Annotated in this window: 63 protein-coding genes (2 of these 63 cut by a window edge); 9 read left to right on the top strand and 54 right to left on the bottom strand. The window is 69.1% G+C overall.

Annotation, left to right across the window (positions count from 1 at the left end):
* The 14 genes from DFR72_RS18980 to DFR72_RS18915 all read right to left on the bottom strand — a co-directional run.
* A protein-coding gene (locus tag DFR72_RS18980; protein ID WP_245983178.1) for an NADH-quinone oxidoreductase subunit J crosses the window boundary here: on the bottom strand, positions 1-554 show its 5' portion. 289 nt of this gene lie to the left of the window's left edge; the window shows 554 of its 843 coding nt (coding positions 1-554); it begins with the start codon at positions 552-554; the stop codon falls past the left edge of the window.
* 5 nt (positions 555-559) lie between these two features.
* Positions 560-1,075 carry an NADH-quinone oxidoreductase subunit NuoI gene (gene nuoI, locus DFR72_RS18975; RefSeq protein ID WP_090065930.1) on the bottom strand — a complete coding sequence of 172 codons (516 nt, stop codon included), beginning with the start codon at positions 1,073-1,075 and terminating at the stop codon, positions 560-562.
* Between the two features lie 2 nt (positions 1,076-1,077).
* Positions 1,078-2,373, bottom strand: coding sequence for an NADH-quinone oxidoreductase subunit NuoH (gene nuoH / locus DFR72_RS18970; protein ID WP_090066311.1), 1,296 nt, complete (start codon positions 2,371-2,373; stop codon positions 1,078-1,080).
* A gap of 23 nt (positions 2,374-2,396) precedes the next feature.
* Entirely contained in the window at positions 2,397-4,862 is a 2,466-nt protein-coding gene (locus tag DFR72_RS18965) for an NADH-quinone oxidoreductase subunit G (RefSeq protein ID WP_090065931.1), read from the bottom strand.
* The gene (gene nuoF / locus DFR72_RS18960; protein WP_090065932.1) at positions 4,859-6,157 is read right to left on the bottom strand and encodes an NADH-quinone oxidoreductase subunit NuoF; all 1,299 of its coding nucleotides are present in this window, start codon (positions 6,155-6,157) and stop codon (positions 4,859-4,861) included. The genes DFR72_RS18965 and nuoF overlap by 4 nt, the downstream gene beginning before the upstream one ends.
* A 7-nt stretch (positions 6,158-6,164) precedes the next feature.
* Complete coding sequence (gene nuoE / locus DFR72_RS18955) at positions 6,165-6,881, bottom strand: NADH-quinone oxidoreductase subunit NuoE (protein ID WP_090065933.1); 717 nt, start codon at positions 6,879-6,881, stop codon at positions 6,165-6,167.
* Positions 6,878-8,275 (bottom strand): NADH-quinone oxidoreductase subunit D, encoded by a 1,398-nt coding sequence (locus DFR72_RS18950; RefSeq protein WP_090065934.1) that lies wholly within the window; start codon positions 8,273-8,275, stop codon positions 6,878-6,880. The genes nuoE and DFR72_RS18950 overlap by 4 nt, the downstream gene beginning before the upstream one ends.
* Positions 8,272-9,021, bottom strand: coding sequence for an NADH-quinone oxidoreductase subunit C (locus DFR72_RS18945; protein ID WP_090065935.1), 750 nt, complete (start codon positions 9,019-9,021; stop codon positions 8,272-8,274). The genes DFR72_RS18950 and DFR72_RS18945 overlap by 4 nt, the downstream gene beginning before the upstream one ends.
* Positions 9,018-9,569: a NuoB/complex I 20 kDa subunit family protein gene (locus DFR72_RS18940; RefSeq protein ID WP_090013186.1), complete on the bottom strand. Its 552-nt coding sequence runs from the start codon at positions 9,567-9,569 to the stop codon at positions 9,018-9,020. Before DFR72_RS18940 ends, DFR72_RS18945 begins: the two co-directional genes overlap by 4 nt.
* Before the next feature lie 7 nt (positions 9,570-9,576).
* Positions 9,577-9,942: an NADH-quinone oxidoreductase subunit A gene (locus DFR72_RS18935; RefSeq protein ID WP_030478224.1), complete on the bottom strand. Its 366-nt coding sequence runs from the start codon at positions 9,940-9,942 to the stop codon at positions 9,577-9,579.
* A gap of 265 nt (positions 9,943-10,207) precedes the next feature.
* The gene (locus DFR72_RS18930) at positions 10,208-11,473 is read right to left on the bottom strand and encodes a geranylgeranyl reductase family protein (RefSeq protein ID WP_090065936.1); all 1,266 of its coding nucleotides are present in this window, start codon (positions 11,471-11,473) and stop codon (positions 10,208-10,210) included.
* 123 nt (positions 11,474-11,596) lie between these two features.
* Positions 11,597-12,313 carry a demethylmenaquinone methyltransferase gene (locus DFR72_RS18925; protein WP_090065937.1) on the bottom strand — a complete coding sequence of 239 codons (717 nt, stop codon included), beginning with the start codon at positions 12,311-12,313 and terminating at the stop codon, positions 11,597-11,599.
* 35 nt (positions 12,314-12,348) lie between these two features.
* Positions 12,349-13,446, bottom strand: a complete 1,098-nt coding sequence (locus DFR72_RS18920) for a glycosyltransferase (protein WP_090065938.1) — start codon at positions 13,444-13,446, stop codon at positions 12,349-12,351.
* On the bottom strand, positions 13,443-14,516 hold the full coding sequence (locus DFR72_RS18915) for a glycosyltransferase family 4 protein (RefSeq protein WP_211335460.1): 1,074 nt from the start codon (positions 14,514-14,516) through the stop codon (positions 13,443-13,445). The genes DFR72_RS18920 and DFR72_RS18915 overlap by 4 nt, the downstream gene beginning before the upstream one ends.
* A gap of 144 nt (positions 14,517-14,660) precedes the next feature.
* Here DFR72_RS18915 and DFR72_RS18910 point away from each other — a divergent pair, with 144 nt between their 5' ends.
* Positions 14,661-15,497, top strand: coding sequence for an inositol monophosphatase family protein (locus DFR72_RS18910; protein WP_090065940.1), 837 nt, complete (start codon positions 14,661-14,663; stop codon positions 15,495-15,497).
* On the opposite strand, the gene DFR72_RS18905 is transcribed toward DFR72_RS18910, so the two are convergent.
* From DFR72_RS18905 to DFR72_RS18875, 7 genes are all read right to left on the bottom strand, one after another.
* Positions 15,482-16,105 carry a hypothetical protein gene (locus tag DFR72_RS18905; RefSeq protein ID WP_090065941.1) on the bottom strand — a complete coding sequence of 208 codons (624 nt, stop codon included), beginning with the start codon at positions 16,103-16,105 and terminating at the stop codon, positions 15,482-15,484. The genes DFR72_RS18910 and DFR72_RS18905 overlap by 16 nt on opposite strands.
* A 90-nt stretch (positions 16,106-16,195) precedes the next feature.
* Positions 16,196-17,236 (bottom strand): 1,2-phenylacetyl-CoA epoxidase subunit PaaE, encoded by a 1,041-nt coding sequence (gene paaE, locus DFR72_RS18900; protein WP_090065942.1) that lies wholly within the window; start codon positions 17,234-17,236, stop codon positions 16,196-16,198.
* A gap of 1 nt (position 17,237) precedes the next feature.
* Positions 17,238-17,729, bottom strand: coding sequence for a 1,2-phenylacetyl-CoA epoxidase subunit PaaD (gene paaD, locus DFR72_RS18895; protein ID WP_090065943.1), 492 nt, complete (start codon positions 17,727-17,729; stop codon positions 17,238-17,240).
* Entirely contained in the window at positions 17,726-18,610 is an 885-nt protein-coding gene (gene paaC, locus DFR72_RS18890) for a 1,2-phenylacetyl-CoA epoxidase subunit PaaC (protein ID WP_090065944.1), read from the bottom strand. The genes paaD and paaC overlap by 4 nt, the downstream gene beginning before the upstream one ends.
* Positions 18,607-18,891: a 1,2-phenylacetyl-CoA epoxidase subunit PaaB gene (gene paaB, locus DFR72_RS18885; protein WP_090065945.1), complete on the bottom strand. Its 285-nt coding sequence runs from the start codon at positions 18,889-18,891 to the stop codon at positions 18,607-18,609. Before paaB ends, paaC begins: the two co-directional genes overlap by 4 nt.
* The gene (gene paaA / locus DFR72_RS18880) at positions 18,888-19,826 is read right to left on the bottom strand and encodes a 1,2-phenylacetyl-CoA epoxidase subunit PaaA (RefSeq protein ID WP_090065946.1); all 939 of its coding nucleotides are present in this window, start codon (positions 19,824-19,826) and stop codon (positions 18,888-18,890) included. The genes paaB and paaA overlap by 4 nt, the downstream gene beginning before the upstream one ends.
* Positions 19,827-19,835: 9 nt before the next feature.
* Positions 19,836-20,267: a DUF3592 domain-containing protein gene (locus DFR72_RS18875; RefSeq protein WP_245983133.1), complete on the bottom strand. Its 432-nt coding sequence runs from the start codon at positions 20,265-20,267 to the stop codon at positions 19,836-19,838.
* 78 nt (positions 20,268-20,345) lie between these two features.
* Here DFR72_RS18875 and DFR72_RS18870 point away from each other — a divergent pair, with 78 nt between their 5' ends.
* On the top strand, positions 20,346-21,578 hold the full coding sequence (locus DFR72_RS18870; RefSeq protein ID WP_090065948.1) for an isochorismate synthase: 1,233 nt from the start codon (positions 20,346-20,348) through the stop codon (positions 21,576-21,578).
* On the opposite strand, the gene DFR72_RS18865 is transcribed toward DFR72_RS18870, so the two are convergent.
* From DFR72_RS18865 to menD, 7 genes are all read right to left on the bottom strand, one after another.
* Entirely contained in the window at positions 21,550-22,089 is a 540-nt protein-coding gene (locus DFR72_RS18865) for a GrpB family protein (RefSeq protein ID WP_090065949.1), read from the bottom strand. The genes DFR72_RS18870 and DFR72_RS18865 overlap by 29 nt on opposite strands.
* On the bottom strand, positions 22,086-22,835 hold the full coding sequence (locus DFR72_RS18860) for an SDR family NAD(P)-dependent oxidoreductase (protein WP_090065950.1): 750 nt from the start codon (positions 22,833-22,835) through the stop codon (positions 22,086-22,088). The genes DFR72_RS18865 and DFR72_RS18860 overlap by 4 nt, the downstream gene beginning before the upstream one ends.
* A gap of 48 nt (positions 22,836-22,883) precedes the next feature.
* Positions 22,884-24,152, bottom strand: coding sequence for a PPE domain-containing protein (locus DFR72_RS18855; protein ID WP_090065951.1), 1,269 nt, complete (start codon positions 24,150-24,152; stop codon positions 22,884-22,886).
* A gap of 30 nt (positions 24,153-24,182) precedes the next feature.
* Positions 24,183-24,716: a DUF3558 family protein gene (locus tag DFR72_RS18850; RefSeq protein ID WP_090065952.1), complete on the bottom strand. Its 534-nt coding sequence runs from the start codon at positions 24,714-24,716 to the stop codon at positions 24,183-24,185.
* Positions 24,717-24,725: 9 nt separating this feature from the next.
* Positions 24,726-25,178 (bottom strand): hypothetical protein, encoded by a 453-nt coding sequence (locus DFR72_RS18845; RefSeq protein WP_090065953.1) that lies wholly within the window; start codon positions 25,176-25,178, stop codon positions 24,726-24,728.
* A 181-nt stretch (positions 25,179-25,359) separates the two neighbouring features.
* Positions 25,360-26,862, bottom strand: a complete 1,503-nt coding sequence (locus tag DFR72_RS18840; RefSeq protein ID WP_090065954.1) for a M1 family metallopeptidase — start codon at positions 26,860-26,862, stop codon at positions 25,360-25,362.
* Between the two features lie 54 nt (positions 26,863-26,916).
* Positions 26,917-28,488, bottom strand: coding sequence for a 2-succinyl-5-enolpyruvyl-6-hydroxy-3-cyclohexene-1-carboxylic-acid synthase (menD, locus tag DFR72_RS18835; RefSeq protein ID WP_090065955.1), 1,572 nt, complete (start codon positions 28,486-28,488; stop codon positions 26,917-26,919).
* 72 nt (positions 28,489-28,560) lie between these two features.
* Here menD and DFR72_RS18830 point away from each other — a divergent pair, with 72 nt between their 5' ends.
* From DFR72_RS18830 to DFR72_RS18815, 4 genes are all read left to right on the top strand, one after another.
* The gene (locus DFR72_RS18830) at positions 28,561-29,463 is read left to right on the top strand and encodes a 1,4-dihydroxy-2-naphthoyl-CoA synthase (protein WP_090065956.1); all 903 of its coding nucleotides are present in this window, start codon (positions 28,561-28,563) and stop codon (positions 29,461-29,463) included.
* A gap of 4 nt (positions 29,464-29,467) precedes the next feature.
* Positions 29,468-30,505 carry an o-succinylbenzoate--CoA ligase gene (gene menE, locus DFR72_RS18825; RefSeq protein ID WP_090065957.1) on the top strand — a complete coding sequence of 346 codons (1,038 nt, stop codon included), beginning with the start codon at positions 29,468-29,470 and terminating at the stop codon, positions 30,503-30,505.
* 79 nt (positions 30,506-30,584) lie between these two features.
* The gene (locus DFR72_RS18820) at positions 30,585-31,685 is read left to right on the top strand and encodes a hypothetical protein (RefSeq protein WP_090065958.1); all 1,101 of its coding nucleotides are present in this window, start codon (positions 30,585-30,587) and stop codon (positions 31,683-31,685) included.
* 47 nt (positions 31,686-31,732) lie between these two features.
* The gene (locus DFR72_RS18815; protein ID WP_090065959.1) at positions 31,733-32,605 is read left to right on the top strand and encodes a 1,4-dihydroxy-2-naphthoate polyprenyltransferase; all 873 of its coding nucleotides are present in this window, start codon (positions 31,733-31,735) and stop codon (positions 32,603-32,605) included.
* 6 nt (positions 32,606-32,611) lie between these two features.
* On the opposite strand, the gene DFR72_RS18810 is transcribed toward DFR72_RS18815, so the two are convergent.
* The 9 genes from DFR72_RS18810 to DFR72_RS18770 are packed head-to-tail and all read right to left on the bottom strand — an operon-like array spanning position 32,612 to position 40,172.
* A complete protein-coding gene (locus DFR72_RS18810; protein WP_090066312.1) occupies positions 32,612-33,013 on the bottom strand; it encodes a hypothetical protein in 402 nt (133 codons plus the stop codon).
* Positions 33,013-33,462: a hypothetical protein gene (locus DFR72_RS18805; protein WP_090065960.1), complete on the bottom strand. Its 450-nt coding sequence runs from the start codon at positions 33,460-33,462 to the stop codon at positions 33,013-33,015. The genes DFR72_RS18810 and DFR72_RS18805 overlap by 1 nt, the downstream gene beginning before the upstream one ends.
* 1 nt (position 33,463) lies before the next feature.
* Complete coding sequence (locus DFR72_RS18800) at positions 33,464-34,447, bottom strand: hypothetical protein (RefSeq protein ID WP_090065961.1); 984 nt, start codon at positions 34,445-34,447, stop codon at positions 33,464-33,466.
* Positions 34,444-34,860, bottom strand: coding sequence for a hypothetical protein (locus DFR72_RS18795; RefSeq protein WP_090065962.1), 417 nt, complete (start codon positions 34,858-34,860; stop codon positions 34,444-34,446). The genes DFR72_RS18800 and DFR72_RS18795 overlap by 4 nt, the downstream gene beginning before the upstream one ends.
* Positions 34,860-37,961, bottom strand: a complete 3,102-nt coding sequence (locus DFR72_RS18790) for a phage tail family protein (RefSeq protein ID WP_090065963.1) — start codon at positions 37,959-37,961, stop codon at positions 34,860-34,862. The genes DFR72_RS18795 and DFR72_RS18790 overlap by 1 nt, the downstream gene beginning before the upstream one ends.
* On the bottom strand, positions 37,958-38,263 hold the full coding sequence (locus DFR72_RS18785; protein ID WP_090065964.1) for a hypothetical protein: 306 nt from the start codon (positions 38,261-38,263) through the stop codon (positions 37,958-37,960). The genes DFR72_RS18790 and DFR72_RS18785 overlap by 4 nt, the downstream gene beginning before the upstream one ends.
* 55 nt (positions 38,264-38,318) lie before the next feature.
* A complete protein-coding gene (gene cds1, locus DFR72_RS18780) occupies positions 38,319-39,407 on the bottom strand; it encodes an L-cysteine desulfhydrase Cds1 (RefSeq protein WP_170176311.1) in 1,089 nt (362 codons plus the stop codon).
* A 26-nt stretch (positions 39,408-39,433) separates the two neighbouring features.
* On the bottom strand, positions 39,434-39,703 hold the full coding sequence (locus DFR72_RS18775) for a DUF4229 domain-containing protein (RefSeq protein ID WP_030478193.1): 270 nt from the start codon (positions 39,701-39,703) through the stop codon (positions 39,434-39,436).
* A 4-nt stretch (positions 39,704-39,707) separates the two neighbouring features.
* Positions 39,708-40,172: an Lrp/AsnC family transcriptional regulator gene (locus DFR72_RS18770; RefSeq protein WP_030478192.1), complete on the bottom strand. Its 465-nt coding sequence runs from the start codon at positions 40,170-40,172 to the stop codon at positions 39,708-39,710.
* 168 nt (positions 40,173-40,340) lie between these two features.
* Here DFR72_RS18770 and DFR72_RS18765 point away from each other — a divergent pair, with 168 nt between their 5' ends.
* Positions 40,341-40,547 carry a BldC family transcriptional regulator gene (locus DFR72_RS18765; protein WP_030473853.1) on the top strand — a complete coding sequence of 69 codons (207 nt, stop codon included), beginning with the start codon at positions 40,341-40,343 and terminating at the stop codon, positions 40,545-40,547.
* A 56-nt stretch (positions 40,548-40,603) separates the two neighbouring features.
* Positions 40,604-40,771, top strand: coding sequence for a hypothetical protein (locus DFR72_RS45610; protein ID WP_086667950.1), 168 nt, complete (start codon positions 40,604-40,606; stop codon positions 40,769-40,771).
* Between the two features lie 54 nt (positions 40,772-40,825).
* Here DFR72_RS45610 and DFR72_RS18760 read toward each other — a convergent pair whose 3' ends face one another.
* The 4 genes from DFR72_RS18760 to DFR72_RS18745 form a co-directional block, all read right to left on the bottom strand.
* A complete protein-coding gene (locus DFR72_RS18760; protein WP_090065966.1) occupies positions 40,826-42,160 on the bottom strand; it encodes a MinD/ParA family ATP-binding protein in 1,335 nt (444 codons plus the stop codon).
* 102 nt (positions 42,161-42,262) lie between these two features.
* The gene (gene ccsB, locus DFR72_RS18755; RefSeq protein ID WP_090065967.1) at positions 42,263-43,180 is read right to left on the bottom strand and encodes a c-type cytochrome biogenesis protein CcsB; all 918 of its coding nucleotides are present in this window, start codon (positions 43,178-43,180) and stop codon (positions 42,263-42,265) included.
* Complete coding sequence (gene resB / locus DFR72_RS18750) at positions 43,180-44,655, bottom strand: cytochrome c biogenesis protein ResB (protein ID WP_090066313.1); 1,476 nt, start codon at positions 44,653-44,655, stop codon at positions 43,180-43,182. Before resB ends, ccsB begins: the two co-directional genes overlap by 1 nt.
* A 41-nt stretch (positions 44,656-44,696) precedes the next feature.
* Positions 44,697-45,482: a cytochrome c biogenesis CcdA family protein gene (locus DFR72_RS18745; RefSeq protein ID WP_170176325.1), complete on the bottom strand. Its 786-nt coding sequence runs from the start codon at positions 45,480-45,482 to the stop codon at positions 44,697-44,699.
* Positions 45,483-45,602: 120 nt separating this feature from the next.
* On the opposite strand from DFR72_RS18745, the gene DFR72_RS18740 reads away from it, so the two are divergent.
* The gene (locus DFR72_RS18740; protein ID WP_090065969.1) at positions 45,603-46,595 is read left to right on the top strand and encodes a M64 family metallopeptidase; all 993 of its coding nucleotides are present in this window, start codon (positions 45,603-45,605) and stop codon (positions 46,593-46,595) included.
* A gap of 377 nt (positions 46,596-46,972) precedes the next feature.
* On the opposite strand, the gene DFR72_RS18735 is transcribed toward DFR72_RS18740, so the two are convergent.
* The 13 genes from DFR72_RS18735 to DFR72_RS18675 all read right to left on the bottom strand — a co-directional run.
* Complete coding sequence (locus DFR72_RS18735; protein ID WP_090065970.1) at positions 46,973-47,530, bottom strand: TlpA family protein disulfide reductase; 558 nt, start codon at positions 47,528-47,530, stop codon at positions 46,973-46,975.
* Positions 47,527-48,156: a histidine phosphatase family protein gene (locus DFR72_RS18730; protein WP_090065971.1), complete on the bottom strand. Its 630-nt coding sequence runs from the start codon at positions 48,154-48,156 to the stop codon at positions 47,527-47,529. Before DFR72_RS18730 ends, DFR72_RS18735 begins: the two co-directional genes overlap by 4 nt.
* Positions 48,153-49,448, bottom strand: a complete 1,296-nt coding sequence (hemL, locus tag DFR72_RS18725) for a glutamate-1-semialdehyde 2,1-aminomutase (protein ID WP_090065972.1) — start codon at positions 49,446-49,448, stop codon at positions 48,153-48,155. Before hemL ends, DFR72_RS18730 begins: the two co-directional genes overlap by 4 nt.
* Positions 49,449-49,459: 11 nt before the next feature.
* The gene (locus DFR72_RS18720; RefSeq protein WP_143086716.1) at positions 49,460-49,816 is read right to left on the bottom strand and encodes a hypothetical protein; all 357 of its coding nucleotides are present in this window, start codon (positions 49,814-49,816) and stop codon (positions 49,460-49,462) included.
* 5 nt (positions 49,817-49,821) lie between these two features.
* Positions 49,822-50,241, bottom strand: coding sequence for a DUF3093 family protein (locus tag DFR72_RS18715; RefSeq protein WP_090065974.1), 420 nt, complete (start codon positions 50,239-50,241; stop codon positions 49,822-49,824).
* On the bottom strand, positions 50,241-50,987 hold the full coding sequence (locus DFR72_RS18710; RefSeq protein WP_090065975.1) for a hypothetical protein: 747 nt from the start codon (positions 50,985-50,987) through the stop codon (positions 50,241-50,243). The genes DFR72_RS18715 and DFR72_RS18710 overlap by 1 nt, the downstream gene beginning before the upstream one ends.
* Complete coding sequence (locus DFR72_RS18705; RefSeq protein WP_090065976.1) at positions 50,984-51,388, bottom strand: hypothetical protein; 405 nt, start codon at positions 51,386-51,388, stop codon at positions 50,984-50,986. Before DFR72_RS18705 ends, DFR72_RS18710 begins: the two co-directional genes overlap by 4 nt.
* Positions 51,385-51,828, bottom strand: a complete 444-nt coding sequence (locus DFR72_RS18700) for a hypothetical protein (RefSeq protein ID WP_090065977.1) — start codon at positions 51,826-51,828, stop codon at positions 51,385-51,387. Before DFR72_RS18700 ends, DFR72_RS18705 begins: the two co-directional genes overlap by 4 nt.
* Positions 51,829-51,838: 10 nt before the next feature.
* On the bottom strand, positions 51,839-52,348 hold the full coding sequence (locus DFR72_RS18695) for a hypothetical protein (protein ID WP_090065978.1): 510 nt from the start codon (positions 52,346-52,348) through the stop codon (positions 51,839-51,841).
* On the bottom strand, positions 52,333-53,307 hold the full coding sequence (hemB, locus tag DFR72_RS18690; protein WP_090065979.1) for a porphobilinogen synthase: 975 nt from the start codon (positions 53,305-53,307) through the stop codon (positions 52,333-52,335). Before hemB ends, DFR72_RS18695 begins: the two co-directional genes overlap by 16 nt.
* 75 nt (positions 53,308-53,382) lie before the next feature.
* Positions 53,383-54,915, bottom strand: a complete 1,533-nt coding sequence (locus tag DFR72_RS18685; protein WP_090065980.1) for a bifunctional uroporphyrinogen-III C-methyltransferase/uroporphyrinogen-III synthase — start codon at positions 54,913-54,915, stop codon at positions 53,383-53,385.
* An 18-nt stretch (positions 54,916-54,933) separates the two neighbouring features.
* The gene (gene hemC, locus DFR72_RS18680) at positions 54,934-55,869 is read right to left on the bottom strand and encodes a hydroxymethylbilane synthase (protein WP_090065981.1); all 936 of its coding nucleotides are present in this window, start codon (positions 55,867-55,869) and stop codon (positions 54,934-54,936) included.
* Positions 55,866-55,877, bottom strand: partial view of a glutamyl-tRNA reductase gene (locus DFR72_RS18675; RefSeq protein WP_090065982.1) — the 3' portion only. 1,302 nt of this gene lie beyond the right edge of the window; 12 of the gene's 1,314 nt are visible here — the last part of the coding sequence; its start codon lies off the right edge, out of view; its stop codon occupies positions 55,866-55,868. Before DFR72_RS18675 ends, hemC begins: the two co-directional genes overlap by 4 nt.

Here is a 55,877-nt window from a genome sequence, read left to right as displayed (position 1 = left end):
AGGATCATCGCGCCGAGAGCGGCGGTGATCAGCAGCGCCGACGTGAGCTCGAACGCGAACAGGTAGTCCGTGAAGAGCTTCTGGCCGATGTTGCCGACGTTGCCACCGTTCGTGGTGTTCGCCTCGGCCAGGCCGCGGGCGTCGACACCGTTCAGCGCGCGGCCGACCGAGCCGACCAGGATCACGGCGAACCCGATGCCGAGCAGTGCGGCCGCGAGCCGCTGGCCGCGGATCACTTCGACGACGGAGTCCGAACTGTCGCGGCCGACCATCATCAGCACGAACAGGAACAGCATCATGATCGCGCCGGTGTAGACGATGATCTGCACGAAGCCGAGGAACGGCGCCTGCTGGACCATGTACAGCACACCGAGGCTGAGCATCGTCACGACGAGCCACAACGCGGAGTGCACGGCGTTGCGCGCGAAGAGCATGCCGAGCGCACCGGCCAGCGCGAGCGGGCCGAGCACCCAGAAGGTGACCGCCTCGCCGGTGGTCACGGTGTCGACCACGCGCTGCACCGGTTCGGGCTGCTGCTGCGCGAGGAACGTCAGGAGGCTCACTGCTGAGCCTCCTTCGCGAGGCGCGGCCCGTTGACGTAGTAGTCCTGCTCGTTCTCGCCGAGCCGCATCGGGTGCGGCGGCTGCTCCATGCCGGGCAGCAGCGGGGCGAGCAGGTCCTCCTTGGTGAAGATCAGGTCCTGGCGGTTGTCGTCGGCGAGCTCGTACTCGTTCGTCATCGTGAGCGAACGCGTCGGGCACGCCTCGATGCACAGGCCGCAGCCGATGCAGCGCAGGTAGTTGATCTGGTAGTCGGCACCGAAGCGCTCACCGGGAGAGAAGCGTGCCTCTTCGGTGTTGTCGCCACCCTCGACGAAGATCGCGTCCGCCGGGCAGGCCCACGCGCACAGCTCGCAGCCGACGCACTTCTCCAGACCGTCCGGGTGCCGGTTCAGCTGGTGACGGCCGTGGAACCGCGGCGCGGTCACCTTCTTGACCTCGGGGTACTCCTCCGTCACCACCTTCTTGAACATGGTGCCGAAGGTGACTCCGAAGCCTTTCAGGGACTCGAACATCCCTACTCAGCCTCCTTACCGGTGGTGACGGCTGCCTTGTCCGCGGGGATGTTGGCGACCTTGACCTTGCGCTTGGGCGCGGCCTTGGGAACGACGAGGTCGAGCGGCGGCACGGGGAAGCCGGAACCCGCGAGCGGAACGCCCTTGGTGTCCTGGACCTTCTTGTCCGGCAGCAGGAACGAGACCAGCAGCACGAGGCCGACGACCACGCCCAGCGCGATGAGCCGCTGCGCCGTGGAGAGCTGCTGGATCGCGCCGGTGCGGATGACCGCGACGGCCATGATCCAGACGAGGCTGGTCGGGACCAGCACCTTCCAGCCCAGCTTCATGAACTGGTCGTAGCGCAGGCGGGGAAGCGTGCCGCGCAGCCAGATGAAGAGGAAGAGGAAGCTCAGCGTCTTGATGACGAACCAGAGCAGGCCCCACCAGCCGGTGTTCATGAACTCGCCGCTCCACGGGGCGTGGTAGCCGCCGAGGAAGAGCGTGGTCGCGAGCGCCGAGACGGTCACCATGTTGACGTACTCGGCGAGGAAGAACAGCGCGAACTTCAGCGAGCTGTACTCCGTGTGGAAACCACCGACGAGCTCCGACTCGGCCTCGGGGAGGTCGAACGGGGCGCGGTTGGTCTCGCCGACCATCGACACGACGTAGATCGCGAAGCTGGGGAACAGCAGGAGGCCGAACCAGCCGGGCGCGAACCCGAGCACGGTCGTCGCCTGCGCGCCGACGATGTCACCGGTCGACATGGAGCCGGTGAACATGATCACCGCGACGATCGACAGGCCCATCGCGATCTCGTAGGAGATCACCTGTGCCGCGGCGCGCAGCGAGCTCAGCAGCGGGTACGGCGAGCCGGAGGCCCAGCCGGACAGCACGATGCCGTAGACGCCGATCGAGGAGCAGGCGAGCACCACCAGCACGCCGACCGGGAGGTCGACGAGCTGCAGCGCGGTCTGCTCGCCGAACAAGTTGACCTCGCCCGCGAGCGGGATCACCGAGAACGCGAGGAACGCGGGGATGCACGAGATCACCGGCGCGAGGAAGAAGACCCACTTGTCCGCGAGGACGGGGCGGATGTCTTCCTTGAACGCGAGCTTGAGACCGTCCGCGAGCGACTGCAACCAGCCGTTCGGGCCCACGCGGTTGGGGCCGGGACGCTGCTGCATCCGCCCCACGACCTTGCGCTCCCAGTTGATCATGAACAGAGTCATGACCACGAGGAACGCGAAGATCGCGACGACCTTGATCAGGATCAGCCAGAACGGGTCGTCCGCGAGGAGCTTGGCGGTTTCGCCGATCTCCGCTGCGTGGACGTGGTGGGTCATGACGTCACCCCAAAGGAAGATTCTCCGCTGACGGAGACGATCGAGCCGTGGCCCGCGCCGAGAGTGGCCCGGACGGTCACGTCACCCGAGTTGGTGGGCAGCCAGATGACGCCCTCGGGCAGGTCGTCGGTCTCGACCGGGAGCGTGATCGCGCCACGCTCGGTGGAGACCGTCACGTAGCCGCCGGTCTCCAGTCCGAACTGCTGCGCGGTGACCTCGGCGATCTTCGCGACGACCGGGCGTGCCGTACCGGCGAGGTGCGGCTCGTCCACCTGCAGCGAACCGTTGCCGAGCAGGCGGTGCCACGTGGCGAGCACGGCCTTGCCGGGGCCGGCCGGGGAGACCAGCGGCGCGGCGACGTTGAGCGACGAACCGCTCGGCGAGCCCTCGCCCAGACGCGCCAGGTCGGCGGCCGAGGCGGCGGGCGTCTGCGTGAACAGGTCCGCGTCCATCTCCACCGCGAGGGTGTCGAGCACGCGGCAGTCCGGCAGGGCGCTGGTGCCGTCGAGGGTCGTGCCGAACTCGCGGCGGCGGCCCTCCCAGTTGAGGTAGCTGCCGGACTTCTCGACCGCCGGGGCGATCGGGAGCACGACGTCCGCGTGCGCGGTGACCGCGCTCGGCCGCAGCTCCAGGCTCACGATGAAACCGGCTCCTGCCAACGCCTTCTCCGCGAGCCGCGGGTCCGGCAGGTCGAACGGGTCGACGCCGCCGACCAGCAGACCGGACAGCTCGCCGTTCGCGGCGGCTTCGAGGATGCCCGTGGTGTCGCGGCCGGGCGTCGCGGGCAGCGAGCCCTCCTCGACGCCCCAGGTGCGCTCGACCTCGGTGCGCGCCACGGCGTTCGCGACGTGGCGGCCGCCGGGCAGCAGGTTCGGCGTGGCACCGACCGCGAGCGCGCCGCGCTCACCGGCACGGCGGGGAATCCACGCGACCTGGGCACCCGTGCGCTCGGCCAGGCGTGCGACCGCGGTGAACGCGCCGGGGATCACGGCGGCGCGTTCACCGACCAGGATCACCGCACCGGGCTTGGACAGCAGCTCGACGACGTCGGAAGCGTGCTCCGGCAACGCGTTGATGGCGTTCGCCTCGGCACCGGGCACGCAGGCGAGCAGCGTGCCGAACGTCTTCTCCACGGCCGGGGTCGTGAACTGGCCGAGGTGGAAGACCTTCGTGGTGCCCTTGCGAGCGGCCTTGCGCAGGCGCAGGAAGACGATCGGCGCCTCCTCCTCGGGCTCGAACGCGACCAGCAGCGCGGCCGGTGCGGACTCGATGCCCTGGAAGGTGACGCCGTTGTCCGGGTTCGTGAACACCGTGGTGCCGGACAGGAACTCCAGCTCCTCGGCGCTGTGCGGCCGGGCGCGGAAGTCGATGTCGTTGGTGTGCAACGCGATCCGGGCGAACTTCGAGTACGCGTAGGCGTCCTCGACGGTCAGCCGGCCGCCCGTGAGGACACCGACGCCGTTCGCGTCACGCGCCGCCGCGAGACCGGCCGCCGCGACCTGCAGCGCCTCGGTCCAGGACGACTCGCGCAGCTCACCGGACGCCGCGTCGCGCACCAGCGGCCGCTTGATGCGGTCGCCGGTCGTGGCGTAGCGGAAGGCGAACCGGCCCTTGTCGCAGATCCACTCCTCGTTGACCTGCGGGTCGTCGCCGGCGAGCTTGCGCTGCACCTTGCCGCGCCGCCAGTCGGTGCGCTCGGCGCAACCCGACGAGCAGTGCTCGCAGATGCTCGGCGTCGACACGAGGTCGAACGGCCGGGCGCGGAAGCGGTAGGCGGCGCTCGTCAGGGCACCGACCGGGCAGATCTGGATGGTGTTGCCCGAGAAGTACGACTGGAACGGCTTGTCCTGCGCCACACCGATCTGCTGCTGCGAGCCGCGCTCGAGCAGTTCGATGAACGGGTCGCCGGCGATCTGCGCGGAGAACCGGGTGCAGCGCTGGCAGAGCACGCAACGCTCGCGGTCGAGCAACACCTGCGTCGAGATGTTGATCGGCTTCGGGAACGTCCGCTTGTGCTCGTGGAAGCGGGAGTCGCTGCGGCCGTGGGCGATCGCCTGGTTCTGCAGCGGGCACTCACCGCCCTTGTCGCAGATCGGGCAGTCCAGCGGGTGGTTGATGAGCAGCAGCTCCATCACACCCTGCTGGGCCTTGTCCGCGACCGGCGACGTCAGCTGGGTCTTCACGACCATGCCGTCCGCGACCGTCATCGTGCAGGAGGCCTGCGGCTTCGGCATCGGCCGGCCGCCCATCTCCACCTCGACGAGGCACTGGCGGCAGGCGCCCGCGGGCTCCAGCAGCGGGTGGTCGCAGAAGCGCGGGATGACCGTGCCGAGACGCTCGGCCGTGCGGATCAGCAGCTCGCCCTTCGGCGCGATGACCGTTTCGCCATCGATGACGAGCTTGACGTGTCCTTCTGGGACAACGACCTCAGCCTCAGTGGGCTTGTCAGGCGCGATGGTCATGCGTTCGCTCCAGCCAGGACGGTGCTAGCCCCATTTTTGGGAGAGTTCGCGGTGCACAGGGCGAGGAACTCGTCCTTGAAGTACTTGATGCCACTGGTGATCGGGCTGACCGCACCGTCACCGAGCGCGCAGAACGAGCGGCCGAGGATGTTGTCGCAGACGTCGAGCAACGTGTCGATGTCGCTCGCCGTCCCGTTGCCGGCCACCATCCGCTGCAGGATCTGCACGAGCCAGTACGTGCCCTCGCGGCACGGCGTGCACTTGCCGCACGACTCGTGCTTGTAGAACTCCGTCCACTTCATGACGGCCCACGGCACGGACACGGTCTCGTTGAAGATCTGCAGGGCGGTGGTGCCCAGCATCGAACCGGCCTCGGCGGCACCCTCGAAGTCCAGCGGCACGTCGAGGTGCTCCGCCGTGAACAGCGGGGTGGACGAGCCACCCGGCGTCCAGAACTTGAGCGGGATGCCGTCCTTCATGCCGCCGGCCATGTCCAGCAGCTGCCGGAGCGTGGTGCCCATCGGCGCCTCGTACTGGCCGGGCCGCGTGACGTGGCCGGACAGCGAGTAGATCTTCGGACCGGGCGACCGGTCGCGACCCATCTCGCGGAACCAGTCCGCGCCACCGTTGACGATGAAGGGAACCGACGCGATGGTCTCGACGTTGTTCACCACGGTGGGCGACGCGTAGAGGCCCGAGGTCGCGGGGAACGGCGGCTTGAGCCGCGGCTGGCCACGACGGCCCTCCAGCGAGTCGAGCAGCGCGGTCTCCTCGCCGCAGATGTACGCGCCGGCGCCGGCGTGGATCACCACGTCGAGGTCGAACCCGCTGCCCAGGATGTTCTTGCCCAGGTAGCCCTTGGCGTACGCCTCGCGCACCGCCGCGTTGAGGCGGCGGATGCAGTGCAGGACCTCGCCGCGGACGTAGATCGCCGCGAAGTTCGCGCGGATCGCGAACGACGTGATGATCACGCCCTCGATCAGCGAGTGCGGGTCCGCCATCATCGTGGGGATGTCCTTGCAGGTGCCCGGCTCGCCCTCGTCGGCGTTGATGACGAGGTAGTGCGGCTTGCCGTCGCCCTGCGGGATGAAGCCCCACTTCATGCCGGTGGGGAACCCCGCGCCGCCGCGGCCGCGCAGTCCGGAGTCCTTGCACTGCTGGATGAGCTGGTCCGGGTGGGCCTTGAGCGCCTTGGGCAGTGCGGTGTAGCCACCGGTGCGCTCGTAGGTCTCGATGGTCCAGGACCTGGGCTCGGTCCAGCGCTTGGTGAGAACAGGAGTCAGCGGGTCAACCATGGTGTCCCTACTTCTTTTCCGGCAGGGCGGGGAACTCGGCGTTGGACGGCATCCGAGGTGCGTCCCAGCCGCGTTCCTTGGCGATCTGCGCACCGGCCAGCGTCTCCGGCGCCGCCGACGGGCCGTCGAGGTCTGCGTCGCGACCCTCGAAGAACCCGGCGAGCTGGAGCTCGGCCTGCTTGAAGTCGGTGAGCGGCGCGCCGCGGGTCGGGGCGGGCTTCTCCCCCGACTGCAACGCCTTCACGAGTCCCAGGGCCTTGTCCGGCGTCTGGTTGTCGTAGAACTCGTAGTTCACCTGGAGCACCGGGCCGAGGTCGCACGCGGCGAGGCACTCGGCGTGCTCCAGCGTGATCGAGCCCGGCGTGCCCGGCTCGCCCGCGGTCTCCTCGTGACCCACGCCGAGGTGGCTCTTGAGCGTCGAGTAGATCTCGTCGCCGCCCAGTGCCGCGCACAGCGTGTTCGTGCACACGCTGACCAGGTGCTCACCGCACGGGCGGCGCTTGTACATCGTGTAGAACGTCGCGACCGCGCTGACCTCGGCCTCGCTCAGGTCGAGCTGTCCGGCGCAGAACCGGATGCCGTCCTGGGAGACGTAGCCCTCGACCGACTGCACCAGGTGCAGCATCGGCAGCAGCGCACTGCGGGCCTGCGGGTAACGGGCGACGATCGCCTGCGCCTTGTCCACAGTGGACTGGTCGAAAGCGGTTTCCTGTGCGTGAGTCATCGGTCGCAACCACCCATCACGGGGTCGATCGAGGCGACGGACGCGATCACGTCGGCGACCATGCCGCCCTCGCACATCGCGGGCATCGACTGGAGGTTCACGAAGCTTGGTTCGCGGACGTGCACGCGCATCGGCCTCGTGCCGCCGTCGGAGACGATGTGGTAGCCGAGCTCGCCGCGCGGCGACTCGATCGGCACGTACACCTGGCCCGCCGGAACCTTGAAGCCCTCGGTCACCAGCTTGAAGTGGTGGATGAGGGACTCCATGGACTGGCCCATGATCTTGCGGACGTGCTCGAGCGAGTTGCCCATGCCGTCGCTGCCGATCGTGAGCTGCGCGGGCCACGCGATCTTCGCGTCCTCGACCATCACCGGACCGGTCGGCAGGCTCTTCACGACCTGCTTGATGATCCGCAGCGACTGGTGCATCTCTTCCAGACGCAGCAGGTACCGCGCGAAGCTGTCCGCGGCGTTCGAGGTCGGCACGTCGAACTGGTAGTTCTCGTAGCCGCAGTACGGCTCGATCTTGCGCAGGTCCCAGGCCAGACCGGCGGAGCGCAGGATCGGGCCGGTGATGCCGAGCGCGAGGCAGGCGTCGACGGGCAGGTAGCCCACGCCCGCGAGGCGGTTGCGCCAGATCGGCTGGCCGGTGAGCAGCTTGTCGTAGTCCGGGAGCCGCTTCTCCATGACCTTGACGTACGCGGTGATCTTCTCGACCGCATCGGCCGGCAGGTCCTGCGCGAGGCCGCCGGGACGGATGAACGCGTGGTTCATCCGCAGACCGGTGAGGTGCTCCAGCAGGTGCAGGGTCTCCTCACGCTCGCGGAAGCCGGAGGTCATACCGGTGAGGGCGCCGAGCTCCATGCCGCCGGTGGCGAGCGCGACGAGGTGCGAGCTGATGCGGTTGAGCTCCATCAGCAGCACGCGGATCGCCTGCGCCTTGTCCGGCACCGTGACGCCGAGCAGCTTCTCGACGGCCATGCAGTACGCGGCCTCGTTGTGCAGAGGCGCCAGGTAGTCCATGCGCGTCACGAAGGTGACGCCCTGGACCCAGTTCCGGTACTCGACGTTCTTCTCGATGCCGGTGTGCAGGTAGCCGATCACGCTGCGGGCGTGGGTGACCGTCTCGCCCTCGAGCTCCAGGATCAGGCGGAGCACGCCGTGGGTCGAGGGGTGCTGCGGGCCGAGGTTCATGACGATGCGCTCGTCGTGGACCGCGTCCGCGAGCACCTCGTCCCAGTCGCCGCCGGTCACCGTGTAGACGGTGCCCTCGGTGGTCTTCCGGGAGTCCGCGATCTCGGGAGTCTCGGTGCGGGTGTTGACGTCGTCCGTGCTGTCGCTGCCGGTCGCACTGGTGTTGGTGCCGGTGGTGACGTCGGAAAGCCGCTCGGTCATGAGTAGGACCGCCTCTGGTCCGGCGGAGGAATCTCCGCGCCCTTGTACTCCACCGGGATGCCACCCAGCGGGTAGTCCTTGCGCTGGGGGTGTCCGTCCCAGTCGTCCGGCATGAGGATGCGGGTCAGTCCGGGGTGACCGTCGTAGATGATCCCGAACATGTCCCAGGCCTCGCGCTCCTGCCAGTCCGCCGTCGGGTAGACCTCGACGAGGCTCGGCACGTGCGGGTGCTCGACGTCCACGGCGACTTCCAGCCGGATGCGGCGGCGGTACGTCATCGACGTGAGGTGCGTGACCGAGTGCAGGCGCTGCGGCACGTCGGCGCCGTAGTCCACACCGGAGACGGAGCTGCAGAGCTCGAAGCGCAGGGACGGCGTGTCGCGCAGGATCCGCGCGACCTCGAGCAGCGTCTCCGGCCTGAGGTAGAAGGTGATCTCGCCGCGGTCGACCGTCACCTGCTGCACCGTGTCGGCGGGCAGACCCTTGTCCCCGATCGCGGCGAACAGCTCGTCCGCGACCTCGTCGAACCAGCCGCCGAACGGGCGCTCGGCCGGAGCGGACACGTGGGCGGGCAGGCGCAGTCCACCGAAGCCGGACGTGTCACCGGAGCCGGTGACGCCGAAGAGGCCCTGGCGCTCCTTGCCCGCGAGGATCGGCGCCTTGGCCTTCGCCTCGGTCGGGTTGGTCTTCTCGAGGTCCTCCCCAGCGCGGTTGACGCTGGAGTGCTCTCCCCCTGGCTCGGTCACTTCTTCCTCGCAAAACGCTCGGACGACGGGATGAGATCGGTGCGGTAGCCCGAGTCGGCGAGCGCCTTGGCGCGCACGGCGCCCAGCGGCTCGTCCATGATCTTGGCGTGGATCTTGAGGATCGCGTCCATCAGCATCTCCGGCCGCGGCGGGCAGCCCGGCAGGTACATGTCGACGGGCACGACGTGGTCGACGCCCTGCACCACCGCGTAGTTGTTGAACATGCCGCCAGTGCTGGCGCACACGCCCATGGCCAGCACCCAGCGCGGCTCGGGCATCTGGTCGTAGATCTGCCGCAGCACCGGCGCCATCTTGTTGGTGACGCGGCCGGCCACGATCATCAGGTCCGCCTGGCGCGGTGAGGCCCGGAAGACCTCCATGCCGAAGCGGGCCAGGTCGTACCGCGGACCACCCGTCGTCATCATCTCGATGGCGCAGCAGGCCAGGCCGAAGGTGGCAGGCCAGAGCGAGGACTTGCGGGTCCAGTTGACCAGCTTCTCGACGCTGACCAGCAGGATGCCGTTCGGGAGCTTCTCCTCGAGACCCATGACTTCCTCAGTTCCAGTCGAGGCCGCCGCGACGCCACACGTAGACGTACGCGAAGCCGACCGTGGCGACGAACAGGACGATCTCCACCAGCCCGAACAGGCCGAGCTTGTCGGCCGCTACGGCGAACGGGTAGAGGAAGACCATTTCGATGTCGAACAAGATGAACAGCATCGCCGTCAGGTAGTAGGCGACGGGCATGCGCCCACCACCGACCACCGGCTGCGGGCTCGGCTCGATGCCGCACTCGTACGCGTCGAGCTTCGCCTTGTTGTAGCGGCGCGGTCCGATGTAGGGAGCCGCGGTCACCGAGAACAGTGCGAACGCCCCGGCGAGCGCGAACATCAATACGAGGGGGAGGTAAGGGTCAAGCACGCTCCGTCGTCCTTTCCTCGCGGTCGCCCGCACCCTAAGGGTGTTGTTCTGCAGCACGTTTGTTAGGCGAACCTAACAAACGCTTGTGAAACAGTTCACAAGCTTGATCACACTGTTGTGAAGTGATTCACAAGCTCGATCGCCAGTGTAGAACGCCTGTAAATGACCTGGATCACAGGGTCTGACCTGCTCGTTTAACCTGCCCGACACATGCGAAACGGCACCGGCTCGTATTGAGCCGGTGCCGTCACCTATTCGGAGTAATTTACGCGCTGGGAGCGAGCTTCGTGGCGGCCACGATCAGACGGTCCATTGAGTCGCCGTCCTTGGGGTCGTACAGGCCCGCCAGGAGCTTGAGCACGAGTTTCATCAGGCGTTTCCGCGGCATTCCGTACTTCGTTGCGGTCCGCATGATCGCCGGGTTACCGATGAGCTTCGAGAAGACGTTCCCGAGCCGGTAGTAACTGCCGAGCGCCTCCTCGATGCGGACCGGGTAGCCGTGCAGCGCCCGTTCACGGTTGACGCCGGTGCGCGCGAGCGCCTGCACGATCGACTCGGAGGCGATCTTCGCCGACTCCATGGCGTAACCGATGCCCTCGCCGTTGAACGGGTTGACCATGCCGCCGGCGTCGCCGACGAGCAGCATCCCCGCCCGGTAGTGCGGCTTGCGGTTGAGCCCCATGGGCAGCGCAGCGCCACCGATCCGGCTCGTCGCGTTCTCCTCGCGGAAGCCCCACTCCTCCGGCGTGCCGTCGAGCCAGCTGCGCAGCAGCTGCCGGTAGTCGGTGGTGCCGTAGGCCTTCGACGTGCTGAGAATGCCCAGACCGACGTTCACGCTGCCGTCGCCCATGCCGAAGATCCAGCCGTAACCGGGCAGCAGCTGCCCGTCCGGCGCCCACAGCTCGAGGTGCGACTCGAGGTAGTCGTCCTTGGTGCGCGGGCTGTTGTAGTAGCGGCGCACCGCCACGCCCATCGGCTTGTCGTCGTCCTTCTGCAGGCCGATGCTCAGGGCGAGGCGCGCTGACACACCGTCACACCCGACGACGATGGGGGCCCTGTAAGTGACCGGGTTCTTTTCCGGTCCCTGCTTCGCCTCCACGCCCACGACCCGGCCGTTCTCGACGATGGCCTTGGTGACCGTCGTGTGCTCGTGCATGCGCGCACCGGCCGCCTTCGCGGCGTTCGCGAGCATCTCGTCGAAGTCCATGCGAGGACGTACGACGCCGTAGTTCGGGAAGGTGGCCAGGTCCGGCCAGTCCAGCTCCATCGTCACGCCGCCACCCACGACGCGGAGCCCCTTGTTGTGCAGCCAGCCGTTGCTCTCGCGGGTGTCGATGCCCAGGTCGATGAGCTGCTTCACGCCCCGGGGCGTGAGGCCGTCGCCGCAGACCTTCTCCCTCGGGAAGGTGCTCTTCTCCAGGAGGAGGACGTCGAGGCCCGCCCTGGCGAGGTAGGTGGCCGCGGTCGAGCCCGACGGTCCAGCACCCACCACGATGACGTCGGCGTCCTCGTTGATCCCGCGCCTGCTCATCCAGACTCCCTGCGTGTACCGGTCACAGCTTCTGCTGGCGACTCTAACCGGACGTTGCTGAGGGTTCCGGGGGCTGGGGTTGCCGGGGCGCGGTTGCGAGTGGTGCCTTGCGCTGTGAGCGGGCTACGACTCGGCGGGCTCTTCGGCCTTCGGCTTCGGCTTGGTCGCGCGGTGCAGGGCCACCATGCCGCCGGTCAGGTTGAACCAGGCCACGTCCTCCCAGCCCGCCTGCGAGATGAGCTCGCCGAGCGTGCGCTGGTCCGGCCAGGTCGCCATGGACTCCGACAGGTACGAGTAGGCAGCGGGGTTCGAGGAGACGAACTTCGCGATGAGCGGGAGCAGTTTGAGCAGGTAGCGCATGTAGACGACGCGGAACGGCTTCCAGACCGGCGTCGAGACCTCGCAGATGACCATGCGGCCGCCCGGCTTGGTGACGCGCGCCATTTCGCGGAGGGCCACGACGGTGTCGTTGAAGTTGCGGATGCCGAAGGACACCGTGACGGCGTCGAAGGAGTCGTCCTTGAAGGGGAGGCGCAGGGCGTCCGCGGCCACCTTCGGGACTCGGCGGTGGGCGCCCGAGGCGAGCATGCCCACGGAGAAGTCCGCTGCGACGCACCAGGCGCCGGAGGCGGCGTACTCGACGGTCGAGACCGCGGTGCCCGCGGCCAGGTCGAGGACCTTCTCGTTCGGGCGGGCGTCGAGGACTCGCCTGCTCCACTCCCGCCAGCGGCGGTCGAAGCCCAGCGTCATGACCGAGTTCGTGCGGTCGTAGCCCTTGGCCACGCCGTCGAACATCTCGGCTACCTCGCGGGGGTTCTTGTCCAGGCCGGCTCGCGACATGACTAGAGACTAAGTCAGCGCCGCTGAGATCTTCTTCAGGGCACCTTCAGGGCGCTGAGCATGCCGTCCACCGCCGCGTGCCACGGGTATTCCTCGGCCCGGGCCCTCGCGGCCTCACGGGAACCCGATTCCAGCAGGTGCCTGGCCGCCGAGGCGAAGGCGGGAGCGTCGTCGGAGACGGCGGCGCCGCAGGACGGCTGGACGATCTCCTTCAGGGCGCTGCTGCGGCTGACGACGACCGGGGTGCCGCTGGCCAGGGCTTCCAGAGCCGCCAGGCCGAACGTCTCGTGCGGGCCCGGCGCGAGCGACAGGTCCGCGGAGGCGAGCAGGGAGGCCACGTCGAGGCGTGAGTTCACGAAGCCGAGGAACGTCACCGGCAGGCCCGCCGCGCGCTTTTCCAGGAACGAGCGGCGCGGGCCGTCGCCGGCGATCACCAGGCGTGCGGAGTGGCCCTGTTCGTGGAGTTCGGCCAGGGTGTCGACGGAACGCTCGACGTGCTTCTCCGGCGACAACCGTCCACAGTGGATGAGCAGGTTTTCTCCGCCCTGCAAAAGGTCTTGTCGCAGCGAGGCGGAGTGGCGCGTGGGGGTGAAGGTGGCCAGGTCCACGCCGAGCGGTACCTGGGTGACGTTGGTGGCGCCGATGCGGTCGAACTCCTCACGGGCGAAGGCCGTCGTGCAGACGACGGTGTCGTAGGAGGCGGCCATGCGGCGGTTCGCCCAGTCGGCGCCGCGTTCGGCCGGGGTGGCGGGCAGCACGAACCGGAGCAGGCGGTCCAGGCGTTCGTGGGAGATCACGACGTTCGGGATGCCGCGTTCGGTCGCCCACGCGCCCATGCCGCGCAGGGTGAGCCGGTCGGAGACCTCCAGGCGGTCGGGTCTGAGGTGTTCCACCAACGACTTGACCCGCCACGGGTCCACGACCCGGTAGCCGCCGGTGTACGGGACCTTCAGCGCGGGCAGGGTGATCCGGCGCACGCCGCCGGGCAGTCCCTCGTCGGCGTGGCGGTCACCCGGTACGACGAGCACCACCTCGTGGCCCTCCTGCGCGTAACCGGTGCCGAGGTGGTGCAGCGCCGTGCGGAGGCCGCCCGACTTGGGGCCGTAGAAGTTGGCGAGCTGGACGATCCTCAAGCGGCCGCCTGGTGGGTGAGTCCGATGACTGCCGCGTAGTGGCCCATCAGCTGGTCGCAGATGGCGGGCCAGGTGCGGGTGAGCACCGACTTGCGGGCCGCGAGGCCGAACCGCCTGCGCAGCACCGGGTCTCGCAGCAGGTCCACGTACTGGGCGATGTCGTCCTCGAAGAGGTACCCGGTGCGTCCGTGCCTGACCAGGTCACGAGGTCCGCCCGCGTTCGGGGCCAGCACCGGGAGGCCGGTCGCCAGCGCCTCCTGCACGGCCTGGCAGAACGTCTCGTGCGGGCCCGTGTGGACGAAGACGTCCAACGACGCGTAGGCCTCCGCGAGCTCCTGCCCGGTGCGGAAGCCCAGGAACTCCGCGTCCGGCATGTCCTTCTCGAGCTGCTCGCGGTCGGGTCCGTCGCCCACGACCCGCAGCTTCACGCCCGGCAGGTCGTGCAGCTCCTTGAGCCGGCTGACCTGCTTCTCCGGTGCGAGGCGGCCGACGTACCCGATGGTCAGCTCGTCGTTGTGCCGCGGACGCGGGTGGAAGAGGTCGATGTCCACGCCTCTGCCCCACCGGTGCACGCGCGGCACGCCGTGCCGTTCCAGCGCCTCCACCGCCGAACTCGACGGGGCGAGCGTGCGGTCGGCGAGCGAGTGGAGGCGTCTGGTCCAGCGCCACGCGGCGCGTTTCGTGAGACCCAGGCCGTAGTTGCCCGCGAAACCGGCCACGTCGGTCTGGTAGACGGCGACGGTGGGCACGTCGAGCTTGCGCGCGGCTCTGAGGCCGTACGCGCCGAGCACGAACGGCGACGCGAGGTGCACGACGTCCGGTTGGAAGTCGGCGAGGGCGTGGAGCACTCTCGGGCTCGGCACACCGATGGGGAGACTCGTCACCATGGGCACGTCGACGGAGGAGACTCTGACGACGGGCGTGCCGTGGTGCTCGTCGGCACCCGCGCCCGGCGCAACGACCATCGCCTGATGTCCGTTGCGGCGCAGGTGCTCCAGGACCCGGAGCACCGAGTTGGTGACTCCGTTCACCTGGGGCAGGAAGCTCTCGGTCACGATCGCTACGCGCACAGGGACACCATGAGGTGCCCGCATGAAGTCCGCGTGACCTCAGATTTGACGCGGACGGAACACCTCACGTCGTGGCCAGGTGATCGTCGATTCGTCATCTCCGCTTGGGCTGCCGGACATCCGGCGCGGTGAAACTAGGCCAGCATGACCGTCTTGTCGTCCCGCCCCGCGCACCCGGTAGAGCCCGGCCTGGTGTCCATCGCGCTGGAAGTGGCCGGTCGCCTGGCGAACGACGCCTCGGACCTCATCATGGCCACGGCCGGCCGCGGCGTGCGTCCCGACTCCGGCGAGTCGCCGTTCGACTGGGTCACCGACACCGACCGCACCCTGGAACGCCACACCCGGCGCGTGCTCACCGCCGAGTTCCCCGCCATCCCCGTCTTCTGCGAGAACTCCGACGACGGGGACACCCCGAGCGACTCGGAGTTCCGCTGGGTCGTCGATCCCGTCGACGGCACCGCGAACTACACGGCGGGCATGCCCTGGTGCGCCTACAGCCTCGCCCTGGTGGACCGCTGGGGCCCCGTCGTCGGCGTCGTCGCCGACCCGTACCGCTCGCAGATCTACGCCGCCGCACGCGGCCGTGGCATGCGTGCGAACGGCACACCGGTCCGCCTGACCGAACGCCAAGGCGACTCCCTCGTCGTGTGCACCGAGATGACCCGTTCCGGTCCGTGGCCGGGCATGGGCGAGTTCATCTCCACGGCAGCGATAGCCGGCACGGGCGTGCGCGTGCTCGGTTCGAAAGCGCTCGCCGTCGCACAGGTGGCGTTGGGCCACGTCGCAGCTGCCGTGCTGCACGGCTACCACGAGTGGGACGTCGCCGGAGCGGTGTCTCTGGCCGTGGAGTCGGGTGCGGTCGTGCTCGACCGACGCGGCGAGGGCGCCCAACTACCCGTGGACGGACTGCTCGTCGCGGCTCCTGAAGCGGCGGACGAGGTCCTGGGATGGTGGCAGTCGGCGCTTCAGGCCGAGAGCTGAGGGAGCTGCTTCTCCAGCACTTCGAGGTGCGTGCGCGCCTCGTCGAGCCCGGGGTGGTCGAACATCTGCAGCGCCACGCGCCCGACCTCGTTCTCGAACTGGTGGAAGTCGTGCGAGGCCTTGAGCAACCGCTGGTAGACCGGGTGCTGCCGGTCGACCGAACCGAGCGCCCGCCCGAGCTGCGCGATGCCGCGCACGTCGTCGAGCTCCTTGGTCAGCTGCCCGCTGATCTTCCACAGCCAGTCCTTGGCCGGCGAGTTCGGCACGGTCTGGATCGCCGCCGCGACCCTGCGCGTAGATGCGGCGCACCGTTCGACCAGGTCGGACCACATGTCGTAGGGCTGCTGCGGGACCGGCGGGTGCATCGGCCGCGGCGGCATCTGCCGCGGACGCTGGACGGAGCGCCGGACGAGGCCGACACCGGTACCGACGACCGCGCCGGGAATCGCGCCCATCATGAAGGACACCATGAGGATCGCGAGGAACGTGATGAACCCCGAGGAGGGTTTGCCGCTCTGCGACGTCACCTCGATGGCCGTGACGAGGGCGCCCATCAGCAGGGTGCCGATGGTGGCACCCCAGAGCGCTGAGCGGACGACGACTCCCATGCCTTCGATGGTGCCATGCGCAGGCAGGTGGTGCGGGTGTTTCCTGAGGTGACGAAGCTGTTCTGTCAGGTCCGGAACCTCGTGCCCCGATCAGGCGTCGAAGTCCACCGTCACGCACTCGCTGGTCGGCAGCGCCTGACAGGTCAGCACGAACCCGGCCGCCACCTCGGACTCGTCGAGCGCGTAGTTGCGCCGCATCTCGACGCTGCCCTCGGTCACCAAAGCCCGGCACGTGCCGCACACCCCGCCCTTGCAGGCGAACGGCAGGTCGGCGCGGACGCGCTGGGCGGCGTCCAGGATCGGCTCGTCGGCGGGCAACGGCAGCGTGGTCGACTTGCCGTCCAGCACGACCGTGACCGAAGCGGCGGCGTCGATGACGGCCTCCGCACGGCGCGGAGGGGGCGGCGGCTCGTCCACGTAGAAGAGTTCGTGGTGCACCCGGTCGGTGGGCACGCCGCGATCGCGCAGCACGGCCGTGGCGTCCTGCACCATCTCGTAGGGGCCGCACAGCCACCACTCGTCGATGGCGTCGAACGGGACGACGCTGCCGAACAGGGCCGTCAGCTTCGCGGCGGTCAGGCGGCCGGTGAACAGCTCGACGTCGCGCGGTTCGCGGGACAGGACGTGGATCAGCTGGAACGTGGCCGGGTAGCGGTCTTTCAGGTCGGCCAATTCGTCGGCGAACATCACCGTGTTGGTGCTGCGGTTGCCGTACATCAGCGTCACGCGGGCGCCGGTGGCGAGGACCGTGGCGGCGATCGACAGGGCCGGGGTGATGCCGGAGCCCGCGACGACCAGGCCGTGGTGCGTGCCCGTGCCGGACGGGGTGAACTTGCCCAGCGGCGGCAGGACTTCGAGCACGTCACCGGGGGCGACGCGGTCCACCAGCCAGGTCGAGAACTGGCCGCCGTCGACGCGGCGCACGCCGATTCGCGGAGCGGAACCCGCCGGCGCGCAGATCGAGTACGAGCGGCGTTCGTCGCCCTGGCGCAGGGTCAGGTACTGGCCGGCCGCGAAGGCGAACTCGTCCGAGAGGTCGCCGGGCACGTCGAAGGTGACGGCCACGGCGTCGTCGCAGAGTCGGTCGACGCGGGCGACGGTCAGCTTGTGGAAGGCGGCTCGGCGCGACAACTCAGATCTCCTTGACGTGCTCGAACGGTTCGGCGCAGGCGTGACAGCGGCGCAGGGCCTTGCACGCGGTCGAGCCGAACCGAGAAATCTCCGAGGTGTTGAGCGAACCGCACTGCGGGCACGCGACCTGGCGTGACGGCGGCACGAGGTTCAGCGGCACCGGACCCGCCACCGTGGGACCGATGCGGGACGGCGGCGCGATGCCGGCGGCGGCCAGCTTCGAACGGCCCTCGTCGCTGATCCAGTCCGTGGTCCAGGCCGGGGACAGCGACAGGCGCACCTCGACGTCCGGGTAGCCCGCGCCGACCAGCGATCGGCGCAGGTCGGCACCCATCTCGTCGATCGCGGGGCAGCCCGAATAGGTCGGGGTGATGGTGACGACGACGCGACCGTCCTCTTCGGAGACGTCGCGCAGCACGCCGAGGTCGGCGAGCGTGAGGACCGGGAGTTCCGGGTCCCGCACGGCCGACGCGACCTCCAGTGCCGTCGTCACCAGACCGCTCCGGGCAGCGAGCGGTGCAGGTGCTGCATCTCGGCGAGCAGGTAGCCCATGGCCTCGGTGTGCACGCCGTCGCGGCCCGCCATACCCGCGACACGGGCGGCACGGGTGTCCGTGGGGCGTGTGAGGCCGGCGGCACTCAGCACCGCCTCCAGCACACCGTCCACTTCGGACCGCAGCGACGCCGGGTCGACCGCCACACCGGCCAGCGCGACCTCGACCGCGTGCGTCGCGAACAGCTCGTCCACGAACGGCCACACGCGCTCGAGCCCGGCCTGCATGCGGCGGTGCGACTCGTCGGTGCCGTCGCCGAGGCGAACGGTCCACTGGGCGGCGTGGTCGCGGTGGTAGGCCAGCTCTTTGAGGCCCTTCTCGGCGATCGCGGCGAGGACCGGGTCGGCCGAGCCGCGCAAGCGTGAGAACAGCGCGAGACGCCACGACGAGAACACCAGCAGGCGCGCGATCGTCGCCGCGAAGTCGCCACCGGGGCCGGGACCGCAGTCGATCTCGGCCAGGTGGACGTTGCGGAACTCGCGTTCGTCGCGCAGGTACGCCAGGGCGTCCTCGTCGCGGCCGAGCACCTCACCCGCGCGCGTCAGCAGCATGCGGGCCTGGCCGAGCAGGTCCAGCGCGATGTTGGCGAGGGCGATGTCCTCTTCCAGCTCCGGAGCGCGCGAACACCACTCCGAGAGGCGCTGCGAGAAGATCAACGCGTCGTCGCCGAGCATCAGGCAGTACGCGGCGAGGGCCTCGCGGTCGACGCCCGCGGGGAACTCGCGGTTGACGCCGGAGAGGGCCTCCGAGAAGCCCGTCCCGAACGCCCAGTGCGCGTCCTCGCCGCCCAGCAGGGACTCGTAGGCATTGTCGAAGCTCATAGGTGCGGCACGTCCTCGGGAATCGCGTAGAACGTCGGGTGCCGGTAGACCTTGTCCCCCGCGGGCGCGAAGAACGGGTCCTTCTCGTCCGGCGAGGAGGCGGTGATCTCCGTCGCGGGCACCACCCAGATCGACACGCCCTCGTTGCGACGCGTGTAGACGTCACGGGCGTTGCGCAGCGCCATCTCGGCGTCCGGCGCGTGCAGCGAACCGACGTGCACGTGGTTCAGCCCGCGCTTGCCGCGCACGAACACTTCCCACAGCGGCCAAGACGTGCTCACGCGGCACCTTCCTTACGTGCGTGCTTCGCGGCGTGCGCGGCCGCGGCTTCACGGACCCACGCACCGTCCTCGTGCGCCTTGCGGCGGTGGGCGATGCGTTGCTCGTTGCAGACGCCGCCGCCCTTGACGACCTGCCAGAACTCGTCCCAGTCCGGCTGGCCGAAGTCGTACTCGCCGCGCTCCTCGTTCCACTCGAGCTCGGGGTCCGGGAACGTCACGCCGAGCGCCTCGGCCTGCGGCATGCTCATGTTCACGAACTTCTGCCGCAGCTCGTCGTTGGTGTCGCGCTTGATCCGCCACGCCATGGACTGCTCGGTGTTCGTGGACTCGGCGTCCGGCGGGCCGAACATCATCAGCGCCGGCCACCACCAGCGGTTCACCGAGTCCTGGACCATGTCGCGCTGCTGCTGGGTGCCGCGCATCATCGTCATCAGGAGCTCGTAGCCCTGGCGCTGGTGGAACGACTCTTCCTTGCAGATGCGGATCATGGCGCGCGCGTACGGCCCGTAGGACGTGCGGCACAGCGGCACCTGGTTGCAGATCGCGGCGCCGTCGACCAGCCAGCCGATCACACCGACGTCGGCGAACGTGAGCGTCGGGTAGTTGAAGATCGACGAGTACTTCTGGCGGCCCTCGATGAGCTTGGTCGTCAGGTCCTCGCGGTCGGCGCCGAGCGTCTCGGTCGCCGAGTACAGGTAGAGGCCGTGTCCGGCTTCGTCCTGCACCTTGGCCAGCAGGATCGCCTTGCGCCGCAGCGAGGGCGCGCGGCTGATCCAGTTGCCCTCCGGCTGCATCCCGATGATCTCGGAGTGCGCGTGCTGGGCGATCTGCCTGATCAGGGTCTTGCGGTAGCCGTCGGGCATCCAGTCGCGCGGCTCGATGCGCGATTCGGACTGCACAGTGCGCTCGAAGCGCAGCTCCAGGTCATCCGCCATGCCCCGATGTTACACCCGAGTGCCGAATCTGCGTAGAACTGTCACAACCACTGCGATGACGATCCAGACGGACACGAGGAAGGTTCCGACGGGAAGCAGGCTGAGCACCGCCGTCCGGCCGGCGACACGCGTCAGTTCGGGGTTCGTCTGGTCGTACTCGACCCGCACGTTGTCCCCGACGTTGAGCCCTGCCGGGTACAGCACGCCCTGCGACGGGATGATCACGCGCCCGTCCGGTGTGGCGTAGCGCACAACGGTCCGGTTGAAGGACACGGAGTCGACCTGCGCGACCGCCTGCCCCATCGACCGCTCGATGGCCACGTCGTCACGCCAGCAGGCGATGGGCAGAAGCACGCACACGAGCGTGATCACGCCACCGACGACGAACAATGCTTTGCAGACCGCACGGCGGACGCGTACACCGCGGGGCGTCTTGGTCACTGCGTCCTCCACCACAACTGAGAAGTCTAGAGCCGGGCGGATGCCGCGCTTTCAGGTTGATGTCCATACAGTCGAAGCGTGACCTCAGCACCGACATCGCGAGCACGGCAGCGAATCCGCGTCCGGTCGAAGCGGGACACCGCCGGTGACCTGCTCGGACTGCTGCCGACCCCGGAGCACGCCCTGGCCTGGGTACGCGATGGGTCCGGCCTGGTCGGCTGGGGCGAGGCGGCTCGCCTGGAGGTCAGCGGCCCGGACCGGTTCGAGCAGGCCGACAAGTGGTGGCAGGAGTTCTGCGCACACCTCGACGTGGACGACGAACTGGGCGTGCCGGGCAGCGGCCCCGTGGCGTTCGTCTCGATGGCCTTCGCCGACTCCCCGGGCGACTCGGTGCTGATCGTCCCCGAGGTCGTCGTCGGCCGGCGCAACGGCGAGCAATGGGTCACCACGATCGGTGCCTCAGACCCCGCGCCGTACGTCGAACCTCTCTCGCGCCCGTCCTCAGTGCGTTACGCGAACGGACAACTGCCGGTCACGCAGTACCGCGAAGCCGTACGCGAGGCCGTCGTGCGGATGCGTGCGGGCGACCTGGACAAGGTGGTGCTTGCACACGACCTCGTGGCGCTGACCGACAAGCCGCTGGACCAGCGGTTCGTGCTGCAGGGCCTGGCGCGGCGCTACCCGGAGTGCTGGGCCTACGCCGTCGACGGACTGGTCGGCGCGACGCCCGAGTTGCTGTTGCGCAGGACCGGCTCGGTCGTGGACTCGCGAGTGTTGGCCGGCACGACCTGGCCGCACGACGGCATCTCGGACGAGGAACTCGCCGCAGCACTGATGTCGTCGGAGAAGAACCTCGAAGAGCACGACTACGCGGTCCGCTCTCTCGCGGACACCCTCCGGCCGTTCTGCGCGACCATGTCGGTCGAGGGACCCTCCGTGCTGAGGCTGCCCAACGTCTCGCACCTGTCGTCCGATGTGATCGGGACGCTTGAGTCGTCCACTTCGCTGCTGCATCTCGGCGAGGCCGTGCACCCGACCGCCGCCGTGGGCGGAACGCCTCGGCTGGACGCGACCTGGCTGATCTCGCAACTGGAGGGGATGGACCGCGGGCGGTACGCCGGGCCCGTCGGGTGGATCGACGGGAATGGCGACGGTGAACTCGGGATCGCACTGCGGTGTGCGCAGCTTTCCGGGTCGACGGCTCGGTTGTTCGCCGGGTGCGGGCTGGTCGCCGACTCGGATCCCGACATCGAGGTGCAGGAGGCGCACGCCAAGATGCGGCCTATGCGTGAGGCCCTTGAAGGGCTTTAGCCACGAACTCCGCCTTGCCCTTTGTGTACGCCTCACGGTCGTGACCGCTTTGGTCGGCCAGTTGGCGTTTCAGGGCTTCGTACTCGTGCGCTAGTTCGCGGTTGGTTCTCAGGGCGTCGCGGAAGCGGATCTGGTCGCTCCACCGTTCGTGGCCTGCCTGGATCAGGTGCAGGTGGGCTTCTCGTCGTTGGCCTGTCTGGTCTGGTTTGACGAAGAAGCGGCGCCATGGTCGGTTGTCGAGTTCCGGGGGCACGTAGGCCCAGCCGTGGGCGATTAGGAGTTCGGGCGCTTCGGTGTCGAGGGCGGTCATCGAGGCCATCAGGTCGATGATCGGTTTGGCGGCCAGGCCTGGGACGGCGGTCGATCCGACGTGTTCGATGCCGTCGACCAGCCAGGGGGCGAGTAGTTCGGTCAGTCTGGCGCCTTCTGCTTGGGCGCGGTCGGCCCATCGAGGGTCGTGCGGCCGGACTTCCGCACGCTCATAGGCCCACGCCGGGACGTCCTGGCTCAACCGTGCGGCCCTCCGCTGACGTAGATGACCTGGCCGGTCACGTAGTCGGCGTCCTCCGCGGCGAAGAACAGCACCGCGCGTGCGATGTCGTGCGGCGTACCGACACGACCGCGCGGGATCGACTTCCGTTGCACCTCGATGTGTTCGTCGAGGGTGCGGCCCGCACGGGCGGCGGACACCTTGGTCATCTCGGTCACGACCACGCCGGGGCCGATCGCGTTCACGGTGATCCCGAACGGGGCGAGGTCGAGAGCCGTGGCTCGGGTGAAGCCCTCCAGGCCCGCCTTGGCGGCGACGTAGTTGGCGCGGTCGTCGTCCACCAGTGCGGAGATGCTGGAAATGTTGACGACTCGGCCCCAGCCGGCGTCGCGCATGGCCGGCGCGGTGGCCTTGAGCATCAGGAAGCTGCCGCGCAGGTGGGTGTTCATCACGGCGTCCCAGTCGGCCAGCGGCATGTCGAGGACCATGTTGTCCCTGGCGAAGCCGGCGTTGTTGACCAGGATCTCGACCGGGCCCAGCTTCGTCGTCACCTCGTCCACGGCCTCGGTGACGGCGTCCGGGTCGCTGATGTCGGCCAGCACCGCCAAGGCTGATCCGCCGGATTCCTCGATCTGGTCGGCGACGGCGTGTGCGCGGTCGTTGAGGTCGACGACGGCTACGCGGTGGCCGCGGGCTGCCAGGGCTTTGGCTGTTCCTGCGCCGATTCCGGAACCGGCACCGGTGACGAGCGCGACACGAGTCTGCACTCGTCGATCGTGCTCGTCACCGGGGTCGCGCGCCACCGATTACTCCGGTCAGCCGCCGATCACCGGCGGCGCGACCATCCGGTCGTCGTCGAAGTACTCGTCCGTGGGGATGAGGTAGTTCGACTTGTGTTCCTTGTCCTCTTCGCCGTTGCCCGCACCGGCGCCCGCGCCACCCGCTCCGGCTGCACCCGCGGTGCCGGCCCGGTTCGCGGATGCCGCGTTGCCACCACCACGCGCGGTCCCTTCCGGACCGTGGGCGACTCCAGCGGCACCACCGGGATTCGAGGGGCCAAAGCTGCCGCGTGCTGCCGCCGACCCGGCGCCTCCAGCACTTCCACCACCGAATCCGCCTGCTCCGCGACTGCCGCCTGCGCCTGGTGCACCACGGCCCGCTCCGCCGGAACCGCCTCCGCTACGCCCGGCGGCGCGCGGGTCGTTCGGCCTGAGGCCGGGTGGGATCGGGCCGGGACCGGGCATGAACGACTTGCGGTCGTTCGAGGTGCCGCCGTTGGGGAGCTGGTTGTTCCCCTGCGGGTTGGGCTGGGTGACCGGCGGAGCGGCCCACGAGGGGTTGGTGGTGCCGTTGTTCAGTCCGGGGCTGCCCAGGTTGCTGGTGCCGGGAGTACCGACACCTGCCGTGCCGACAGGCGGGTTGCCGACACCAGGATTTCCGAACTGGGCAGGCGGATTCACGGAGTTCGTGGTGTGCGCGTACGTCGTGCTGCTCGTCGTCGTGACGCCCTGGTCGCCATTGGGCAACCGCGGGGCTTCGTCGAACGTGGGCATCCCCGCGGCCGCTGCGGCGAGCGAGTTGTCCCGCTCCTGCATGACCCGCTCGGCTTCCTGCTTGGCGGCCTGCGACTTCTCCCGCTGCGCCAGCATCTCGAACGGCGCCGCAGCCATCTTGAACGGGTTCATGCTGGTCGCCGCGTCCTTCAGCATCTGCTGCGGGTCGAACGGCACTTCCTTGGGGAACCTGTTCTTCGTCGACTCCGCGGCCTCGACCTGCCGGTTGATCACAGCGCTCGTCGACGAGAACGACGAGGACAGCTGGTCGGTGAAGTTGCCGACCTTCGTCAGTGCCTGGGAGGCCGCCGCGCCCGCAGAACCCGTCCAGCCCGCGCGCAGACCGTTGACCACGGTGTTGAGCCCGACTGCCACGTCGACCAGATCGCTTGAGATCGACTTCCACTCGGCTGCGATCTCACCTGCCGGACCGGGCTCGTTGCCGTCCATCGCCTGTTTGTGCATGGCGGCATGGCTGTGCCCTGGGTAGTTCGCGTTCGGCTGCGGAACCTGCGGTCTCTCGTGCGCCATCGGTCATCCCCTAGAACCGTGCGGATCAGATCAAGGCAACTTGGCTGCGACGAAGTCAGCCGACTTCTCGGCCAGCTCGCAAGCCTTCGCAGAGTTGCGGTTGGCGACATCGGCATTTGCGACCACCTGCACGCTGGACGAGTCGCTCACAGAGATCACCACCTGGCAGGCGCCGTTGTCCTGCTTTGGCCTGGCGGTGAATCCGCTGTACTTTCCGAACTCCGCCGGCGTCTTGGTGTAAGAACCGAAGTCCAGGCTTTCCGCGCTGATCTTCGCGTTCAAGGCGACCGTGAGGCCACCATCGCTGCTGTCCCACTCGCAGGTGTCCGCACCAGCCGCCCTGCGCGGCGCCGGCGAGCTGAACCCGAGACCACTCGCTTCGGTCCCGGTGACCAACTCACAGGGCTTCAGGCTGGCGAGGTCCACCCCACTCGCCGAACTGGATGTCGTGCTCGTCGTGGTCTCGGCGGTGGTGACAGGCTTGGCCGCGCCTCCGGTAGCGCTGCTGCTGCACGCCGAGGCGAACAAAGCCAGTCCTGCAATGGCGATGCGTTTGCGGTTCATGACTTCCTGTCAGAGTTGCTTGAACGTGTCGGCCGTGCCTTCTTCCACGTTCCGATAGGACTTCCGGCTCTTGTCGAGCTGAGCCTTGAGCTCGCCCACGGCCGTGATCAAATCCGGGATCACCTTGGTGTCAGCCACCTGACCGATCGCTTTGTTGAACTCGCCGACTTGTTCGGCATAACCGCCACCCAACGGGGTCTTGGTGGCGAGAACCATCGACCGCCGCTGGATCCTGCGCAATGCGGTCTCGAAGTCTTCCAACTTCTTGATCGCGCTGTCGACGGCCTCCGGGTCGTGCTGGAGTGCGCCTGCCTCGGAGGCGGCCTGAACCGACTTGGCCGCAGCCATGATCGTACTGACGCCACCGGTCATGATGCCCATCAAGGGGCCACCGGACTGCGCGTAGTAGCGCTCCAAGGCATAGGCCTGGGCGCTTTCCTGTGCGCTGCTCTCACCGGTCACAGGTTCACTCCCCCACGTGCACTGCGCTCTATCGTTTGACCGTAAAGCAAGTCGGCCGGGGAGCGGATCAGTACGACTACTTACACCCATTTGAACTAAGGAACAGCACCCGATCCAGGGGGAACGTCACGAGCCGTGCAGGCCACCTCAGGTGGCCTGCACGGCTCGTTGTGAAAGCAACTTACTTGTGGGCGTCCAGCAGTTCGTGCGTCAGCTTGATCTTGGCGCGCGACTTCGGTTCCGCCGCGACCGAGAGCGACTTCGACGCCACGTCGGCCGAACGGCCGGGGGCCTGTGCCGGCTTGCCCTTGGTGAACAGCCACGTCTGGAAGACCTGGTCGAGCTGCTGGCCGGAGACCCGCTCCGCCAGCGCGATGAACTCCTCGACGGTGGCGTCCGAGTACTTCTTCTCGGCCACCCAGGTGCGCAGGATCTCGAAGAACTTCTCGTCGCCGACTGCCACGCGCAGGGCGTGCACGGCCAGAGCGCCGCGGTCGTAGACGGCGCCGTCGAACACGTTCGACGCGCCGGGGTCGCCGGGCAGGACGTTCCAGAACTCGCTGTCGGCCGGGTACGAGTCGTAGGTGAAGTCGGCGTTCTCCTGCGCCGTGCCCTCACCGATGTGCTCGGACCAGAGGAACTCCATGTAGGAGGCGAAGCCCTCGTTCAGCCAGATGTCTCGCCAGTGGTGCACCGACACGGAGTCGCCGAACCACTGGTGGCCCAGCTCGTGCGCGACGACGTAGGTGTTGGCGCCGCGGCGGAAGAAGGCCGTGTCGTAGGTCGGGCGGGTCTGGTTCTCGAGTGCGTAGCCGAGGTCCGGGGTGACGACGCCGCCCTGCGCCTCGAACGGGTACGGGCCGAGGTTCTCCGCCAGGAACTCGTTGATCTCCGGGGTGCGCTCGATGCTGGCCTTGGCGGCGTCCGCGTTGTCGCCGAGGCGCTCGGAGTACGCGTTGACCGACGGCTGGCCCGACGGGGTGGTCGACTGGCGGATCTCGAACTGGCCGATCGTCAGGAACGTCAGGTACGTCGCCTGCGGCTTGGTGCTGCGCCAGTTCCAGCGGGTGTAGCCGTTGATCTGACGGGTCTGGCCGACGAACGTGCCGTTCGAGATCGCCTCGACGCCGTTCGGGACTGCGACGTTGACGTCGAAGGTGGCCTTGTCGGTCGGGTGGTCGTTGGAGGGGTACCACCACGCCGAGATCTCCGGCTCGCCGATGGCCAGGGCGCCGTCGGCGGTCTTCGTCCACGCCGTGAAGCCGTTGCGGTCCTTCACGGTGGAGGGCGAGTCGGCGTAGGTGACGACGATCGTCAGGTCCTGGCCCTTGCGGACGCCGCCGCGCGGGGTGAGCGTGAGCTCGCCGTTGTCGGAGACGAACGAGGACGGCACGTTGTTGACCCGGACCGACTTCACCTTGAGCAGGAAGTCCAGGTTGAACTGCGTGAGGTCCTGCGTGGCCTTGGCCAGGATGGTCGTGGTGCCCGAGAGCTGGTCGCCGTTCGGGTTGTAGTTGAGCCTGATGTCGTAGTGGGAGACGTCGTACCCGCCGTTCCCGTAGGTCGGGAAGTACGGATCGCCGACGCCGGGAGCGCCCGGAGACGCCGCCAGCGCCGCCCCCGCGAAGAGCGTCATCGCGGCCGCGGACGCCACCGCGGCCGTCGCCTTGGTTCTGATCGACATGCGGCGGACGCTATCCAGACGATCAAGAACGAGCCACCGACTTACGTATGTTTCCTATCTGGTGAAAACGTTTGACACAGTCGCCTTCAGACGCTGGTGCAACGCGCGCAGTTCGTCACGTTTTGCCTGCACTTCGACCACTTGGAGGCCCTTCGGTGACGCGATCGCGCTACGGAACTCCTCCTGGCCGTCCACTGTGGAGTGCGGAATTCGGTAGCCCGCGCACAAAGCGGTCAGATCAGTCCCGTGCGGAGTGCCGAAAATCCTCTCGAAACTTCCGCCGTACTCCGGAGCGCCTTGTTCCAGCAAAGAAAAAATCCCGCCCCCGTCGTCGTTGAGAACGACGATCGTGAGGTCCGGCAGGCGGTCGGCGAGCAGGCCGTTGCTGTCGTGCAGGAACGTCAGGTCGCCCATCAGCGCGTACGCGGGGCCTTCGTGCTGCCAGGCGAGCCCGATGGCCGTGGACACGCTCCCATCGATACCGGCGGCACCGCGGTTCGCGTGCACGACGACGTCCGAGCGGCGTTCGGACGCGAAGTCGACGTCGCGGATCGGGTTCGACGAGCCCACGAACAGCAGCGAACCCGATGGCATCGCCTGCACCAGGTCGCGCGCGACGTGCAGGCCGGTCGGCCACGGCGCGGCGTCCAGCAGGTCGTCGACGGCCACGCTGACACTCTTCACCGCGCTCTGCCACGCCTGCAGCCACTCGCCGTCGAGTGCGGCGGGCTCGGGCAGCCAGGTGGAGGCCCGCGTGGCGGTGAACGGCACGTCCGGCCACTGGGCCTGGTCCCCCACGGCGTGCACGATTGGAGCGGCTCCAAGCAGGGTCTGCTGCCCCCTCGACAGGGTGACGCGGCCGACGACGAGCACCGCGTCGGGCCGCAGGTGCTCCGGCAGGCCCGCGTTGAGCAGCAGCGACCCGTGCCGCAGGCCACCGGGCGCGGTCGGCTCGGCGATCACCGGCCAGCCGAGCCGCGAGGCCTTCAGCAGCCGTTCCGGGCGGTCGTCGCCGAGCAGCACCAGCGTGCGGGCGGGCAGCGTGGAGGGCCTGGTCTCGACGGTGAACGTGCGGTCCGTCTCCGTCCACGCCCCGCGGTCCGAGGACGGCCACTGGTCGTCGGACGGCGTCAGCGGCGGCCGGAAGGGCACGTTGACGTGCGACGGACCGTCCGTGGCGACGGCACGGCAGATCAACGACCGCGTCACGGCCTCGCCGGCGCCCTCGGGCATGTGCAGCGTCGGGATGCCGAGGACGTCGTGCTGGTTGATCGTCTGGCTGGAGCCGGTGCGGTAGAGCTCGACCGGGCGGTCCGCGGTCAGCGCGATCAGCGGCACGTTCGTCAGCTGCGCCTCGATCACGGCCGGGTGCAGGTTCGCGACGGCCGTGCCGCTGGTGCACGTCACCACGGCCGGCTCACCGGTCTTCGCGAGGCCCAGAGCGAGGAATCCGCCGCTGCGCTCGTCGATGCGCACGTGCACCGTGAGCAGGCCTTTTTGCTCGGCCTGGTGCAGCGCGAACGACAGCGGGGCGTTGCGCGAACCGGGGCACAGGACGACGTGACGCACGCCGTTGCGCACCAGCTCGTCGACGATCACCCTCGCCTGCGTCGTGGACGGGTTCATCCCCCAATTGTCACCGGAGCGCGCTGAGAGGTCGCCCGCTGGTCTCAGGAGGGGGAGCTTAGAGTCTGGTGCGTGGCAGATCAGGAGCTCTTCGACCCGTCGTTGTGGAAGCCGATCGAGGGCTTCGACTTCACCGACATCACGTACCACCGCGCGCTCGACCAGGGCACCGTCCGCATCGCGTTCAACCGGCCCGAGGTGCGCAACGCGTTCCGGCCGCACACGGTGGACGAGCTGTACCGGGCGCTGGACCACGCGCGGATGTCGTCCGACGTCGGGTGCGTGCTGCTGACCGGCAACGGTCCCAGCCCCAAGGACGGCGGCTGGGCCTTCTGCAGTGGTGGTGACCAGCGGATCCGTGGTCGCAGCGGCTACCAGTACGCCTCCGGTGAGACCGCGGAGAGCGTCGACCCGGCGCGCGCGGGGCGGTTGCACATCCTGGAGTGCCAGCGGCTGATCAGGTTCATGCCGAAGGTGGTGATCGCGGTCGTTCCCGGCTGGGCGGCCGGCGGCGGGCACAGCCTGCACGTCGTGTGCGACCTCACGATCGCGAGCGCGGAGCACGCCAAGTTCAAGCAGACCGACGCGGACGTCGGCTCGTTCGACGGCGGCTACGGGTCGGCCTACCTCGCCCGGCAGGTCGGGCAGAAGTTCGCCCGCGAGATCTTCTTCCTCGGCCGCACGTACTCCGCCGAGGACATGTACAAGATGGGCGCGGTCAACGAGGTCGTGCCGCACGCCGAGCTCGAGACCACGGCTCTGGAGTGGGCGCGCGAGATCAACGGCAAGTCGCCGACCGCCCAGCGGATGCTGAAGTACGCGTTCAACCTGATCGACGACGGCCTGGTCGGACAGCAGATCTTCGCCGGTGAGACGACGCGGCTCGCGTACATGACCGACGAGGCGGTCGAGGGCCGTGACTCGTTCCTGGAGAAGCGCGCCCCGGACTGGTCGAACTACCCGTACTACTTCTGAGCAGGTGCCTGTGCTCGACGAACTGCGCGCGGCGCTGGCCGGCGGCGAACCCCTGGTCGACGGCCCGCTCGACGGCTGGGAGAAGCGGGCCGTGCTCGGCGTGCCGACCTCCGGTTCGACGGGCGAGCCGAAGACCGTGCTGCTCGACACGGACGCGCTGACGACGTCCGCGGAGGCCACGCACGAGCGGCTGGGCGGCCCCGGCACGTGGCTGCTGGCGTTGCCGACCGGCCACATCGCCGGCGTGCAGGTGCTGGTCCGGTCGATCGTCGCCGGCACCACGCCGGGTGTGCTCGACCTGTCGGCCGGTTTCCGCGCCATGGGTTTCGCGCTGGCCGCGCGGCCGGTGCTGGCCCAGCCTGGCCGCCACTACACGGCGCTCGTGCCGACCCAGCTCTCCCGGCTCGTCGTGGGCGAGGGGCCGGGCCTGGAGGCGTTGCGGCAGTTCGACGGCGTGCTGATCGGCGGGGCCGCCACCCCGCCGACGCTGTTGCAGCAGGCGCGCGCTCTGGGCGTGCAGGTCGTCACGACGTACGGCATGAGCGAGACGTCCGGCGGGTGCGTGTACGACGGCGAACCGCTGCGGGACGTCTCGTTGCACACCGAGGACGTGATCGAGATCAGCGGTCCGGTGCTGGCGCTGGGGTATCGCGGCAGCGCGGAGCCGTTCGGCGAGTGGTTCCGCACCGGGGACCTCGGGCGGCTGCGCGACGGGCGGCTGGAGGTGCTGGGACGCGCTGACGACGTGATCGTCACGGGCGGCGAGAAGGTTCCTCCGGTGCTGGTGGAACGGGCTCTGGCGACCGTCGAGGGCGTGCTGGAGGCGTGTGTGGTCGGCGTGCCGGACGACGAGTGGGGCCAGGTCGTGGCCGCGGTCGTCGTCGCACGCGGGGTGGAGCCCTCGGTCGACGAGCTGAGGGCCGCGGTCGTCGAGGCCGTGGGACGGGCGGCGGCGCCGAAGCTGGTGCGGTTCGTGCACGAGCTGCCGTTGCGCGGGCCCGGCAAGGTCGACCGAACCGCTGTCGCCAACCTCTTTAGGTGAACCTTTACCGCTGAGGACAACCCTCGCCGCGAAGCGCGCGGAAACTCTGGCCGCGCGCGTTAGCGATGGGGGTTTCTTCATGCGCTACCTGTTACCGCTGGTCGCGGGCGCCGCTCTGGTGGCCGCACTGGCGTCTCCCGCCCAGGCGGCACCTGCCTCGAACGAGTGGACCGCCGACGTCGGCGGCCGTGCCGTCACGTGGGGCGGTTCCCCGCGCACGGGTCTGATCGAGCTCGGCTCGCACAGACTCGCCCAGCCCGCCAACGCGGTCACGGCGGCGGTGACCGGCGATGGTGTCGTCGACGTGCGCGGCCTGCGCGCGGACGGTCAGTGGACGGAGTGGCTGGAAGCGCCGGCGACGTTGCCGGTGACCACGTCCACCATCGAGACCCGCGTGGTTCTGAGCAGCGGCAAGGCATCGCGCGTGAAGCTGACCGCGACGCAGGCACCCGCGACCGTGGCCGCGGACGACGTTTCCGTTGCCGCGGCTGGACGTTCGTACCGGGTGTACGCGACGCGGGAGGGCCTCGTCGGTGGCACCACGGCGAACGGGCACGTGATCCGTTCGCGCGACCACTTCGTGGCGCTGCCGTCGCGGCGTGGCCTGGCCGGCAAGAACTCCGGCAACTACAGCGTGCAGGTGTGCGCGTCGAACGGCCGTTGCGAATGGGCTCCCGTGTGGGACGTCGGCCCCTGGAACACCAAGGACGACTACTGGAACCCGGCCGCGACCCGGGAGATGTGGAAGGACCTGCCGCAGGGCAAGCCCGAGGCGCAGGCCGCGTACGAGAACAACTACAACGGCGGCAAGGACCAGTTCGGGCGTGAGGTCGCGAACCCGGCGGGCATCGACCTCGCCGACGGCACGTTCTGGGACGGCCTGAAGCTCACCAACAACGCGTGGGTGACCGTGACGTACCTGTGGACCGGTTCCGGTCCTGTCGGGACGGTCCGCACCGCTGACGCCGCCGGCACGGTGAACGTCCGCAGCGGTGCGACGTCCACGGCGTCGCAGGTCGGCATCGCCGCGAACTACGCGCAGGTCAGGGTGACCTGCCAGCTCACCGGCCAGTCTGTGACGGGCACGCAGGGCACGTCGAACGTCTGGTACCGCATCGCGTCCGGCAAGCACGTCGCGAAGGCGTACGTGGCGGGCGTCTCAGGCGCCACTGCCTGCTGATACACCCCTTGGCGGGTCCTCAGGAGCCGTACCGGAAGATGTGGGGCATGGCCTCAGTCGTCCAGTGGATCCAGGGGACCCGCCCCCGCACGCTGCCGAACTCGATCGCCCCGGTGGTCGTGGGAGCCGCTGCGGCGCACCACATCGACGAGTTCAACGTGCTCTTCACGGTGCTCGCGCTGATCGTGTCGGTGGCGTTCCAGGTCGGCGTGAACTACGCGAACGACTACTCCGACGGCATCCGCGGCACGGACGACAACCGGGTGGGGCCGTTCCGGCTGACCGGGTCCGGCGCGGCCGAGGCGTCGAAGGTGCGGCTGGCGGCGTTCATCTCGCTCGGCGTCGGTGCGGTGGCCGGTCTCGTGCTGGTGGTGCTGTCCGGGTTCTGGTGGCTGCTCGCGTTCGGCGCCGTGTGCATGCTCGGGGCGTGGTTCTACACGGGCGGCAAGCGTCCGTACGGCTACGCGGGCCTCGGCGAGATCGCGGTGTTCCTCTTCTTCGGCCCGGCCGCGGTGCTGGGCACGCTGTACGTGCAGACCGGCGAGATCACCGGCATCGGCATCGGGGGCTCCATCGCGATGGGGTCGATCTCGGCCGCGGTGCTGGTGGCGAACAACCTGCGCGACATCCCGACGGACGCCGTGTCGGGCAAGCGGACCCTGGCCGTGGTGCTGGGCGACAAGGACACGCGCAGGCTGTACCTGGCGCTGGTGGCGGTGCCGTTCCTGATCGCGCTGGGCATGGTCGTGCGGGTGCCGTACGCGTTGCTCGGGTTCCTCGCGGCGCCGGTGCTGCTGCCCGCCGTGCGGCGGGTGGCAGCCGGACGGGGCGGCCGTGACCTGATCCCGGTGCTGCAGTTCACCGGGATCGCGATGCTGGCCTGGGCCGTGCTGGTCAGCGCCGGTCTGGTGCTGGACTGAGTCCGGTCACCAGGCGTCCTCGGTGAACTGCACGGGCTCGTCGTCGTCCGTTCGCGCGGGCCTGCGCGGAGGTGGCGGCGGAGCGGTCTCGCCCTTGATCAGCTCGTCCAGCCTGGCGCGGTCGGCTTCGAGCGCCTGGCGCACCAGCGGATCGTGGCCCGCCTCACCCGTGAGGACCTGACGCCAGCTCAGACCCGCGCCGCGCGCGATCCGGTCCGCGAGCTGGCGCATCGCCGGTGAGGCATCGCCGGACTTGGCGAACTGCATCACCCTGCGGATGTCCTCAGTGGACGGTTCCTTGCCCCTGAGGCTCTGCTGGGCGGTCCGCATCGCGCGGTCCGCGTCGGCGACAGCGTTCCTCAGGAAGTCCTCCGCCGCCAGGACGTCCGGTGTCCGCCAGGCCGTCATCACCACTTGTCCTCCGTGAAGATGTCGGGGTCGAGCTGGTCACCGTCGTCGTCGGGACCCCTGCGCGGCCGCTGGGCCTCCATGATCTCCTCGGCGGTCATGCCCTCCTGCAGCATCTGGAACGCCTGCTTCATCTTGTTGACGTTCTCCTGCTGCATGGCCTGCACGTCGGGGTCCTGCGCGGCCTTGCCGGAGACGACGTCCTCCCAGGTGAACTCACCCGCGTCCACCTTGCGCTTCAACGCCTTGAGCTGTTCGGGCGCGTCCCGCTCCTGCGCCGCGCGTTCGACCTGCTGGGCGATCGCCTTGAAGTCGACGGGCGGGACGGGCGGCAGCGGCGTCTCCTTGAGGCGGTTCGCGAGGTCCTGCGCCTCCTTGAAGCGCGCGTCGACCTGCGCCTCGGCCGCCCGCAGCTCCGCGGGCTTCCAGCTGTCGTTCGGCGTGGTCATCTCAGTTCTCCCTCGCGAAGAGCCCGCGCTGGATCGGCCTGGCGTCACCGCGGATGTCACTCACCTCGTTGCGCTGGGCGAAGGTGCGCCACTGCCGGAAGTCTACTTCGGACAGACCGAGCTGCTGGGCTGTTTCGTAGTTCTCGCCGACGAAGTGCAGCACCGCCTGTTCGCCGAAGACGCCGACGATCTCGAACTCCGCGCCCCGGTACGTGCAGAGCGTGCGGACCAGTTGGAGGTCCTCCACGACCGCGTCCGGCACCTCGAGGAACTGGGCGCCGCCCTCCTCGGTGAAGTCCGGCGGCGCGGGTTGCCCGGCGAGCGGGTGCAGGAGAACGTTGCCGGGCGCCGGGCCGAAGTCGACGTCGAAGTCCTGGCCGCGGTACCTGCCGATCAGTCCACGACGGACGGTCGGCCGGTGCGGAACCGGTGCCTGCCAGTACCTCCCGGGCCCGAAGCCGACGTCACCGGTCGGGATCCAGCCGGTCTGGCGGTTGGGGTACTTGCCCACGCTGCGGCCGGTGCCGTCCGGTTCGAAGCGCCAGAGCTCCGTGCCCGCCGGGAGTTCCGCGAGTTCCATGACGTACTCGGGAATGGGATTGGCGCTCGGCGTGTACCCCGTGCCGGTGAACGGCAGCGGGTAGACGCGGGTGGTGCCCATCTTCTGCGCGCCGTCGAGCGTCGGGCCGCCGAAGCTGGTGTCGAAGAGCTCGGTGGTGTGGGCCAGGAAGCGCAGCAGGTACTGCGTGCCCGTCGGCCAGTCCGCGACCTTGTCGACGCCGAACACCTCGGCGAACTGGTCGGAGGTGCCCTGCGGGAAGTCCTGCCCGCGCGTCACGAACCCGGCGGCCCGGTGCGGCTCGAACTTGCCGGGCACCACGACGTTGCCCAGGTAGAGCTGCGCGATCGCGGGGTGGACGATCTTCTGCAGGATCGTCTCCGGCCCGATGCCGGCCGCCTTGCGCACGGCCTGAGGGGTGCTCATCCCGGGTTCTTCTCCTTCCACCGCGCCAGGAAGTCGGTGCGGTCGACCTGCACGTCCGCGAGCTCGCCGACGTCGAGCGTGGCCGTGTAGCCGTTGTACTGGTCGCCTTCGAGCCCGTTCTGCGCGGCCCACACGTACTCGCCGCCCGCGTACCCGGCCTCGGCCTTGCCGCCGTCCGTCCTGACGACGTTGAACGGCTGCCCGCGCCAGGTGGCCTTCATCGTCTCGCGGTACCAGGCGTCGAGGTCCGTGACGGCCACCGTCTTGAGCTCACGGTTGCCGTAGGTCTGGAAGCCTTCGGCGTTGGCGTAGGTGACGCCCGGGATCTTGCGGATCCAGACGCCGTCGCCCTCGCTGCCCGCGAAGTAGACCTCGCCGCGGTACTCGGCCATCTCCTGGGAGTAGTGGGTCATCAGAGCTTCGTCCAGCCGAACTTGCGGTCGTACACGGCGTGCAGTTTCTCAGTTCCGTCCGCGTTGACCTGCCAGATCTCGGCACGATCGGGCAACGGTGTGCCGCCGTCCACGCGCCACTCCGGCATGCCGCCCATCGTGGAGCCGGTACCGGTGAACGGGTCGTAGCCGTCGTAGACCGTCGCCGAACCGCCGGCCGCCGCCATCTGCTTCTGCGACGCCTCGTAGTGCGCCTGCTCCTGCGGCGACTGGTACTCGCCCTCCTGGCGCGGCCCGAACTGGGCGAAGTCGGGGACGTCCTTCTTCGGCCCGCCGAACGGCACGTTGTGCGCGCCCGCGTTCTGGTCGGTGATCTCGTAGCGGAGCTGCATCGCGTTCGGCGCGCCCTCGGGGATGGGCGTCCAGCCCTTGCCCTTGTCGTCGAGCGCGAGACCGTCCCGCAGGCCCTGCGGCGTGTTGACGTCGACCACGTCCTGGCCCCGGGCGATCGAGCCGCCCATCTGGTTCTGCCAGGTCTCCTTCTGGCTGCCGGGCGCGTGCGGCTGGTCAGGCAGGTAGGTGCTGAGGGCGCCCTGGTTGAGGGCCTTGGTGACGATGTCGCCGGTGTCGACCTTGATCTGGTTGCGGACGTCGGCCACGTGCTGCGCCTCGTCCGCGCTCAGGTCGGTGGACAGCCGCTGGCTCAGCTCGACGTAGCGGTCGCGGTCGGCCTGGTTGGGCAGCATCTGGTCGAGCTGGTGCTGGTAGCCCTGGCCCTGCGCGGCCATCGCGGCGGCGTCGAAGTGGCCCTTGAGGTCCGGGCCGGTGGGAGGCGGGTTGCTGCCGCCGTCACCGTCGCCGTTGTGGCCGGGGGTGGCGTCGTCGTTGCCGGGCTTGGAGTCGGTGTCGGCGCCGGCCGGGGTGTTGTCGTGGTCGGGCTGGGGGTCGTGGGGCCTGACGTCCTCGGCACCGCTCGCGTCCGTGTCGTGCGGCTTGGTGTCGTCGGCCCGCGTGTCGGTGTCGTGGGGCTTGGGATCGCTGTCGTGGGGCCTCGGGTCAGCGTCGTGCGGCTTCGGGTCGCTGTCGTGCGGCCTGGTGCTGTCCGGTGCGTCGTGGGGCTTGGTGTCCGTCGACCCGTTGGGCGTGGTGTCGTGGGGACGCGTGCCGCCGTCGGCCGGAGTGCCACCGTCGTGGGGACGCGGGGGCGACGAGTCGGCCGGCGTGGTGCCGGACGGCGTCGAGTGGTCCGGGCCCGCGGTGGGGCTCGGGTGGCCGGGAGGCGACGGCAGGCCCCCACCCGCACTCGGGGCCGGGTGCCCAGGAGGCGAGGGCAAGCCGCCGCCCGCGCTCGGAGTCGAGTGGCCGGGAGGCGACGGGAGGCCGCCACCGGTGTTGGTGGGAGCCGGGGCCGTCGCCGTGCCGGAGCTGGCGCTCGGGTGCTCGGGTGGCGTCGGGAGGCCGCTGCCGGGAGTCGGGTGGGTGCCGGAGTTCGGCGGGGTCGGGAGGCCCGAACCGCCGGGGTGCGTTCCCGCGGAACCCGGAGCCGGGTGCGAGCCGGACGTCGGCTGCGTACCCGGAGCCGGGTGCGTGCCCGGAGCCGGGTGCGTGCCCGGCGTCGAGTGCGAGCCCGGCGTCGAGTGCGAGCCCGGCGTCGAGTGCGAGCCTGCGGAACCTGGGTGGCTGCCCGAGGTGCCGGGGCCGGACGGCGGCGTGGGCAGGCCCGAGCCGGGGCGGGTGCCGGCGGGCGGCGTTCCCTGGCTGGGCGGGGTGGGGAGACCTGAGCCGCTACCGGGAGGCGTCGGCAGGCCGGCGGGCTTGGGGGTGCCGGTCGGGGTGCCGGCGCTGGGGAACGCCGGGACGCCGCCCGCGCCGGGGCGGGAACCGGAGCTCCTGGTCTGGTCGCCGCCGCCCGCGCCTGGCGCCATCGGGGCGCCCATCGGCATCGCGCCGCCCATGGGGGTCTGGTGCGACGACGGTGGAGCTGCGGCGGGGGCCGCGCCTGCCGCGTGCGTGGTGTCCGGGCGGATCGGGGCGCCCGGCGAGCCGGACGGGCCTCCGGCCGGAGCGCCGCCCGAGCCGGTGCCGGGCATGGCGCTCGGAGCGCCACCGCCGCCTCCGCCCATCGAGGGCGGGGCCGACGTGGCGGGACCTGCGGTGCCTGCCGCGTGGGTGGTGGCCGGGGCGTCGGTGGAGGTGGGCAGGGGCGGCGGGGCGGCCACCGGGGCGCCGCCGGGTGCCACCGCGGAGACGGCGGCGGGTTTGGTGTCCTCCGTGCTGCCCGGCGGGGTGTTGACCTCGCGGACCTTCGAGCCGATGTCGTTGCCGCGGTCGGCGATCTCGGTGGCCGACTCCTTGATGGACGAGAAGTCGTCGTGGATGTCGTTGACGGCGTTGCGGACGTCGCGGCCCGCCTCGGCCACCTCCTGGGTGGCGTTCATCGCCTCGGCCAGGGAGTCGGCGTCCTTCAGCTTGCCAATGGCGGAGAAGACGCGGCCGACGGCGTCGAAGAGCGCCTTCACGTCGGAGATCAGCTTCTGGACCGTGTCGATGATGTCCATGACGCGCCGGTAGATCTGGTAGGCGTTCCAGACCATCTCGGCGGCCTTGATCCAGCCGGCCACCGGGATCCAGACGGTGGCGGCGGCTTCCAGCAGCTTGTTGACGAGGTAGTCCAGCAGGCGGGCGGCCTGCTTGCCGAGGGCCTCCGCGCCGGACGCGACGGTGTCGAAGCCCTTCGCGATCAGCTGGGCGACGCCCATCTCGGCGAGCAGTCCGGCCTTCCAGCCGAGCGCGATGTACTTCTCGTGAGCGCGGGCCGCGTCACCGTCCCAGTGGTCGCGCACCTTCCCCACGGCGTCGGTGAGGTTGTACGAGACGTCGTTCATGGCGTTGCCGACCATGCGCCACGCGTCGCCGTCGGCACGGATCTTCGACCAGTCGCCGGTGATCGGCGTGATGATCGCGGCGACCAGGCTCTCGCCGGTCACCGCCTCGAACACCCAGTTCACCGCCTGGACGCCCCAGCCCTGGTCGCGCAGGACGTCGTTGAGCGACGCCGTGTCGACCTCGGGCTGCTTGAGGGACGCGACGACCGGTCGCGGGGACTGGTACGCCGTCGTCACTTCAGCAACCCTTCGAAGATCCGCCGCTGGAGGGCGTCGATGTCCTCGTAGGCCTTCGCCGTCGAGTCCACCGCCGTGGCCGCGCCCTCGAGCTTCGACTTGCCGAAGTCGAGCGACTCGTCGAACAGCGCCCGCACGACGTCCACGCCCGGCTGCAGCAACGACAGCAGGCCCGTGAAGCCCGCCTTGTCGCACGCCGTGACGTGGACGTACTTGCGGATCGTCTCGAACTCTTGGGCCTCGGTGCGCAGGTACTCGGCGTACGCGCGCAGTTCGGCCGCGTCGGTGAACAGCGACGTCACAGCGTCCCCCCTGCGGACTCAGGTGCTCAGGTCACGCTGTGACGCACAGCTCTCGTCACCAGTTCCCCGTGCGGTGGAAGTTGTTCAGGCGTTCCAGGCACGGGGCGAGGTGCATGCCCTGTGCCGATACCCATGTGTCGTCGTAGTAGGTGTTCGCGTAACGCTCGCCACCGTCGCACAACAGGGTCACCACGCTCCCGCGGGTGCGGGACTGCCGCATTTCGGCCACGATCTGGAACGCTCCCCAGAGGTTCGTGCCGGTGGACCCGCCGACCCGGCGGCCGAGCAGGTCCTCCACGTACCGGATCGTCGCGACGGACGCCGCGTCCGGCACCTTGATCATCCGGTCGATCACCTCGCCGATGAACGACGGCTCCACCCTCGGCCGTCCGATTCCCTCGATGCCGGAACCCCTCGTGGCCACCAGGTCGCGGTTGCCGTCGCGCCACGCGTCGAAGAAGACCGAGTGCTCGGGGTCGACGACGGCCAGGCGCGTGTTCAGCTTCTGGTAGTGGACGTACCGGCCGATCGTGGCCGACGTGCCGCCCGTGCCCGCGCCGACGACGATCCAGTCGGGGGTGGGCGACGGCTCCAGCTTCATCTGCTCGAAGATCGACTCGGCGATGTTGTTGTTGCCCCGCCAGTCCGTCGCACGCTCGGCGTGCGTGAACTGGTCCATGAAGTGCCCGCCGAGCTCGGCGGCCAGCCGGCGCGACTCGTCGTAGAGCGCCGACGGCTCGTCGATGAAGTGGCACCTGCCGCCCTGGCGTTCGATCAGCGCGACCTTCTCCGCCGAGGTCGAGCGCGGCATCACCGCGATGAACGGCAGCCCCAGCAGCCGCGCGAAGTAGGCCTCGGACACCGCCGTCGAACCGGAGGAGGCCTCGATCACGGGCGTGCCCCCGGTGATCCAGCCGTTGCAGATCGCGTAGAGGAACAACGAGCGCGCCAACCGGTGCTTCAACGACCCGGTGGGGTGCGTCGACTCGTCCTTCAGGTAGAGGTCGATGCCCCACTCGAGAGGCAACGGGTAGCGCAGGAGGTGCGTGTCAGCGCTGCGGTTCGCGTCCGCCTCGATGATCCCGACGGCCTCGCACACCCAGTGCCTGGTCCTGCTGCAAACGCGGTCAACGGAGGTACTCACAGCCGCACGATAACCGCGCGAACGGCCTATGCCTGGGTGAGAGGACCTTCGTCACCACGCAGTTCGGAACGCAGCTTGTCGCGCTCGGCCTTGCGCGCCGCCTGGTGCTCGCCCAGCCCGGCCGCGACCCGCTGCCGCAGCCCCTTGAAGATGAACAGCGAAGCCGGCAACGCCACGACCACGCCCACGGCGAGGGCGGGCAGCAAAGGAACCTTGACCAACATGAGCGCGCCCATCACCACGACCACGAGGCCGAGGCGGGCGAGGACGTAGAGCGTCACATCACGAGCGAGCACCCGTTCAGGTTACGTCGCCTTCTTCGTCACCGGTGTTCGGGCGCCCTTCGAACCGTGTGGAAAGCACCACGGTCGTACGCGTGCGGGCCACACCGGGGATGCGCCGCAACCGCCCGAGAGCGCGCTCCAGGTCGTCCACCGTCGACACCCTGACCTTCACGATGAACGACTCGTCGCCCGCCACCCGGTAGCAGGACTCGACCTCGTGGAGCTCGGCCAGCGCGACCGCGACCTCGTTGTCGTCCGCGATGTCGGTGGGGTGGATGCCGATCAGCGCGGTGACGCCCAGGCCGACCGCACTGGGGTCGACGACCGCGTGGTACCCGACGATCACGCCGCTGGACTCGAGCTTGCCGACCCGCTCGTGCACGGCGGACGCGGACAGCCCGACCTGCCTGCCGAGGTCTGCGTACGTGGCCCGTCCGTTGGCCCGCAGGGCGGCGATGATCTGCCGATCAAGAGCATCCACCCGCGACACCCTATGCCTCACGCGTGCACGCACGTATCAGCGGTCACACAAGCCTGTCCGAATCGCCCCTGTCGTCCCTTACTACCTCTTTACCAAAAAACAAGCGTTCGAGTACCTGATGGGTCAGATGCCACGATCAGCCCGGAACGTCTGATCTGAGGAGGACGAGTGACTGCAGCCACCGAGCGGCTCTTGACGCCTGGGGAAGTCGCCAATCTGTTCCGGGTCGACCCGAAGACCGTGACCCGATGGGCAACCGCAGGTCGCATCGGCTCGATCCGCACCCCTGGAGGACATCGCAGGTTCCGTGAGACCGAGGTGAAGGCTCTGCTGTCGGAGCTCACGACCGAGGCAACTGAACCCGTTCGCCACTGAAACCGTATTACCCCTGTGCCGCGGGTAATCTCGTGGCAAAGGGAGGTGGCGACACGATGATCTACCTGCTGGCGGTGATCGGTGCGCTCACCGTGGCTGTGCTCGTGTGGCGAGCGTTCGCCCCGCAGCACTCGGAGTACACCCCAGGCCGCAAGGTGATCGCGCCCGACGACGACCCGGAGTTCCTGCGCAAGCTCGACGAGCAGCGCAAGCGCGACGAGTGAACGGAAAAGGGGCCCTGATCCCAGGACCCCTTTCCGCCACTGTCGAGTACCCGTTCAGGAGTGCGGGAAGTCGTCCGCGACCACTGCGGCGAGTTCCAGCAACGCCAGACGGGTCTCTGGCGCGAGCTGGTCCAGCGCGATCTCGGCGCCCTCTTCGAGGTGCGCGTCGAACGGCAGGCGGACCACGGCACGGCATCGCTGCTGGAAGTGCGCGGCGAGCTTGTCGATGTCGACCTTGCCCGACTTCGGGCGCACCGAGTTGATCACGCACACGGACTTCGCGACCAGGTCGCGGTAGCCGTGCGCCTCCAGCCAGTCGAGCGTCGCCGCTGACGTCTGCGCGCCGTCGACCGAGCCGGACGACACCAGGACCAGCGAGTCCGCCTCGTCCAGCACGCCCTTCATGGCGGAGTGCATCAAACCGGTGCCGCAGTCGGTCAGCACGATGTTGTAGAAGTGCTCCAGCAACTCGACCGTGCGCCGGTAGTCCTCTTCGCTGAACGCCTCCGACACGGACGGGTCCTGCTCGGACGCCAGCACCTCGAGACGCGCCGGCGACTGCGAGGTGTACGCGCGCACGTCGCTGTACTTCTTGATCCGCGGGGCGTCGCGCAGCAGGTGGCGCACGGTCGCCGTGGTCTCCCGCGGGATCTTCAACGCCAGCGTGCCGCGGTCGGGGTTCGCGTCGACGGCGACCACCCGGTCACCGCGCAGCGACGAGAACGTCGAGCCGAGCGTGGTGGTCGTCGTGGTCTTGCCGACGCCGCCCTTGAGGGACAGCATCGCGATCTTGTAGCACCCGCGCAGCGGCTGGTTGATCCGCGCGATGAGCTCACGCCGCCGCACGTCGGCGGGGCTCTCGCCCAGGTTGATGGCGCCGCCGGTGATCGTGTGCAGGGACTTGCGCCAGCCGGACGTCGGCGGGCGCTTCTCCTTCTTGATCAGCTGCTGCGACGAGACTTCCTGCGCCTGCGAGCGGTACTGCTGCTGCGGGAAGTTGTTCGGGTACTGCTGGCCGGCGAAGTGGCCGTACTGCGCGGTGTTGTCGGTGTTGTGGGGCCCCGACTGGCCACCGCCCACCGGATGAGCACCCGACTGGCCGCCACCCACCTGGTACGCGCCGGACTGCGAGCCGGGCACCGGGTAGGGACCAGACGCGTTGCCGGGCACCTGGTACGGGCCGGAAGCGTTGCCGGGCACCTGGTAGGGACCGGAGGCGTTGCCGGGCACCTGGTACGCGCCGGACTGACCGGCCAGGTTGTACGGGCCTGATTGGCCGCCGCTGACGTGCTGCGGGCCGGACTGCTGCGGGTCGAGGTAGGCCGCCGCCTGCGGGTCGACGTACTGCGGGCCGGAGCCCTGTTCCTCACCCGGTGGTTGCCATGTCACCGCTGTGGCCCTCCCTGAGCAAGAGGGACCGAGACTTCCCCGACCCCCAGGTTGCGACGGTACGCAACCGGCAACGGTTCCATCGACCTGGGGGCTAACTCGTTAGAGACCCGCGTACGAATGCAACCCGCTGGTGACCAAGTTGATGAAGAACAGGTTGAACACGTTGAGGGCGAAGCCCACGACGTTGATCCAGGCGGCCCCGCGGCCACGCCATCCGGCCGTCGCGCGTGCGTGCAGATACGCCGCGTAGACCACCCACGCGACGAACGCGACCGTCTCCTTCGGGTCCCAGCCCCAGAACCGGCCCCACGCTGCTTCCGCCCAGATCGCCCCGAGGATGATCCCGGCCGTGAAGAGCGGGAACGCCAGCACGGTGATCCGGTAGGACATGCGGTCGAGCACGTCGGCGGACGGCAGCTTCGGGAAGCGGTCCGAGTTGGTGTCCTTGAGCAGGTAGAGGATCGACGTCACGCCGGGGATCAGCAGCATGCCGGACGAGATCGAGATCACCGAGACGTGGATCACCAGCCAGTACGACCGCAGCGCCGGCTGGACGGGCGCGGACTCGGCGTAGAGCACGGTGCCACCGAGGAACAGCAGGACCAGGATCGGCGTCAGCACGAACGCGCCGAGACGGCGGATCGGGAACTTGGCCATCAGCACGATCCACGTCACCACGGCCGCGAGGCACAGCAGCGACATGTACTCGTACATGTTGCCCCAGGGCGCACGTCCGGCGGACAGACCGCGCATGACCAGCGAACCGAGGTGCAGCACCGCGCCGAGGACCGTCATCGCGGCGCCCATGCGGCCGATGCGCTCGGACCTGGTCAGCGCGCTCTTCGGCGCGTCGGTGAGGACGTCGGGCCCACCGGCCCCGGCCATCACCTCCGCCTTGCGCGGTGCGCGGGCGAACGCCTGCTCGACCGCGTAGAGCAGGACTGCGAAGAGGTAGACACCCAGCGCGCTGCGGTACAGCCAGTCGCTGTAGGTCGCGAGTGTCTCGTCAACCGGCATCAGGGCTTCTCCTCGTTCAGCACCGCGCGGGCCAGCCGCGTGAACTCCTCGCCGTATCCTGCCTGGTCAGTGCGGGCGAGGCCACCGACCTCGACCAAAGTACGCCCGTCTTCCAAACGGGTCGCACGCACCCACACCCTGCGGCGCTTGACGGTCAGCGAGACCCCCAGGCCGAGGATGATCAGGATCGCGAACGCCAGCACGTAACCCTGGGTCGGGTCGTGCGAGACCTGCAACGACACCCAGTCGTTCACGGCGTCGAAGCGCACCTTCGTACCGTCGTCGAGCGCGATCTCCTCGCCCAGCGCGAGGTTCTTGCGCGCGACCTTCGCCAGCCGTCCCTGCTCGACCATCTTCTGGTCGATCGAGAAGATCGACTGGCCGCGGCCGTCGTCCACGCCCAGATCACCGCGGTACACGTCGACGGCGACCATCGGGTTGTTCAACGCCGGGAACTTCGAGTTCAGGATGCTGCCGTGCAGCAACGGTGTCGGCGCGAGCAGCCCCGTCACCGCGATCTGGTTCTTGCGCCGCGTCTCCGAGTCGGTGACGCCGGGCGGGTCGAACTTCGTGGCGCCCTCCGAGGCCAGCGTGAGCTGGTCGGTCGGCAGCCACTGGATCCCCTGCGTGCGCTTCTCGCCGTTGGGGAACGTCACCGTGAACGTCGGCGTGTACCCGTGGCCGAGCAGGTAGAGCCGGTCGCCTTCGGTGCGCAGCGGGTGGTTGACCTGCAGCGTGTACGGCTTCCACGTGTTCGACGCGAGGTCGTCGCCCGACTGGTAGCGGATGTCCGCCTGGTAACCGACGGGCTGGCCGTTGTCGAGGTAGTCGGCGGTGAACTTGCCGATCTCGACGCAGAACGGCGTGAGGTCCGTGCCGTCGACCTGCAGGCCGGGCCGGAACTGGTCGTAGTTGAAGATGCCGCCGTTGCAGAACTGGCCGCCGTCGGCCTGGACGATGACCTGGCCCTCGTAGTTGAACATCTTGCCCAGCGCGAACGAGACCAGCAGGCCCAGCAGCGCGAAGTGGAAGACCAGGTTGCCGGTCTCGCGCAGGAACCCGCGTTCCGCGCTGACCGTGCCCTCACCGGTCTCCATCCGCCAGCCGCGCATGGCCTTCTGAGCCTTGGCGACGACCTCGTCCGGCGTGATGTCGAGCTCGGCCTGCGCGTGGTGCGGCATGCGCGAGAGATTGCGCGGCGTCAGCACGGGCTTCGCGCGCATCTGCTTGAAGTACTCCCAAGTGCGGGGAAGCAGACACCCGACGAGGGACGTGAACAGCAGCAGGTAGATCGCGGCGAACCACGGCGTGGCGTACACCTCGAAGAACCCGAGCTTGAGCAGCAACTGCCCCCACCAGCCGCGCTGGGCGACGTACTCGTCGACCTTCGCCGCGTTCAGCGAGAACTGCGGCAGCAACGCACCGGGCATCGCCGCGAGCGCGAGCAGGAACAGCAGTGTCAGCGCGGTCCTCATCGAGGTGAGCCCGCGCCACGTGTTGCGGAGGAAGGCGATCACTAGAGCGGCAGCCTCACGACGTCGACGAACGAGTAGCGCAGCCACCCGACGAACTCACCCCAGAGCCCGGTGACCAGCGCGATCCCGACGAGGATCAGCAACACGCCACCGAAGACCTGCACCTGCCGAGCGTGCGTGCGCAGCCACTTGGTCACGCCCAACGCCCACCGCGCACCCAGCGCGAGAACAACGAACGGCAACCCGAGCCCCAAGCAGTACGCAAGCACCAGCACGGCCCCACGCACGGTCGAGGACCCGACCTCGGTGCTGCGAGCGACAGCGAGCACCCCGGCCAGCGTCGGCCCGAGACAGGGCGTCCACCCGAGCGCGAACACGGCCCCGAGCAACGGCGCCCCGAGCAGCCCGGCGCCGGGCTTGGTGTGGAACCGCACGTCCTTCTGCAGCGCCGGAACGAACCCGAGGAACACCAGTCCCATCAGGATCGTGACGACACCACCGATGCGCTGGAACAGATCAGCGTTGAGGAGCAACGCGTCCGAAGCGCCAAGAATGGCCATCGAGGCCAACGCGAAGACAACGGTGAACCCGAGCACGAACAGCAACGAGGCCCCGGCAACCCGCCACCGCCCCTGCCGAGCGGGCTCGTTCGCCTCCACCCGAGGCGCCTCGGCACCGACCAGCCCAGCGAGGTACGCCAGGTACCCGGGCACCAGCGGCACCACGCACGGCGACGCGAAGGAGATGAACCCCGCGAGCAAAGCAACCCCGGTTGCCAGCAGCAACGGCCCGGAGATCGCCAAATCGGTGGGGTCCACAGATCTCAGAGTAGGTAGTTGCCCAGATCACGCGAGCACCGGCACCACTTTGACCCAACACAAGGCTTGGGCCAAAAGTGCCAACAATTGCCGCTTGTGGGTGACATCACGGTTGCTTAGCGTCAACACATGCAACGTTCGCGGCTGCTCCTCCCGGCACTGACCATGTCAGCGCTGGCACTGTTCGCGCAGGTACCGGCCGGCGGCGCTGCCCCGGCGATGGAATGGCGCGAAGTCTTCAACGAAGACGGCTCCATCACCCAGGCCCTCACCCCGAAGGCCCCAGCGGAGAAGTCCTCGGACTTCCGAGCCCTGGCAGCAGCGGACGTGATCCCGGTACAGGTGACCGGCGACTCGTCAGACCGCTTCGACCTGGTCTTCGTGGGCGACGGCTACACAGCCGAAGACCTGGAAACCTACGCCGCGAACGTGAAGAGCAAGTGGGAAGAACTCTCCGCGGTAGAGCCCTTCGCCACCTACAAGCAGTACTTCAACGTCTGGCAGGTGAATGTGGTCTCCGCAGAGTCAGGCGTAGACCACGACCCGACAAAGGGCCTGCTCAAGAACACCGCGCTGGACATGGGCTTCTGGTGCCAAGGCCGCGACGCGAACACAGAACGCCTGCTCTGCGTGAACGAAACCAAGGCAAAAGAGTTCGCAGCCCTGGCCCCCCAGTCGGACCAGGTGATCGCCCTGGGCAACACCACGAAGTACGGCGGAGCAGGCGGCTCAGTAGCCACAGCCTCAGGCGCGAACGCCCAAGCGGGCCAAATCGCAATCCACGAGCTGGGCCACTCGATCGGCGGCCTGGCCGACGAATACGACTACCCGTACGCAACGTACACGGGCACAGAACCACGAGAAATCAACGTCACCAAGGACCCCACCGGCGCAAAGTGGGCAGAATACCTGGGCCAGCCGTCCCCAGACGGCGGCGTGATCGCCCCAGTAGAGGGCGCCCGCTACTACAAGAACGGCCTGTACCGCCCCACAAGCAACTCGATCATGCGAACCCTGGGCAAACAGTTCAACTCAATCGGCCGAGACGCCATGATCAAGGCCTTCAAGGCGAAAATCCCATCACTGAACGAACCAGTAGTGGCCCCGCCCGCCCAGCGGTAAGTACCTAGCAGCCACCCCACAGCGAAGCCGAAGGCGAGCCGTCCTTCCACACGGGCCAGGCGGTGGGGTCCCATCACGAGTCGCGCCACAGCTCTTGCTGCATGAGAGAAGGGGTGTCAACTCGACACGCTTTTCGTCGAGTTGACACCCCTTCACGCATGTGGCCCGCTCTTGGCTCGGCTCGTGATGGGACCCCACCGCCAACGCACCGAGCTACGCAACAGGCAGCCGCCCAACGCAACAGGCGTGCCATCAACCCACCCGTGGCGTGGACCCCTGATCAGATTGCCGGGGTCTGGGGCAGAGCCCCAGGAAAACGCAACCGCAAGCCCGCCGCCCGCAAGGCGACCACCCACAAGGTCGCGCCCACCCGAAGATCACTCCTTGGCAAGCTCATCCAAAACAGGCTGCAAATCCGAGGCCAAAACCGTCACCAAGAACACAGCCGCCACCTTGTGATCCTTGTCAACAACAAAGGTAGACGGCACACCATTAGCCGGGATTCCCTTGAAAACGTTGATAAAACTCCGAGCAGAAGCATCATAAATAGACGGATAAGTAAGCGATCGGGACTTCATGAAATCCCGAGGATACTCCTTCGACGTCTCCTTGACATCCAGCCCGATGACCTGAGTCCCGGCATCGAAGATCTTCTGCATCTCAGGAGCCTCAGTCCGGCAAGGCCCACACCAGGCGCCCCAGATGTTGATCACGACGGGCTTCCCGGAATAATCAGAAAGCCGGACGACCTTCCCGTCCTCAAGCAGAGACTCCCCTTCGAGCCCCTTCAACGCCTTGCGCTCACCAACCGGGTACCGAATCTTGACCTGCCCCCCAGGAGCCACGAGATAGAAATCCCCGGCCCCGACCTGGGCAGCATCTTTACCGGTAGTGCATCCAGCCACCAACAACAGCAGAACCAAAAACCGCTTCATGCCCCAGTCACCCGAGGATCAGTGGCCCCCACAGGCTCGGTGTAGGCAATCCGGACAAGCTGCTCCCCCTCGAAGATCAACGAGGTGAGCGAGGCGAGCGAGCACTCCCGCCGGCGAGGGTCATGCCACATCCGCTTCCCCTCCAGGAACCGCCGCACAGTCCAAATGGGCAACTGATGCGAAACACAAACGGCTTCATGCCCCTCAGCAGCAGCCCGGGCCTTCTGCACCGCCCCCATCATCCGGTGAGCGATCTCGATGTACGGCTCCCCCCAAGAGGGCCGGAAGGGGTTGACGAGCTTGGGCCAGTGCTGCGGAGACCGCAAAGCCCCGTCCCCCACAGCGACCTTCAACCCCTCGAACTGGTTGTCGGCCTCGATCAACCGCTCATCAGTCGCCAACTCCAGCCGATGCGAGTCGGCGATAGGAGAGGCGGTCTGCTGTGCACGGTCCAAAGGGGACGCCACGACGTGCACGATGTCGTGGTCCGCCAGGTGCTCGGCCACGGTGAGGGCCTGCTTCTGCCCCCGCTCGGACAGCTTGAAGCCGGGGATGCGGCCGTAGAGGATGCCGGTCGGGTTGTGCACCTCGCCGTGGCGGAGCAGGTGGACGACGGTGCGGGTCACTTGCGGGCCTCCTTGGCGGCACGGGCCGCGTGCGGCAGTGCTTCGGCGATCACGGCGAACTCCTCTTCACCCATGGCGGCGTTCACGAACCACGCTTCGAAGGCCGACGGCGGGGCGTAGACGCCTCGCTCCAGCAGGGCGTGGAAGAACGGCGGGAAGCGCCACGTCTCACATGCCTGCGCGCCCGCGTAGTCCTTCACCTCGGTCGAACCGAAGAACACGCTCACCAGGTTTCCAGCGAACTGCACGCGGTGCTCGACGCCCGCCTCGGTCAGCGAGGCCGTGAAGAGGGCGCCGAGGCGCGTGGCGTTGCGGTTCAGCGCCGTGTAGACCTCGTCGTCGGCCGCGCGCAGCGTCGCGAGACCGGCGGCCACCGCGACGGGGTTACCGGACAACGTGCCCGCCTGGTAGACGGGACCGGAGGGGGCGAGCCGCTCCATCACGTCGGCACGGCCACCGAAAGCGGCCGCCGGAAGGCCACCGGACATGACCTTGCCGAACGTGTAGAGGTCGCCGGGCACGCGCTCCAGGCCGAACCAGCCGGCGCGCGAGACGCGGAAGCCGGTCATGACCTCGTCCATGACCAGCAACGCGCCGTCGGCGTCGCAGATCTCACGCAGGCCCGCGTTGAAGTCGGCACCCGGTGCGACGGCGCCCATGTTGCCCGCCGCGGCCTCGGTGATGACGCAGGCGATCTCGCCGGGGTTCTCCGCGAACGCCGCGCGCACGGCCTCGATGTCGTTGTACGGCAGCACGATCGTGTCCTCGGCCTGCGCGCCCGTGACCCCGGGCGAGCTCGGCAGGCCCAGGGTCGCGACGCCCGAGCCGGCCTGGGCCAGCAGCGCGTCGACGTGACCGTGGTAACAACCGGCGAACTTGATGACCTTGCGGCGCTCGGTGAAGCCGCGGGCGAGGCGGATCGCGCTCATCGTGGCCTCGGTGCCCGAGTTGACCAGGCGGACCTGGCGGACCGGCTCGACGCGGTCGATCAGTTCGGCCGCGAGCTCGATCTCACCCTCGGTGGGCGTGCCGAACGACAGCCCGGACGCGGCGGCCTTCTGCACCGCCTCGACCACGGACGGGTGGGCGTGCCCGAGGATCATCGGGCCCCACGAGGCCACCAGGTCGACGTACCGGTTGCCGTCCGCGTCCCACAGGTGCGGACCCTCGCCGCGCACCATGAAGCGCGGGGTGCCGCCGACGGAGTGGAACGCCCGCACCGGAGAGTTGACCCCGCCGGGGGTCAGCGTCGACGCGCGCTCGAACAGGGCCTGGGATCGACTCGCAGTCACGTACCCCAGTCTCACATGTCGGAGTCGGCGGCTTTCTGCGGCCGGGTGCGCACGGCCAGCAGGACCTGCCGGACCGCGTCGAGAGCGAGGACCACGGCCAGCGTGACGGCTCCGGCGGCGGTGCCCAGCCAGTTGCCGAGGTAGCGCGTGGAGGTCAACGGCTCGCGCCCCTCGAACGGGTACTCCAGCCGCACCACGCCGCGGTTCCAGCACCACACGGCGAGGACCACCAGCAGGACGATCGCGACGGCCTCACCCGCGGCGATGAGCCACCGCCTGGGCTGGTGCAGGCTCGGACCGGCCGGCGGCGCCTGCTCAGGCTCCTCCACCACGGTGTCCGACTCCGGCTCAGTCACGGCCTCTGTCACGTCGCTCACCTTCTCACGACCCGCCGCAGCGCCGCGAGGAAGGCTTCCGGATCGCGCGCCCACGCCAGCACCACCGAGCCGTCGACCAGCCGCAACGGCACGGCGGTCGTCCCCTTGGGCACCGACCAGCCGCCGCCGAGCACCTTCGCCCCGGCCGGGGCGCCGACGTCCTGACAGGCCTCGATCATCGCGACCGGCAGCTTCTCCCGCCCGAACCGCGCGTCCTCGGCCGTGAGCTCGATGCTGCCGGTCTTGACCCGCCCGTACACCCACAGCACCGCGCCGAGGGTCAGGCCGAGTCCGGCGACGGCCCACAGCGTCACGGACGCGGGCCCGGTGAGGAGCTCGACCAGGTACCCGGCGACGGCGAACGCCGGGCCCCACAGGAGCGGCCACCAGCTGCTGCCGGACTCGCGGTAGAGCACTAGCGGACGAACCTGTTCGACGCCGGCAGGAACTGCAGCACGATGGCCGCGACGGTCAGTCCGATCACGACGATGCAGATCGCCACGCTCGGCTGCCAGACCCGCGCGCCGATCGAGACGAACGTGATCCCGATCATCGCCACGAACCCGAGCCCGCCGAGGATCGTGAGCAGGATGCGCGCCCAGTTCTGGCCGTTGCGCAGCACGATCGCGAACGCGACGTACGGCGCGGCCGCGACCAGCATCACGAACCCGAAGATCACCGCCATGGCCCGCACGCCGATCTCGCCCGCCCGGCGGTCCTCCTCCGTGACGATGGTGTCCTGGGTGAGGAAGAAGTCGGCGTTGACGAGCAGCATCACCGGCAGCACGGCCACGGAGAGCAGCGCGCCCACGATCCAGATCCACATCGCGGCGTTGATCGTGGCCGGTCGCGCCGGCGGCAGCTCGTGGGACTGCACCGGCGACATCGGGTAGCTCGCCTGCGCTACCTGGTTCACCTGGTAATGCCCATTGGGCGGGGTGGGATAGGCGCTGGTGGGGTTCTGCCACCCGGCGCCGGCCGAGTTCTGCCACTGGGCCTGCTCGAGTGGCGGTGCCAACTCGGGCGCGGGCGGCATGGGCGGCCCCATGTTGTTCACGGCGGTCACCTCGTACGTCCCGGCTGTTGCGCCGTACGGGTCCAGCTGGCCCTGCGGGACGTCCGCGCTCGGCTGCCAGGGGTTCGGGTCTTGCGGATTGCTCACTGCTCACGCACCTCCGCCAGCCACTGTGCCGTACGCGCCTGCCACGTGAAGACGATTGCGGCACAGATGAGCAGCAAAGTGACCAAGCTCGAAGCGCTGACCCCGACGAACAGGATCCAGACCATGTGCACGATCGCGATGAGCGACAGCGCGATCCGCGCCCAGTTCCTCCGCTTCAGGAACAACCGGGTGAGCCACGCGTAGGCCACCACGAAGATCACCGCAACTGCCGACAACGTGCCCAGGAAGCTCGTGACCTGCCCGGACGACCAGTCGGTCAGCCGCTGCACCTCACCGCGCTGGAACCACAGCCCCGCGGTCGTGAAGAGGACGAAGACGGCGGTCGCGAGCCACAGGCCGACCGCGATGCGAACGGACCGAGGCGTGTCGTCTTCCTTCACGCCGGTTGCTCGCGCTCGACCAGGTACTCGGTCGACTGCCGGAAGTAGAACAGCACCAGGCCCGACATGGCGATCAGCACCGGCACGACGGCCAGCCCGTTGCCGATCATCTGGAAGAACAGGGTCAGCAGCACCGTGATCATCAACCCGGTGCGGCTCTTCTTCAGCCCACCCTTGACCTTGCCGGCGAACCACACGGCGAGCGCTGCCAGCACGATCGAGCCGACCAGCACGGCGACGACGATCGCGGTGGCCGTCGACTCGATCATCTCCGGCGTCAGCCCGGCGTCGGTGGACGTGGCCTTCACGTTGTCGATCAGGAGCTGCTTGTTGGCGAACTGGAACACGGCGGCGAGCACCCAGAGGACGGCACCGGCCACGACGAGCCAGTAGCCCGCGGTGATCGTGCCAGGGGTGCCCGATTCCTTCGGAGACGTCACGGTCGCGAACTTAGGACGGCCGCACCGCGCTGTCCACCGCGACCCGCTTCCTGAAGTGCGCGGACACCCGGTACATCAGCACGATCGCGGACGCGTCCAGCACGGTGGTGACCGCCGTGACGGCCAGGTCGACCGGACGCATCTCGACGCCCAGCGATGCCGCGACACCGCTGCTCCAGGCGAGCAACCGGAACAGTCCGAACGCGACGGACGCACCGCCCAGCACGGTCAGCACGATCCGGGCCCAGTTGCGGCCGCGCGCCATCGCGTTCGCCAGCCGCGTGTACGCGACCAGCAGGGCCACGGCGATCAGCAGTCCGAAGAGGACACCACCGTTGACGTTGGCGTCGATCTGGTCCTGTCCCAGTGCCGGGTTCTGGCGACGCACCTCGGCCACGAGCATCTCGCGGTCGAGGAGCTGCTCCAGGAACCGCAGCATGCCGACGCACGCGCTGGCGATCCACAGCCAGCGCGAGACGTCGACCAGCTTCGGGACGGGGGTACCTACCGGTCCAGCCACCGGGCGGCTTCCACTGCCCAGTACGTCAGCACGATGTCCGCGCCGGCGCGGCGGATGGACGTGAGCGACTCGAGGATCGAGCGCTCCCGGTCGATCCAGCCGTTCGCGGCGGCGGCCTCGATCATCGCGTACTCACCGGAGATCTGGTACGCCGCAACGGGAACGTCCGAGACCTCGGCGACCGCGCGCAGCACGTCCAGGTACAGCAGCGCGGGCTTGACCATGACCATGTCCGCGCCCTCGGCGAGGTCCAGCTGCACCTCGCGGATCGCCTCGCGGGCGTTCGCCGGGTCCTGCTGGTAGGTCTTGCGGTCGCCCGCGAGCTGCGACTCGACGGCGTCGCGGAACGGGCCGTAGAACGCCGACGCGTACTTGGCGGAGTAGGCGAGGACGCCGGTGTCGTGCAGGCCCGCCTGGTCCAGGGCGTTGCGGATGAAGGCGATCTGGCCGTCCATCATGCCGCTCGGGCCGACGACGTGGGCACCGGCGCGCGCCTGCGCGACGGCCATCTCGCCGTAGACCTCGAGGGTCGCGTCGTTGTCGACCGTGCCGTCGGCGGCGAGCACGCCGCAGTGGCCGTGGTCGGTGAACTCGTCGAGGCAGCAGTCCGACATCAGAACGGTGCTGTCGCCCAGTTCCGCGCGCAGGTCGCCCAGCGCGGCGTTGAGGATGCCGTCCGGGTCGGTGCCGCCGGAACCGACGGCGTCGCGCTCGGCCGGGACGCCGAACAGCATGATGCCGCCGACGCCTGCCTGCACGGCCTCGACCGCGGCCTTGCGCAACGAGTCGCGGGAGTGCTGCAGGACGCCCGGCATGCTGCTGATCTCAGCAGGCTCGACCAGGCCTTCCTTGACGAACATCGGCAGCACGAGCTGCCTCGGGCGCACCTCGGTCTCGGACACGAGGCGGCGCATGGCGGGCGTCGTGCGCAGACGCCTCGGCCGGTGCAGTGGGTACATCTGGGGACTCCCTGGCGGAAGAGAGTCGAAGGGGCCACTCAAAGGATCTTGAGTGGCCCCGACGGCTTCACTGGACTAGCTGCGGCGCAGACGCTTGGTCTTGCGCGGAGGAGGCAGCGCTCCCTCGGCGCGCAACCGGGCGGCGTGGGCGGCCAGCGCGTCGACCAGCGCGGGCACGTTCGCCTCCTCGGGCTGCACGTCGACCCGGAGGCCGAACTCCCGCGCCGTCTCGGCGGTCTGCGGGCCGATGCACGCGACGAGCGTGCGGGCGTGCGGCTTGCCCGCGATGCCGACCAGGTTCCGCACGGTCGACGACGAGGTGAAGCACACCGCGTCGAAGCCACCGGACTTGATCATCTCGCGGGTGTCGGCGGGCGGCGGGGCCGCACGCACGGTGCGGTACGCCGTCACGTCGTCGATCTCCCAGCCACGTTCGCGCAAGCCTGCGGCCAGCGTCTCGGTGGCGATGTCGGCCCGCGGCAGCAGCACGCGGTCGACCGGGTCGAGGATGTCGTCGTAGGGCGGGAAGTCGTTCAGCAGGCCCTCGGACGACTGGTCACCCGACGGCACGAGCTCCGGGATGATGCCGAACGAGCGCACCTTCGCGGCCGTGGCTTCGCCGACACAGGCGATCTTCACGCCGGAGAACGCACGGGCGTCCAGGCCGAACTCGCGGAACTTCTCCCACACCGCGCGGACGGCGTTGGTCGAGGTGAAGACGACCCACTGGTAGCGGCCGTCGACGAGACCCTTGACCGAACGTTCCATCTGCGCGGGGCTGCGGGGCGGCTCGACCGAGATCGTCGGCACCTCGACGGCGATGGCGCCGTGCGAGTGCAGGCGCTCGGACATCGCGCCGGCCTGCTCCTTGGTCCGCGGGACCAGCACTCGCCAGCCGTACAGCGCCCGCGACTCCCACCAGGAGAGCTTCGAGCGGTTGGCGGCGGCGGCACCGACGGTGACGACCAGCGGGCCGCCCATCTCACCGGCGTCGGCGGCCACAGCCGCCAGCGTGGTGTCGATGGTGCGCTGCTGGAAGCCGGTGCCTTCGGCGGTGACGGCGACCGGGGTCTGCGGCGCGAGGCCGTTCTCGACCAGGTTCGACGCGGCCTCGGCCAGGTGCGAACCGGTCGCGTGCAGCACGAGCGTGCCGGGCGCGGCGGCGAGGCCGGCCCAGTCCGTCACCGCGCGGACGTCGACCTCGGTGTGCACGCCACCGAGAGCCACACCCGCGTACGCCGGAACCGCGGTGCCCGAGGGCACACCGGGTACGACGTCGAACGGGATCGTCGACTTCGCGACGGCCTGCGCTTCCTTGACGACCGAGTCGAGCGTCAGCGGGTCACCCGCGACGAGACGAACGACGGTCGCGCCGTTGCGCGCCTCGTTCACCAGGTCCTTGGCCACGTCGGCGGACTCACCGACAGCGGGGCGGACCTCGACTCCCTCCGGCACGGTCGCGAGGACGTCCGAGGGAACGTCCGGGTCCGTGACCACGAGTTCAGCCCTGGTGAGCAAGTCGTGGGCCCGGACCGTGAGCAGCCCGGTGTCGCCGGGGCCGGAGCCCACGAAGGCGATGCGTCCGGGGGTCTTGCGTGCGCGGGTCATCAGGGCACTCCCCATCGATTACGCCTCTGGACCGCTGAGAACCGCGGCCCCGAGGTCGAGCAACTCGGCGGCCAGCGCCCGGCCGAGTCCCTCAGCTTCGGTCAAGTCACCGGTGGCGGACGCACGGAGGAGATCGTTCTCCGGCGTCGCTGCGACCCCGCGCAGGGAAAGTCGGTACACGACCTTCCCGTCGTCATCGAGGTCTTCCACCACATCGGCCAGCGCGCCGACCGGCGCGCTGCAGCCCGCCTCGAGCGCGGCCAGCATGGCGCGCTCAGCGGTCACAGCGGCCCGGCTGGCCGAATCGTCCAAAGTGGACTGGATCAGGTGCTCGGCGTCGACGTCGTCGACCCGGCACTCGACTGCCAACGCACCCTGCGCGGGTGCGGGAAGCATCTGGATGGGCTCCAGGTTCTCGGTGATCTCGCTCGTGCGGCCGAGACGCGAGATGCCGGCGCGAGCCAGCACCACCGCGTCGAGCTCGCCGCCCCGGACCTTGCCGATGCGCGTGTCCACGTTGCCGCGCAACGGGACGATGTTCAGCCCGAGGCCCAACGCCTCCAGCTGCGCCGCACGGCGCGGAGATCCGGTGCCCACAGTGGACCCCGCCGGCAGCTCACCGAGCGTGAGACCGTCGCGCGCCACGAGGGCGTCGCGCGGGTCTTCCCGCTGGGGCACTGCCGCGAGCGTCAGACGGGGGTCCGGCGCGGTCGGGAGGTCCTTGTAGGAGTGGACGGCGACGTCGATCTCGTCGTTCGCGAGCGCGTCACGAAGAGCCGACGTGAAGACGCCGATGCCGATCTGGGCGATCGGAGCGTCGGAGAGGTCGCCCGGCGTCTTGATGACGACGATCTCGACCTGAGCTCCGGCAGCCTTCAACGCCTCGGCCACGGTGCCCGTCTGCGCGAGCGCCAGTGCGCTGCCTCGGGTACCGATCCGTAGGGTGCGGGTCACCGCGTTTC

The sequence above is a fragment of the Lentzea flaviverrucosa genome (assembly GCF_003350445.1).
GTDB classification, from domain to species: domain Bacteria; phylum Actinomycetota; class Actinomycetes; order Mycobacteriales; family Pseudonocardiaceae; genus Lentzea; species Lentzea californiensis.
Note: the sequence above shows the minus strand (reverse complement) of the source record. Positions and strands in the feature narration are given on the sequence as shown.

Excerpts from the sequence above, each read along its gene's own strand:
- nuoI (WP_090065930.1), bottom strand. The coding sequence starts at position 1,075 with ATGTTCGAGTCCCTGAAAGGCTTCGGAGTCACCTTCGGCACCATGTTC.
- DFR72_RS18965 (WP_090065931.1), bottom strand. The coding sequence starts at position 4,862 with ATGACCATCGCGCCTGACAAGCCCACTGAGGCTGAGGTCGTTGTCCCA.
- nuoF (WP_090065932.1), bottom strand. The coding sequence starts at position 6,157 with ATGGTTGACCCGCTGACTCCTGTTCTCACCAAGCGCTGGACCGAGCCC.
- nuoE (WP_090065933.1), bottom strand. The coding sequence starts at position 6,881 with ATGACTCACGCACAGGAAACCGCTTTCGACCAGTCCACTGTGGACAAG.
- DFR72_RS18950 (WP_090065934.1), bottom strand. The coding sequence starts at position 8,275 with ATGACCGAGCGGCTTTCCGACGTCACCACCGGCACCAACACCAGTGCG.
- DFR72_RS18940 (WP_090013186.1), bottom strand. The coding sequence starts at position 9,569 with ATGGGTCTCGAGGAGAAGCTCCCGAACGGCATCCTGCTGGTCAGCGTC.
- DFR72_RS18930 (WP_090065936.1), bottom strand. The coding sequence starts at position 11,473 with ATGAGCAGGCGCGGGATCAACGAGGACGCCGACGTCATCGTGGTGGGT.
- DFR72_RS18925 (WP_090065937.1), bottom strand. The coding sequence starts at position 12,313 with ATGTCGCGAGCCGGCCTGGACAAGAACCCCCGCGAGGTAGCCGAGATG.
- DFR72_RS18910 (WP_090065940.1), top strand. The coding sequence starts at position 14,661 with ATGACCGTCTTGTCGTCCCGCCCCGCGCACCCGGTAGAGCCCGGCCTG.
- DFR72_RS18905 (WP_090065941.1), bottom strand. The coding sequence starts at position 16,105 with ATGGGAGTCGTCGTCCGCTCAGCGCTCTGGGGTGCCACCATCGGCACC.
- paaC (WP_090065944.1), bottom strand. The coding sequence starts at position 18,610 with ATGAGCTTCGACAATGCCTACGAGTCCCTGCTGGGCGGCGAGGACGCG.
- paaA (WP_090065946.1), bottom strand. The coding sequence starts at position 19,826 with ATGGCGGATGACCTGGAGCTGCGCTTCGAGCGCACTGTGCAGTCCGAA.
- DFR72_RS18855 (WP_090065951.1), bottom strand. The coding sequence starts at position 24,152 with ATGGCGCACGAGAGACCGCAGGTTCCGCAGCCGAACGCGAACTACCCA.
- DFR72_RS18850 (WP_090065952.1), bottom strand. The coding sequence starts at position 24,716 with ATGAACCGCAAACGCATCGCCATTGCAGGACTGGCTTTGTTCGCCTCG.
- DFR72_RS18840 (WP_090065954.1), bottom strand. The coding sequence starts at position 26,862 with ATGTCGATCAGAACCAAGGCGACGGCCGCGGTGGCGTCCGCGGCCGCG.
- menD (WP_090065955.1), bottom strand. The coding sequence starts at position 28,488 with ATGAACCCGTCCACGACGCAGGCGAGGGTGATCGTCGACGAGCTGGTG.
- DFR72_RS18820 (WP_090065958.1), top strand. The coding sequence starts at position 30,585 with ATGCGCTACCTGTTACCGCTGGTCGCGGGCGCCGCTCTGGTGGCCGCA.
- DFR72_RS18815 (WP_090065959.1), top strand. The coding sequence starts at position 31,733 with ATGGCCTCAGTCGTCCAGTGGATCCAGGGGACCCGCCCCCGCACGCTG.
- DFR72_RS18810 (WP_090066312.1), bottom strand. The coding sequence starts at position 33,013 with ATGACGGCCTGGCGGACACCGGACGTCCTGGCGGCGGAGGACTTCCTG.
- DFR72_RS18805 (WP_090065960.1), bottom strand. The coding sequence starts at position 33,462 with ATGACCACGCCGAACGACAGCTGGAAGCCCGCGGAGCTGCGGGCGGCC.
- DFR72_RS18800 (WP_090065961.1), bottom strand. The coding sequence starts at position 34,447 with ATGAGCACCCCTCAGGCCGTGCGCAAGGCGGCCGGCATCGGGCCGGAG.
- DFR72_RS18795 (WP_090065962.1), bottom strand. The coding sequence starts at position 34,860 with ATGACCCACTACTCCCAGGAGATGGCCGAGTACCGCGGCGAGGTCTAC.
- DFR72_RS45610 (WP_086667950.1), top strand. The coding sequence starts at position 40,604 with ATGATCTACCTGCTGGCGGTGATCGGTGCGCTCACCGTGGCTGTGCTC.
- ccsB (WP_090065967.1), bottom strand. The coding sequence starts at position 43,180 with ATGCCGGTTGACGAGACACTCGCGACCTACAGCGACTGGCTGTACCGC.
- resB (WP_090066313.1), bottom strand. The coding sequence starts at position 44,655 with ATGAGGACCGCGCTGACACTGCTGTTCCTGCTCGCGCTCGCGGCGATG.
- DFR72_RS18740 (WP_090065969.1), top strand. The coding sequence starts at position 45,603 with ATGCAACGTTCGCGGCTGCTCCTCCCGGCACTGACCATGTCAGCGCTG.
- DFR72_RS18735 (WP_090065970.1), bottom strand. The coding sequence starts at position 47,530 with ATGAAGCGGTTTTTGGTTCTGCTGTTGTTGGTGGCTGGATGCACTACC.
- hemB (WP_090065979.1), bottom strand. The coding sequence starts at position 53,307 with ATGTACCCACTGCACCGGCCGAGGCGTCTGCGCACGACGCCCGCCATG.
- DFR72_RS18685 (WP_090065980.1), bottom strand. The coding sequence starts at position 54,915 with ATGACCCGCGCACGCAAGACCCCCGGACGCATCGCCTTCGTGGGCTCC.